Here is a 57,671-nt window from a genome sequence, read left to right as displayed (position 1 = left end):
TCTATAAACCTTTATGAATGAAGTTGGAATCTTCAAAAGTAAATTAAAATTTAATTAAATTCTTAATGATAAATAAATCCGGGATGGATAAATTTAGGCATCCATCCCGGCAATAGTTTGTTCATCGCTTAGTGTCTCAATTCACTGGTAAACACTAGCTCCTCATCCTGAACATCCACTTTGATAACATGGCCCGCCACAAATCGGCCGGATAACAAGGCCTGTGCCAGCAGATTTTCTAACTGATGCTGAATAACGCGTTTCAAAGGACGTGCACCATAAACCGGATCAAATCCCGCTTCAGATAGCATGTCCAGCGCTGCATCGGATAATTCAAGTCCCATGTCTTTTTCAGCCAAACGTTGGCGCAAATGTGACAACTGAATATCGGCAATAGCACGAATTTGTGATTTCTGTAGCGGATGGAACACCACCACATCATCCACACGGTTAATAAATTCCGGGCGGAAATGCTGGCCGACAATTTCCATCACCGCATTTTTCATAGCGTCATAATTGTCTTCACCGGCCATCTCTTGAATCACATTGGAGCCCAGATTTGAGGTCATCACGATAACGGTATTTCTGAAATCCACGGTCCGACCTTGACCATCAGTCAAACGTCCATCATCCAGCACTTGCAACAAGATATTGAAAACATCTGGATGGGCTTTTTCAACCTCATCCAACAAGATCACTGAATAAGGTTTACGGCGCACTGCTTCGGTCAGATAACCACCTTCTTCATAGCCCACATAACCAGGAGGCGCGCCGACAAGACGCGCAACTGAGTGTTTTTCCATAAACTCGGACATATCAATCCTTACCATGGCATCTTCAGTATCAAATAAGAATGTTGCTAATGATTTGCACAGTTCGGTTTTACCCACACCAGTTGGGCCTAAAAACAAAAATGAACCGTTAGGACGATTAGGATCAGACAAGCCAGCACGACTGCGACGAATCGCATTGGCAACTGAATCAACGGCTTCGTCTTGACCAATCACGCGCTCATGTAAAGCTTCATCCATTTTTAGCAATTTATCGCGTTCACCTTCCAGCATTTTGGACACCGGAATACCAGTCCATTTAGAAACCACTTCGGCAATTTCCTCTTCGCCAACTCGATTCCGCAGCAATGTGAAGTCCTGCATTTCAGCCTGTGTGGCAATATCAAGCTGCTTTTCCAACGCAGGAATACGACCATATTGCAGCTCAGACATTTTTTCTAAATTGCCACTACGGTTAGCTGATTCCAGCTCCAACCGGGCTTTTTCCAGCTCTTCCTTAATGTGCTGACTACCATGCAAAGCCGCTTTTTCCGATTTCCATACTTCCTCTAAATCAGTGTATTCACGCGCCAGTTTTTTCATCTCTGTTTCAAGCGTATCGAGACGTTTTTTCGAGGCTTCATCCGATTCTTTCTGCAACGCCACACGTTCAATTTTCAACTGAATTAAACGCCTTTCCAGCCGATCCAATACTTCCGGTTTGGAATCAATTTCCATTCGAATCCGGCTGGCGGCTTCATCGATCAAATCAATCGCTTTATCCGGCAAATTTCGGTCAGTGATATACCTATGTGATAAGGTCGCTGCGGCAACGATGGCCGGGTCAGTAATATCCACACCATGATGCACTTCATAGCGCTCACTCAGACCACGCAAGATAGCGATGGTCGATTCCACACTAGGTTCGCCCACCAGCACTTTCTGAAAACGACGTTCCAGAGCAGCGTCTTTTTCCACATATTGGCGATATTCATCCAGAGTGGTGGCACCGATACAATGCAATTCACCGCGCGCCAAAGCCGGTTTAAGCATGTTGCCGGCATCCATTGAACCTTCGGCTTTACCAGCACCAACCATGGTGTGGATTTCATCAATAAACAGAATGATCTGTCCTTCCTGTTTCGATAGATCACTTAGCACTGCTTTTAGACGTTCTTCAAATTCACCACGGAATTTGGCGCCCGCAATCAACGAACCCATATCCAACGATAATACCCGTTTGTTTTTCATGCCTTCTGGCACTTCACCATTGACTATTCGTTGGGCGAGTCCTTCAACAATGGCGGTTTTACCGACCCCCGGTTCACCGATCAACACCGGGTTATTTTTGGTACGACGTTGCAAAACCTGGATAGTGCGGCGAATTTCGTCATCCCGCCCAATCACTGGATCCAACTTACCGCTTTCGGCACGGGCTGTGAGATCAATTGTGTATTTTTCCAACGCCTGACGTTGTTCTTCTGCATTTTGATCGGTCACGCGTTCGCCCCCACGAATTTTATCAATCACATTGTTTATGTTGGTTTTATTGCCGCCATGCTTACGAAGCAATTCACCTGTTTGATTTTTATCCTCAACTGCTGCCAGCACAAATAACTCACTGGAAATAAATTGATCCTGGCGTTGCTGGGCCAATTTATCAGTTTGATTTAACAAACGGCTTAACTCAGAAGAAATCCGAATATCGCCATTGCCGCCTTCAACCTGAGGAAAACGCTTTAACTGTGCTTCAAGATCAGCTTGATAAGCTGGCACATTGACACCACTTTGCGCCAGCAAAGGTTTCACGGTGCCACCTTGCTGATTGAGTAATGCCAACAATAAATGTGCTGGCTCTATGACCTGATGATCACGGCCGACCGCAAGACTTTGTGCTGCTCCCAGTGCTTCCTGAAATTTGCTGGTGAGTTTATCGATTTGCATCGTAATATCCCTGTAAAAAATAAGTTAATTACAAAATGGGGGGTGACGATTGGAAATCAAGTGAGCGACCACAGAAAAATAATTATTTTGATTAAAACACTAAGTTATTGAAAATAATTTAATTATTAAACAATGATAAAACCGTGTTTAAGTTTTTTTAATGCTTGCCGGTGTCTCAATAGCTGTGCTGATGTCTTGCAAACATTGTGGCATGTTTTCAGTAGAACAATGCAATGCCGGGCTCATCGTCAGCTGTACTCTACTGGGGACAAATGGCGCAGTAAAAACTTTGCCTTGGGCGCTGACACCATCAATTCGAACGGGAAAAACAGGTGCAGATGACCAGCTTGCTAATCGGCCGACGCCACCTTTGATTTTTCTCGGCGGATCACTATCCAGATGGATTTTTCCGTGGGGAAACAAGGCAATAACCTCGCCCTGTTGCAAGGCTCGTAAAGCCTGTCTTAATGCCTGCTCCGGGCGACCGGTACGATCCACCGGGATGCAGCCGGCTTTTTTAAACACCCAATGAACGATAGGCCGTTCATACTCTTCGCGGGCAATCAAAAAGCGTAACGGACGTTTGCTGGCGGATATCAGTAATAAAGGATCAACACCTGACACATGGTTGGCGACCACAATGGCTGGCCCTATCTCGGGTAAAGCTATTTTCTTATCCGGTATACGTTGGATATAACGACAAATCAGTCGCGTCCAGCCATCCAGCCAATTAACGGACGGTCCGCCCCAATCAGCTTCGGCATTTAAAATACCGATGAGCCAGATACTGAAAGCGATTAAAAAGAACAAGCCGATATAGACGATCATTCCACCTCAAATGGTGCAGGATCACCCATGCCAACGCGAACCACTTCCGGTAAATCATTTACAAACTCGATAACCGTTGTCGGTTCATGACCACAAGCACCACCATCAATAATTAAATCGACATGCTTACTTAAATGATCGGCGATTTCATCAGCTTCGGTCATCGGCATGGTTTCACCGGGCAGAATTAAGGTTGAGCTCATTAACGGTTCATTCAATTCTTCTAATAAAGCCAAAGCAATATTATTGACCGGAATACGCAAACCAATGGTTTTACGTTTTGGATGCTGTAATCTGCGAGGTACTTCTTTGGTGGCTGGTAATACAAACGTATAAGGACCCGGTGTGTGGGCTTTAATCAACCGAAATACTGCATTATTAAATTTGGCGTAAACCGCCAGTTCGGATAAATCACGACACACCAAAGTGAAATTATGATCATCATCCAGTTGCCGCAATCGGCGAATGCGATCCATCGCCGCTTTATCACCCAAATGGCACCCCAAGGCATAACCAGAGTCAGTCGGATAAACCACTAAACCACCTTTCATGATGATCTGACAGGCTTGTTTAATTAGACGCTGCTGCGGGTTATCGGGATGAATTTGAAAATACTGGCTCATATAAAACCTTCGTTAGTTCTCGAAATATTGAACAGATATAGCATAGTCGAGTCTTTATGCCTGCTTCACTGCCACAACGACCATACGGGTGTGCATGACGCAGGCAAAGGTAAAAACCGTCCGAGTTCACTCCAGCTTTGATCTGGGCTATGGAAATCCGATCCACAGGAAGCAAGCAGACCATACTGTTTAGCCAATGCTGCAACATTCCTTAATTGATCTGGATGTTGATGCCCGGAACTGACCTCAATTGCTTGTCCGCCTGCGGTTTTAAAATCTTCAATTAAACGACGCAGCTTGGTGCCGGTCATTTTATAACGTAATGGATGGGCAATAACCGCTTGCCCCCCAGCTTCCGTTATCCATTCAACTGCGGAGGGTAAATCTGTCCATTGCCCAGGAACGTATCCCGGTTTTCCACGCACCAAAAAACGTTTGAACACATCTTTAGTATCTGAGGCATGGCCTTTTTCGACCAAAAACTGCGCAAAATGCATTCGCCCCAACATCGTCTTTGAGGCATATTGAGCGGCACCTTCCAAAGCCCCCGAAATACCCGATTTTTCCAAACGCTGCGCAATTTGTTCAGCTCTTTGTTGGCGATAATCACGAATTTTGGCTAAACCGGTTTGCAGTTTAGGGTTTTCAATATCTATATTAAGCCCAACAATATGAACCGTGCTGCTGTACCAACTGACTGAAATTTCTACCCCTGGAATCAGGGTTAAAGGCAAGGCTTCAGCCGCGCGAAGCGCTGCAGCGATACCTTCTGTGCCGTCATGGTCGGTCAACGCCAACACATCGACACCTTGTTGAACGGCGCGCTCAACAAGATCTTCTGGAGATAGGCCGCCATCGGAGGCGGTGGAGTGGCAATGCAGGTCATAGTGCGTCATGGTGTTGATTTTACGTTAGAATGTGCCATCTCTCTAATAACTGAAATTAAAGATGAAACTATTTACTGATTTCTTGCCCATTATTCTATTTTTTATCGCCTATAAATTTGGTGGTGGAATCTACCATTGGAATGGACAGGAATATGACATTGCTGGTATCTATGTCGCCACCGCAGTGATGATGCTGGCGACCTTTGCACAAGTGATTTATGGGTTGCTGCGTCACGGCAAAGTGGAAAGACAACATTTAATTACGTTTATTTTAGTTATGGTGCTGGGCGGTGCCACGCTCTGGTTGCAGAACCCGGAATTTGTGATGTGGAAACCCACTGCGGTGAACTGGCTGTTTGCATTAGCCTTTATCGGTGCCCGAGTATTTACTGACAAAACGCTGCTTGAACGCCTTATGGCTGCGCATCTGCAACTGCCCACTGCCGTCTGGTCAAGATTAAATACTGCATGGATTCTGTTTTTTATCTTTTCCGGATTCTTGAATATTTATATCGCCTATTACTACTCAGAAGAAACCTGGGTGAACTTTAAACTATTCGGCTCTTTGGCCATTACCATCGTCTTTATTGCTGGCCAGGCGATTTATCTTTCGCGTCACATTAATGAAAACGGTAACTCAAAGGATGTCTCCTGATGTTATATGCCATTATCAGCGAGGATAAGCCTGATAGTCTGCAACGCCGTTTGACTGTGCGTCCCGCTCACCTTGCTCGTTTGCAGGAATTGCAAAATCAAGGCCGTTTAGTGTTGGCCGGGCCTCACCCGGCAATTGATAACGAAGATCCGGGCGAAGCAGGATTTACTGGTAGCCTTGTGGTAGCCGAATTTGATGATTTGCACAGTGCGCAAGAGTGGGCAGCAGCCGATCCTTATATTGAGGCAGAGGTGTACGCTAACGTAATTGTTAAACCTTTTCGCAAGGTCTTACCATGAGCAGCACGACACAACAAAAACTGGAAGAGGCCCTTCAAAAGCTGAATCCAGTACAGCTTCAGATTACCGATGATAGTCATCTACATGCCGGACATGCGGGCAATACCGGAGGTGGTCACTTTACTGTTTTTATTGTCAGTGAAGCTTTTGCAGGTCTATCGCCTCTCAAACGCCACCGGCTAGTCTATGAGGCTGCAGCTGAATTGTTGCCATCAGCCATTCACGCGCTGAGTATTCAAGCCAAAACACCCGCTGAACTTAACTAACATAATCCAGCACAATGGCCACAGAAAGTAGCAAAGTTCAAAACCAAACCTTTCTGGCTCAACTGGAACGCCAACGTCTACAAAAACCCTGCCTACGCATTATTGATTTACGTGGCAAAGTCAGCGGTGAATGTCAGCCTTATCAATTTGGCGGTATTACCCATTACCTTGATGACCGCAGTTATTTAATTCTCAAACAGCTGGTTGAACGTGTTGGTGGAAATTATACCGTCGGCGTCTATGAGGCACTGTTACAAGCTGTCCGTCACTATCAACAGCAAACCCAGCAACAACAAGCTACTCCCACTGAAGACAGTGGTGTATTACTTATTCGGTTAGATCAACCGATAAGACGCCACGCACAGCGTGTGTTACTGACCTTACCGGTCACCATACAAAATGCTGAGTTGAGCTATCATGCGATGACGCTGGACGTGAGTATAGATGCGATTCGTGTCAGCATGAAACAGGTGTCGACGCTGGAGAAAAACGATACCGTCAGTGTGAGTTTTGAGCATTTTCCAGATGGCAAAAATGCTGAGCCGACTCAAATCGAATTTGATATTACCCGACTGGATCATGATGAACAGCGAACCACTGCCGTGCTGCGGTTTAATGACTCGGTCGGTGATGATGTGCGTCAGGCCTGGCAAAACTGGTTAAGTAATCATAATCAACACAGTCAGGCAGAATTGAATAATGAAATTCTCAACTTAACCCAAAATTGTTTATTGCGTTTATACAGTCAGCAACTACCCAGCATGCTCTGCTGGATGGGTGAGCTATTAACCCCCACCGTTACGGCACTTCATAGCAGCACGGTCTGTGACCGGATATTTTTCGACGCTCCCAATCTACTGTCATTAGTAAAAAGATTGCTTAGCCATATTGAACAGAGCAAATTAACCCGTGGATTTGTAGCGCTGTATCCAACTGGCATGATGGTTATTGATGACAACGAGATAGAGCGTCTAAAAAAGTTTTGGCCATGGCAAAGCAATACGGCCTTATGGTTTTTCAATGTGACCGAACTGCGGGTTGATGAGACACTTTATCATGCAAATCTAGACATTATTGCTCAGGTCGATCCACGTATTGCTGGTGACTTTTCACGCAAAATATCCAATTTAAAAAAACTGGTCGAAATCACTAATGTGACTGCCTGTTTGCAACAGTTAAGTAGTAATCAGCCTCAACCTGATGCCGATGTGATTATCGACAAAACGGCAGCGGCTTTCGACTTGCCTCCTGTCAGTTCGCTAAAAGCATTTATTCGCCGACAACAAAGCCGTTATACCGTGCTTACTCCAGTGAATTTGTTTTTAAATAGTCAAGAATATGCATCGCAGACCAACGAAGTTTCAATAAATGGACTGTCGCTATCGGTCAATGCTGATTTGCCCGTGCGGGTTGGCAGTCGGGTGGCACTGCATTTCACCCGTTGGCAGGCACAACGGCCACTGTTGAATTTACGCAGTGTGCCCTATGAAGTGAAACGGGTGCAGAAATTTGCTGAGCAAACTGAACTGGGCTTGCAACGTTTGGTGACCCAATGCCCGCTGGCCCTTAATCAATTTTTTGAAAAAGCCATTTCCAGCAATCAACAATCGTTGGCCCGTCGAGAGGATGATTTATTGCAGATGCAATACAGTCGGGTTTATCTGGATCTACTGAGCCATGCGCCGCTCAATACGGCTTTATTCTTTGGATTAGATAATCAACAAAAACGTATTCTGCAGTCGGTGGTTGGTCATTCTCAGACTCTGGATCAAACTGATAATAAATTGTGGCAAGCGATTTCGAACGCTATCCCGCGTATTACACTACAGTTAAAAACAGCCACTACCGATAATCTGGTAACACACAGCATGGGATTGTATTGCTATCGCTCGCAACAACAACCCTGGCAGATTATTTGTGAACATGAACTGCAATCAACCGAAGCCAAAAATCTGTTGTTACACCGAATGTTTATCTCAGAAAATCACTTTGTCTTTCACTGCCAGCTGGTCAACAGCAAAACAGATTGGCTGAATGACGAGCAAGACTTGATTCGTCAAATTAATGCATTGCGCAGCCACAGTGCTCACCGGATAAAAAACCTCCGGCAAATGTTGTTTTCAATCTTTGCGGTTGCCTATTTAACCGATATTACCGATTTAGTTCGAGATAGCTTTGAGTCGTAAATTACGCCGCCACCATCATTTTATCGATCCACACCGAGCCGCTACGAATATTGCTGCGTAAATCCACATCATTAGCAACCGCTTGGATACCTTTGAACATATCCTGCAACTGCCCAGCAATCGTGAATTCGTCAATGGCATATTGAATTTCACCATTTTCTACCCAGAAACCCGCGGCACCTTGAGAGTAATCACCATTCACAATATTGACACCCATGCCCATGGTTTCAGTGACAATCACGCCACGATCCATGGCTTTAAGCATGTCTTTAAATGATAAATCATTACTATCAACAGTCAGGTTGTGTACTCCACCAGCATTCGCCGTGGTGGTCATATTAAGGCGTCTGGCAGAATAACTATCTAATACATAACCTTGTAATACGCCATCGCGGATAATGTCACGATTTTGCGTTGCAACACCTTCCGAATCAAACGAGGAACTGCCTAATGCTTTGAGTAAATGTGGCTGCTCATGAATATGCATAAACGATGGAAAAATCTGTTCGCCCAGCTTATCCAGCAAAAAACTAGATTTTCGGTATAAAGCACTACCGCGAATTCCACCCACCAGCTGACCAAATAATGAAGAGGCAATTTCAGCAGCGAAAATGACCGGATAATGACCGGTTTCAATTTCGCGGGCGTTCAGTCGTTTTAATGTTTGCTCAGCCGCTTTACGACCCACAGAAATGGCAGACGCCAAATCCTGACTATCACGAGCAACGTCATACCAGTAATCACGTTGCATACCGGTTTCATCACGAGCAATTAACGTACATGACAAACTATGCCGAGTGGATTGCGTCTGACCAATAAAACCATGACTGTTGGCATAAATCCGTTGCCCTTCGTGTGAAGAAACACTGGCACCTTCTGAATTACTGATAAGTGAATCAAAATCACGCCCTGCCTGTTCACATTCCATCGCCAGGGCAATCGCCTGTTCCGGAGATAACTCCCATGGATAATACAACTGCAGATCTGGAAAAGAGGTAGCCATCAATTCTGCATCGGCTAAACCCGCGAATTTATCTTCCTGAGTATGTTTGGCAATGCTGCAAGCCATGGCCACCGTTTCCTGGATGGCTTCAGGTCGTAAATCAGATGTGCTGGCAGAGGCTTTGCTTTGTCCCAAATACACTGTTACACCCAATCCGGTATCTTTGTTATGTTCCAGCGTTTCAATTTCAGCTTGGCGGACGTTTACTGATAAACCTAGACTTTGACTGATACCAACTTCGGCAGCAGTCGCACCCAGTTTTTTTGCTGCATCCAGCGCCTGTTGCGCTGCATTTTGTAGTAGTGATGCGTCCAATTTACTCATATGATCAAATTTACCTCTTCGATGTTTTTTCCATGCATTTGGAAACCACGCATTTCCAATACGCCGCGGGTATTTAATGAAATAATCAGATACAAAGCCTGCGGATAATCTGCAACATCCTCATCAATGACCGATGGCAACGCTGGCGCATCGGGATGGGAATGATAAATAGCAAACAGTTCTTGATTACGTTCTTTCATTTCTTTCAACGCGGCCAATTGTTCACTAGCGCTTAATGCAAATAACACACTGGCATCAGTTTTGACGCTATCAACCGGGTAACACATACACCGTTGCCCATGACGACCGATTAATCCAGAAACTTGCTGATTAGGTGAAAGTTGTGCCTGATGTAATAGCTCATTCACCAAAGTGCGTGGTAAACGTATCGTTGTTTTAACTGTCATTTAGCTATTCTCATTATCGTGACATACCGGACAGGCCGGATCCTGTTTTAATGTTATTTCCCGTATCTGCATTGATAGGGCATCGACTATTAACAATCGACCACTGAGAGAAGCTCCAGTTTTGGCAAGTAACTTAAGTGCTTCAATCGCTTGGATGGAGCCCATCATGCCCAGCAAGGGTGAGAGCACCCCACTCTCGGCACAACTTTGCTGAATATCACCAGCATTGTCGTCATATAAACAACGATAGCATGGCGCGTCTGCTTGTCTAGCATCATATACCGAAACATGTCCTTCCCAGCGTATTGCCGCCGCTGAGACCATGGGTGTTTTAGTTTGTTTACTGATTCGGTTCATTAAAAACCGGCTACTGAAATTATCAGTACAATCCACTATAACGTCAGCCAGAGTGGCTTGATCTCTTAGTTCAGGCTCACTCAAACGATGATCAATCGTCTCAACCTTAATGGTGTCATTCAAGCTTTGTAAAGTAGCAGCAGCTGAACTAGTTTTACTTTTACCCACTGTCGCTTGGCGATGTACGATCTGTCGCTGCAAATTCGTCAGCTCAACCTTATCATCATCCACCAGCACCAGATGCCCCACTCCCGCTGCTGCCAGATATAGAGCTACTGGTGATCCTAAACCACCCAACCCAATCACCAATACACGACTCTCCAGCACTCGCTGTTGACCGGTGATATCAAAATGGGGCAATAAAATATGGCGGCTATAACGCAGCAATTGTTCATCGTTCATTTGCAGTATGTTACCTGAAATAGTGGCTTGGCGAGCGTTACGCTTGTTTGCCGATCACCACGCGATCTTGCTGTCCATAATCCTGATAAGCCTGAATTTCAATAAAACCATTCTGTTGGAATAGTTCTTGAACTAATGATGACTGATCATAACCATGTTCTACCATTAACCAACCTTGAGGTTTTAGTATCACGGCAGATTGGCGAACCAATTGCCGAAGATCCTCTAAGCCATCCTCTCCTGAGGCCAGCGCCGACAGTGGTTCAAAGCGGAGATCACCATTGGTTAAATGCGGATCATCAGATCGTATGTAAGGAGGATTAGATATGATGATATCAAGACTTGCCGGCTGCATGGCACTCAACCATTGGCCTCGAACAAAATGTATCGGCAATTGATTTATTTCGGCATTGTGTTTGGCCATCATCAAAGCCTGTTCGGAATAATCCGTTGCAAGCATCCAGATATCATTGCAATCGGCTTTAATTGCCAGAGCAATCGCACCACTACCCGTCCCCAGATCGGCAACCCGCATTCCTGGCTGAATTTTCTCCAACGCCAGCGATACCAAAAGTTCCGTATCGGGCCGTGGAATCAACGTATGTTGATTGACCTCGATATTCAAAGACCAAAACCCCCGAACGCCGGTTAAATGGGCCACGGGTAAGCCCTGCTGACGCTGTTCAATCAGTAACACAAATTGCTGTTGTTGCTGAGGAGTGAGCGTTTGTTCTGGATGAGTGATGAATCGGAGTGGCTGGCATTGCAGAACATGACATAACAGTTCTTCGATATCCAAGCGTAGGGTTGGGCTTGCAGCCAGCTGATTTTTGGCCCACTGCAAAGCCTCTTGAATGGTCATACTTTTTTAAACCATCACATCAAAACAAATTGATTTGTAACAATGCAAATACGCCAGCAGCTAAAGCAACCATCAGCAAGGCACTCGTGGTGCGCTGCCGTTTAACCAATTGTTCATACATCAATTGAAGTTGGGCTAGCTCTTGCTGAAGTGTTTCTATCCTTGGATCTACTGAATCAGGAATAGCAGCAAGCTGTTCATAAATAACCGTTTCGATTTTGGGTTGTAATGCCGTCAGCAACTGCTGCTGAATAATTTGCTGCTGACTGGCTAACCATTGTTCTGTCTGCGATGTGACTTGTTGTTGCCAATGGTTTGATTGATTCAGGTTTTGCATTGCCGTTTCGGCTGCATCGGCCGCTTTTTCGGAGAGTACAGTCTGCATTTGCATTGCTTGGGTTGCTAACTGTTGCTCGACCTTGTCTTGCACCCCAGCACTTATCTGTTGCTTTAATTCGACTGACAGTCGTTCCGCGAGTCCATCGAGTTTTTCATCAATCAATTGCCGGGCGATATTCTCGGCAATTTGTTGACTGATCTGCTCTGTGGCATGCTGCGTATGTTGCAGCCAGCTGGGTAGTAATTGTTGCTCAACCTGAGCAATGACTTCTTCAATAGATGGCGCTACGGGACTTTCCGTAAACGATGAAGATTCCGCGACATCTGTACTAATCTCTGCAGTAACATCCGCAGAAGATAAATCGTCGAGAATTGTTTGTAATTGATGTGATTCTGGTGGTTTAGACAACAACGCCAATACACCACTTTCATGAGCAGATAATTTATCGGCTTCGCTGTCGTTACTGGTACAGAGAACAACCGGAATGGATTGCCAGCGCACATTGTTTTTGATCTGCCGGGTGGCAGTCAGCCCATCCATTCCGGGCATCATCAAATCCATAAAAATAACTATTGGCGGTTGAGCTGTTGTTTCCAACCAAGCCAATGCATCGTCAGCGCTGCCTTGTTCAACTACTGCAAATCCAGAAGCTTGTAGCAGTTTGCATAACATCATGCGGGCAACGCGTGAATCATCTACAACCAGTGCAAGTTTATCTGTCATAGCTCTTCCTCTGATGACTTAACTAAAACGATGCGGATCCAATTGGATCGACTTCACTCGTTTCCCCAACACAACGATTTCGCCACGATAACGCTGTTGCATGTCACTGGCAAACTCAAAAAAATAGGTGCGTTCCAGTTGCATTCTGCCGTTGCCGCCGCGTTTCAGCCGAATTTTTTTCCAGGCTACAGTATCGTTCAGAAAGCTAACATTCATCGACTGGCAATATTGACTCGCCACGCGACTGGCATGTTCCGCGGCTCCACGACTGTCCCACCATATCCAGCCGATTACAGCCAGAATTAACAACACAATGGTACTATCATTCATCCAATATCTCCCCAGCCTGCTTGTACCATGGCTAATGCGGCTGCAGAAGCCGTTTCAGTTCTCAAGATTCTCGGCCCCAAACTGATACCGGTAAAACCCGCATCATTTGCCCGCTGTACTTCTATTTCACTTAAGCCACCTTCAGGCCCAATCAGTAAAGCAATCTGATCTACTTTATTTACACTGGAAAAGCTTTTTGTCGCCTCTGGGTCCAGTACCAGTTTGCATGCATCGTTTACGTTTTCCAAAGCCATATCTAACGAGGTGATGGGCATTAACTGTGGTAAAAAACTTCGTCCACTTTGCTCACAGGCACTGATCATCACTCCTTGCCAATGGTTCAATCTTTTCTCGGCACGATCTCCGGACAACTGTACATTACAGCGCTCAGTAATCACCGGCATAATACGTTTCACGCCCAATTCGACGGCTTTCTGGATGGCATAATCCATCCGTTCACCACGTGAAATCCCCTGCATCAATAGAATATCTAGCGGCGATTCGTTATCAGTCATTATCTGTAGTTGCAGACTCACACTGGCTTGCCGTTTGTCAACTTGCTCCAACTGAACTTGATATTCCAACCCCTGGCCGTCAAATAAGCTTAATAAAGCACCAGGCTTCATACGCAATACTTGAATGGCATGGCGAAACACATCATCCGGCAAGATCATCGGCGTTGTATTGGGCGCGAGGTTCGCGCAATAAAAACGAGGAATACGCATAAACTAAGTTTCAACTAGCAAAATGAATCAGCAGTTTACAGAGTGCATGGCAGAGTTTGAATAATTATCCTTAAATGGCTGATATACTTTTTGTCCATGGATACTGACCTCGCCAAACTACAACAATGCCTGACTGACACGGTTCAGCAACATTTGATGCCGTTATTCAATACTGTCAGCCGACAATATAAGCATGATGGCAGTGTTGTCACTATTGCTGATAAGTTGATGCAACAAACTATCACAGACGTTTTACAGCGCGATTTTCCTGAGATTAAATTGCTGGGCGAAGAAATGAGCGCTAGTCAGCAAGCAGAATTATTAACCACTGGCGAGCCGTTATGGTGTCTTGATCCCATTGACGGTACCAGTAATTTTGCCTCAGGCATGCCCTTCTTTTCCATATCATTAGCATTAATTGAACACGGTGAAGTGACCTTGGGGCTTGTATATGACCCAGTGATGAACGAATGTTTTGCCGCCAAAAAAGGCGCCGGGGCATGGTTAAATGGTCAATCAATAAAAGCTGAGATTTCTGGTTTGGCACTGAGTCAGACTTTGGCGATTATTGATTTCAAACGCTTACCTAAATCCCTTTCTCAAAGACTGATTGACGAAAAACCTTATGGGTCCCAACGCAGTTTGGGGTCAATTGCTTTGGAGCTTTGCTGGTTAGCGGCAGGTCGTGCTCAACTCTATCTGCATGGCCGACAGCAAATATGGGATTACGCTGCAGCCCAGCTTATTGTTGATGAAGCAGGTGCTTTTGCCTGTACTTTGGATAACGAAGCGGTTTTCACTCGCAGTTTAACGCCTCGCTCAACATGTGCGGCAATTGACGAAAACCTTTTTGCCGCGTGGCGTGATTATTTGCATGTACCCCGTTGCGATGGCTGAATCGTTTCTGACGGCTAATTGGCCGGCTCCAAATCACATCAAAGCAATAACGACTACCCGTAACGGGGGACAAAGCATAGCGCCCTATGATTCGCTTAATTTAGGCGATCATGTAGGTGACGATCCGGTTTTGGTCACATCGAATCGACAGATATTAATTAAGAACGCTTATTTGCCAAGCGAGCCGTTATGGCTAAAACAAACTCACAGTATCAATGCCATTGATGCTAATCAATGGCAGCCCGAGGTAGAGGCTGATGCGATTATGAGTAATTCCCCCAACATAGTTTGTGCAGTGATGACAGCTGATTGCTTACCGGTATTGATAACGGATAGAACAGGCTCACAGGTTGCTGCTGTGCATGCGGGCTGGCGAGGTTTACAAGCGGGGATTATTGAAAACACATTGGCTAAATTCAAAGCGCCACCATCAGAGATAATGGTCTGGCTGGGGCCAGCGATTGGTCCTCGAGCTTTCGAAGTCGGGCCTGAGGTAAGAGCAGCGTTTTTAGCTGTTGATCCTTTAGCCGAATCTGTTTTTGTATCAACACATGCTGATCGTTATTTAGCGGATATATATCAACTCGCAAGGCGACGCTTAACTGCGCGGGGTATTACTGCAATTTATGGTGGAGATTATTGTACGTTCGGCGAAAAACAGCGTTTTTTCTCGTTTCGACGCGATGGCGTTACCGGCCGAATGGCAACTCTGATATGGATTGAAGCTGAATAAGGTATGATTTGCGCATTCTTTTTGTCGGTTAGGTACGTATGGACTTACTAATCTGGATTATTATTTTCAGTATTCTTGGTGGAGTACTGAGTGTTGGTATTGCGTCTAGTTTTTTATTATTGCCTGCCAATACCCGTCAACATGCTGTTCCCCATCTGGTGAGCTTTGCGATTGGTGCATTGCTTGGCGCTTCTTTTTTAGGCTTGTTGCCACATGCTATTGAACATGAATATGCGGTGGATCCACATAACATAGGCCTAACCTTACTGATTGGTTTATTGAGTTTTTTCCTGTTGGAAAAAATGGTGTTATGGCGACATTGCCACAGTCATCACGGGCATGAACATATTCCAGAACTGGGTGAAGATCATCACCACCATCACCACGAAGATCCTAAAAAAGCAGCAGGCGCATTGATCCTGATAGGCGATGGCATACATAACTTTGTTGATGGTGTATTGATTGCCGCTGCCTTTTTAACGGATGTGCATTTAGGTATTGTCACTGCACTCGCCATTGCAGCCCATGAAATCCCACAAGAATTGGGCGATTTTGTGATCTTGTTACACAGTGGTTATTCACGTCGTAAAGCACTTTATTTCAATATGCTTTCCAGTATGGCAACCGTGGTTGGCGCCGTAGCAGCCTACTTCTTGCTAGCCGATATGCAACATATTCTGCCGTATATTCTGGTGGTTGCTGCTTCCAGCTTTATCTATATTGCCGTCGCTGATTTGATTCCAGGCCTGCACAACAAAGTGAAACCCTCTGAAACGTTGCAGCAAATCTCGCTAATTGCTGCAGGCGTGGTATTCATTTATCTGGCTCATAGCACGCTGCATTAATGCCAGCTAAACACGATATATTGGTCATAGGCCCATCTTGGGTCGGTGATATGGTGATGGCGCAGTCTTTATTTGCTGCGCTTAAACAGCGCTATCCGACTGGGAATATTGATGTGCTGGCACCGGAATGGACCCGTGCATTATTAGCTCGTATGCCGGAAGTCCGTGAAGCGATTAGCATGCCGGTAACACATGGAGTGTTTGGCTGGAAACAACGCAGGCAAATCGGCCTGAGTTTGAGACATAAACATTATGACCAAGCGATTGTTCTACCCAATTCCTGGAAATCGGCGCTTATTCCTTGGTTTGCCAAAATTCCCATTCGTACCGGCTGGCTAGGCGAAATGCGTTATGGTCTGCTCAATGATCCGCGTAAGCTCAATAAACAGGCTTTACCGTTAATGGTGCAGCGATTTGTCTCTCTTGCTCATCCCGCCAGCCAATCACATATTGCCCCGCAATATCTGCCACCAAAAATGATTGCCGAACCGGTTTCAGATATTTTGAATCCCGCTAAAGCGGCAGAACAAAAGCGTTTGGTTCTATGTCCGGGTGCAGAGTTCGGCCCGGCCAAACAATGGCCTGCCACACATTATGCTGCTCTCGGAGAGCAGCTTACACAGCAAGGTTGGCAGGTGTTGATTATGGGGTCTAAGGCCGATGCGGCCGTCGGAGAACAAATTGTCTCCGGTATTACCGACAAAAAAAACGTTATAAATCTATGTGGTAAAACCCAACTGGGTGAAGCCATTGACCTGATTGCTACTGCCGATCAGGTTGTCAGTAATGATTCCGGATTAATGCACATTGCCGCTGCGCTCAATAAACCATTAGTGGCGATTTACGGCCCAACCTCACCTGCCTTTACACCACCGCTTTCAGATAACTCCCAACTGGTGCAAATTCCTATTGAGTGCAGCCCCTGTTTTAAGCGGACTTGCCCGTTAGGTCATCACAAATGTATGCAGGAGATTTCTTCTGCCACCATAACCAAAATGATTTTAACAAATTGATTTTTATCATCACCTTAAAATAGAAAGAGTAAGGGATTAAAATGTGGCAAGGTTACTAAATGGCGAATAAGTAATGACGGATATTGAAGGAAACCTTTCTGTTAATAGTGATGATACGCCTTATATTCTTCAAATTTGTCATTGTTATTATGATCCATTTCTTGATTGTGCCCGTCAATTTTCCGCGATCTTTAAAGGGACAAAATATCGGATAGTAACTGTATTTATGACAGGTGAACCAGACGATGCTGTTGCAAAAGCAGCGGATTCGGATGAAGTCATTTTTCTGGGACACTCCAGCAAAAAACTACGGGGCTTAAAACTTCAAGTTATTCGTGAAATTCACCAAATTGCAAAACAATATCCTTTTGAGTTTTGTATCGCGCACCGGGCTAAATCTGCTTACGTAGGTTTATTAGCTACAAAATTACCGATTTATAGTATCCGCCATAGCTTTGGGGACTTTGATCGCACTAGCCGGCGCTGGATGATTAATCGCTTCCGTCATAGGGTAAAAATACTGGCTGTATCAAATGCTGTTCGAGATGAAATTCGACTCCATTTAGCTGGATGGCCAGCAGAACAAATAGTCACTTTCTATAACCATATTGATGTTGAAAAGGTGCGCAGTGAACTTCTGTCTCGTACTCAAGCCAGAGAAGCACTGAAGTTACCTGAATCAGCCTGGATTATTGGCAGCGTTGGACGTCTCCATCCTGATAAAGATCCAAAAACGTTAATCCACGGATTTGCCTTAGCGCTTGAAAAATTACCTGAAAAGTCGCTATTGGCCATGATTGGCACAGGCAGACTTGAAAACGAGCTAAAAAAACTTGTCCATTCATTGGGTATTGAAAAGAATGTTTTGTTTCTAGGTAGAGTATCTGTGGCAAGACAATACTTCAAGGCTTTCGATTGTTTTGTCCTTGCCTCGGATCATGAACCTTTTGGAATGGTTTTATTAGAAGCTATGGCAGCAAACTTGCCGATTATTTGTTCAGATTGTGGTGGAGCACCAGAGGTCGTCGGCGATACCGGTTTGTTATTTGAGCTCGGAAATGCGGTTGCACTTGCGGATGCAATAGCTAATTTGGCAACTAGTGAGAAGCAAATCGAGTATTTAATAGAGGAACGACTTGAAAATTATTTTTCTGATACGTCAGCAAAAAATTCATTTTTTAAACAGATACTTAAACTCGATCAGCCATAGGTCTTGAAATGAATTAGTTGGCATCAACTATAGGTTTACCAGCCCAGTTAATACTCTTTTTAATAGTTTCTTTTTTGTTTTGCCACTCTTCAGCCAGAATTAAAGCAAAAGGGAACCACATCATTAACCAAACTTCATCAGGGTTATTGATGATACGGTTACTATCTAGCATCAAAGCCAATACCCCAGCAAGAAGATATCCTCCCCACCAATTTCTTTGCTGCCATGCCACATGTAATACACTCAAAATCATGATTGAAAAGATGATGAATGGCACAACACCAAAATGATAAAGCAAATTGACAAGTATATTGTGCGTTACAAAAACTTCGCTTCCATCAGGTTGCCAAACTAAGTGGGATGAAGGTGTTTCCGGAAAACCGCAACCTAACAATACACCACAATCTTGCCAAGCTAACAAATAGCCACTCCATATCGCTAATCGATATGAATCAGCACGCTCAATGAGTTGTGTAGTTTGACCAGCCAATTCAAACACCGGAATTGAAATAATCATTACGATTAGTAGTCCTGCGAGTAGAAACAGCCCCCCCTTCAAACCAAACCCTCGAAGCATGATAACCAACATAAAGAGTCCCCAGACTCCCATTCCAATAAAACCCGTACGGCTTTGCAAAATTAAAGCGATAGCCAAAAAGGCTAGGCTAAAGCCAATAAGACCTTCCCCAATATTTCTATCTTTAATCCAATGCGGACCTATTACAAACAAACTACAACTGATAAACATGCTGATTTGAATAGGGCTATAAAGTCTTGATACACCAGGGTTTAGTCGCGTTCCAAAAGGGTCATTACCAAAAATATAAAAAGATATGGCACATACTGATAGATATACCAACCCTCCCCAGAACAATATTCGTGCAAACGTTTTAGTATTAAAAAAACTCGTGTCTACAAATCGAGATATCGAATAAATAAACACTAGGATGTAGAGCGAATGAACAATAACTCGGGGATAAGTGAAAAAAGAATAGAAGCTAATCACAACACATAAAAGTACAAAAACCCATTCTGTAAAATTACTCGGTTTAAGTAATTGGTAATTTCTGAGTAATAAATAGAGCCCAGGAATGGCAATGAATACGTAATAAAAATTGTTCACCATCTTACTGGTTGGTAATACTAAAAAAGCTGCAACAAAGAATGCGAGCATCCAACTGAAATAGGTTCTAACGGTCATTCAAAAGTCTCTCGATTAGAGATAGGTATTCATTTCGATAACGTTGTAAAGAGAAGTGGGTTTGTAAGTATTTAAAAGACTGATCGCCCAATTCTGCTCTTTGTTCTGGAGTCAACTTCAAACAATCACTCAGAACTTTTGCTAAATCATCAGGGTTTTGAACGTCAAAACACATTCCGCCAGCCGGTCGAACAATGTAATCCATAGAGGGAATTGATGTAGTCAGTATGGGAAGTTTTGCCGTCATCGCTTCCATTAATGCCAGCGGCAGACCTTCACTATGAGAAGGCATAATCCAAATATCGAAAGCTTTTATATAGCGAGCAGCTCCATCTACGTTACCTAAAAGAAATACTTTCTCTGATAAGCCTAGACTTGCGATTTCAGCTTCTAGTGTTTTACGTTCTTTACCTTCACCAATAATTGCTATTAAGACACCAGGGAACTGTTGATGGATCTTGGCAAAACCTCTTACAAGGTCGATATGGCCTTTACGCTTATCAAGCCTGCCAATCGTGCCCACAATGGTCTTTTCCGTTGGCAAGTCGAGTGTTTTTCTGGAAACGTCTGCTGGATAGAGCAGCGATAGCATCTGTTGGGAATCGATCGCATTTTCTATAACTGTGACATTACGTTCATTAAAACCACAATTAAGCGCAAAAAGTCCTTGTCGTACTGATTCTGAAACCGCAACAAAATGCCATTTATGTGCAATTAGCTTAATCATTAGTCTTCGCATAAATGGTCGATAATCACTAAGGATATGCACCACCGAAAGACATTTTGGTCGGCCAATAAACAAATGTAACCAGACCATTAATGAAGTGGGTTTGAATCGATTACAAATTACAACGTCAAAGTGTTCTCTTCTAAAAGTATTGAATAATTCGTAGAGAGCTCGCAGCCTCAAACCCCTTAGATTTTTTTTTGGCAAATCGAGATAGATGGTTCGTTCCGCGCAGCTCTCTTTTTCACCGGGTTGAGGTTTCCCTGTAACAAATAAAGTCGTGGAAGCGAATTTTTCAGGTGGAAGTGCTTTGATTACCTGTTCAGCGAGGTCAGCTACATCAATCGGCTTTATGTTGTAACCTTGATGTAGTTGAAGGACAGAAATATCTCGTTTTGCCATCTAATTTGCTTTGTTGGAAATCCCAAAATTATACAGCATAATCCCCCATTGGACTTTCATAAGCCATACATAAAACTTTAGTTCATAGAACAACAATATGTTTGAACTAATGTCGAATACTGGAAGTACAAAGCATTATTTTTTAGTTTGGACTTAATTGAACAATGCAACACCATAAGATCATCAAAATTATTCCATATTTTGGTCAGTGGCCAGAATGGTTCGAGTTATATATAGAAAGTTGCAAAAACAATCCTCAAATCAACTGGCTGTTCTACACGGATTGCGGTGAACCCAAAATTAAATCTCCAAACGTCAGGTTTGTACATATTTCTTTTGATGAATACAAACGCTTTGTAAGCGAACGTTTAGTCATTCGATTTAATCCTTCGAGCCCTTACAAACTTTGTGATCTGAAGCCAGCTTTAGGGTTTATACATGAGCTAGATATTCAAGATTATGATTTTTTTGCGGTGGGCGATATAGATATAATTTATGGTCAGATAAGAGACTTTATAACTGACGATTTTCTGCGAAGGTATGATGTTATTGGTACGCATAAACGTCGCCTATCAGGGCATTTTGCAATTTTTCGCAACATTGATAAATATCGACAAGCTTTTCGCAAAATTCCAGATTGGCAAAATCTAATGGAAATGGATAAACACTTGGGATTGGATGAGTCCAAATTCTCCAAGTTATTTGTCCGTCATAAAAACCACCCATTGTGGCTGCAAAAATTATGGTCATACAGTTCAAGCTATCAAAGACGGGTTTTGTACAAGGAACAATACAGCACTATTCTTTCACCAATAAAATGGCTGGATGGTAGTTCAGATCATCCTCAGCAGTGGTTTTGGAAAGATGGTCGCCTGACTAATGACAGAGATAATCGGGAATTTATGTATCTTCATTTCATGAATTGGAAATCCAATCGCTGGTTGCCAAAAAAACTACGTGAAGCACCAGCTGCATGGTCTTCATTAGATCGGCTAGTAAAAATCGATATCGATCAGGCACGTCAAAATGGTTTTCAGATCTCCTCGAAGGGCTTTACTTCGATTAATCCAGACAATATGCAAGGTTAAATGTTCTCTCGCCTTCACGCTTGATATACTGAACAACATTTTTACGCAACTCGAAGATAATTTATGATCGTTTTAGGCCTTTCCGGCGCAGTAAATCACGACGCCTCAGCTGCTTTGTATATTGATGGAAAACTGGTGGCAGCTGCCGAAGAAGAACGCTTTCTTCGTGACAAACACGCCAAGGGCAAGATGGCTTATGAAGCCACCAGATATTGTCTTGAACAGGCCGGAATCCGTCCTGATGAAATCGATATTGTCGCTTTTCCTTACGCCCAAATCGGTTTGCAATCACCTGCACGCTGGCACTATGCCAAACGTCACTGGTATGCACCCGATCGAGCTTTAACTGCCTTATTTTCAGGTAATCGTCGTTACTGGCGAAATCACAAAAACGTCATGAAATTGCTGGATGATTTAGGCATTGATTCCAAACGAGTCAAGTTTGTCCCGGTTGAACATCATTTAGCCCATGCCAGCAGTGCTTATCACCTTAGTGGTTTTCAGGAAAAAACCGCGATTATCGGTATAGATGGTAAAGGTGAATACGCCACAACATTTTTTGGTTATGGCGAAAACGGCAAAATTCATAAAATCAAAGAATTCTATGACCCCGATTCACTCGGCGGCGTTTATGGAGCGATGACCGAGTACCTGGGCTTTGAAATGCTTGATGGCGAATTCAAGGTTATGGGAATGGCGCCTTATGGCGATCCGAACCGTTTTGATTTTTCACGTTTGATTCATTGTGAAAATGGTGAATTCAAAGTGAATACCAAGCTGGTCAACACCGTTGGCTTTCGGCGTTACAAAAAGAATGGCAAAGGTTATTTTTTCAGTCCCGAACTCATTGAATGGCTTGGTCCAATGCGTGAAGGCGACGAAAAAGACGAGCCCTACATTGATTACGCGGCCAGTATTCAGGCATTGCTGGAAAAATGTGCGCTACACCTTATTGACTATTATCTTGGCGATATCATTCGTGAAACCGGCAAAGTGGCTTATGCCGGTGGCGTAGCGCTTAACGTCAAACTTAACCAACGCATCATTGCCATGCCCGGTGTAAAAGAATTGTTCGTACAACCGGCTTCCAGTGATGCAGGTACGGCCATTGGCGCGGCCAGCTATGCTTCGCAATTGGCTGGTGTACCTGTCGAGAAAATGGAGCATGTTTATCTCGGCCCTTCCTATACCACCCAGCAATGCGTTGATGCTTGTGAGCGTTATACACAGCCAGTTAGCTGGCAATATTTGAATGATGTGTGTGTGGATACGGCAAAAATTCTCGCTGATGGCAATCCAGTTGCCTGGTTTCAGGGCCGTATGGAGTTCGGCCCCCGGGCCTTGGGTAATCGCAGTATATTGGGGTCACCAAATCATTCAGGCGTTGCTGATCGGATTAATGCCCAGATCAAATATCGTGAACGCTGGCGTCCATTCTGCCCAAGTATGCTGGATAAAGTGGCGCCGGAGATTCTGCAAACAGAGCATCCAAGTCCTTATATGACCTTTACTTTTGACGTGGCAGAAAGCTGGAAATCACGAATTCCAGAAGTTGTCCATGAAGATGGTACCGCCCGGGCACAAATCGTGACCCGTGCGACCAATGCACGTTATTACGAGTTGATCGAAGAAATGGAAAAACTGACCGGCAATGCCGTGGTGTTGAATACCTCATTGAATCGCCGTGGTGAACCGATGGTCTGCAGCCCAACTGATGCGTTGAATATGTTCTTCGGTTCCGATCTGCAATATCTGGTGATGGAAGATATTCTGATAACCAAAGTTTAACTATTACGCATAATTTTTTTGGTGATGCTTTCAATTTTTTTAATTGAAATAAATGGTCGCCAGATATGTTCGCCACCAAATTTCAGAGTAACAATTGGTGAAACGACATTTCCCAGGTTATAACCTGGACGCCATACGAAGTTTTTATTTTTACGGGTAATGGTTATTGTGGGGATACCTAACATTGCTGCAAGGTGTCCTCCACCTGAATCATTGCTAATCACCACTTTAGCTGATCGCAGATATTCTATTAAATGTGCGACTTCCTGAAATGTTTTAACGTTTATTATCCCAAACTTATCTTTTAACAGTTCTTTTTCATCGGGCATAACAATAACTTCTACTTGAAACCCCATGTTCACTAGCTGTTTTGCAAGTTTCTTAAAGCCTTTGATTGAAAAGTTCTTTTTTGGATTTGGCGTAGTTGGAAAAATCACCACTAAATTTTCAAATTGCTTAGGCTGATGGAAAGTAACTGCAGGTAACAATGAGTCGGCTTTAACACCTAATACCTCCATCCCATACTCATCAACCCAGTCAACCATACTTCTGGTACTGTTTTTATCCAAACAAAGTGGACGGTTGGTAAAAGTACCGGATGATTGAGAAATTAAGTTTTTATTTGAAAAAGTTTTAGTTGGAAGGCTTTTAGAATAATTCTTTGAAGTGAACAGTAGTATATTTTTCGAAACTTCTAAATCGTCCAAATGATCTTTTACCCACGGCGACAATATATCCAGAAGGATCAGATCGTATGATGACATCATGACATCAGGATTCGTAGGTAATGCGCTCAGCTTAAGCCATGGGAAATTTAAAGCAGCTGAAGTAATTAAATTTGCAAACAACGTTACTTCGTAATCACTATTTGTCAGATTTTGTGCTAATCGCAAACAAATGGTCACATCACCAAGAGCAGGGAATGGAACAATTGCTATTCTTTTAACTAATTGCATTTATTGAAATTTTCTTGAATTATTTTGTAAATATATTGGCTTACTGCTTTATAGCTAACATTTCTATCAACTCGGCAGCATGCTGCGGCATGCTATACAAATCATGCGTGCCCGCATAATCCAAAGCATTTTGTGAAATTTTTTGTAGGCGTTTTTTATCAAGCATTTTAGCCAACTGCTGTGTAAAAGCTGTTGTATCTTCCGGCTGGTCGATACACTCTCCCCCGTTCGAGTCTTCAACATAATTGGCATAACCGCAGGCACTGCTGACCAAACTTGGCAATCCGGCAACCATGGCTTCAAGAATCACAGTCCCAGTATTTTCAGAACGCGCCGGATGTAAAAACACATCCGCCGCCAGCAGCCATTTCGCTACATCATCGCGTCCACCCATAAAATGGGTTCGTTCAGCGACATCAAGCTTTTGCGCCAGTTGTTCTAAGGGTTTGGCATTATCATCACCCACCACATACAAATGTGTTTTTTCACGTAAAGCCTGTGGTAAAGCGGCCATGGCCTCGATAGCAAAATCAGCGCCTTTACGTTTAAAACCTGAGCCAATCATCAGTAGTAAAAAGTCGTCATCATTCAACGATAACTGTTGGCGAAATTGCTGACGTTGTATTTGCCAGTCATCCGGACGCACTCTATCTGGATCGATACCGGGCGGCAGGTCGACCAGTCTTTCCGGTGGTGTCTGATAATACTGCTCAAACAATTTGCGCTGTACCGATGAGATCATCATCGACACGGTATGGCTATGCGGCCCAAAAACGGCCCGTTCCCAGGCTTCATAAAATCTTACTCGGCCAAAAAACTGTTTGATGATATAGCTTGGCTCTTGCCTGACCCGCGCCAGATAACAAGGGTCAGCAGCGTAATACAAATCCAGTCCAGGCATTTTGTTAAAGCCGATCACCAGATCGTAATTTCCAGCGGCGATTAATGGCTGCGATTTATTATAAAAATCCCGTACTTTGGCATGATTGGTCAGCCCTGAAACATTAATCGGAATTTGGTTAAAACCGGGAATGGGCTCGCCTTGCCATTCAATGTAATACACATCGATTTCATCTCCGGCATCGCGGCGAATTTCCAGAATTCGCCGAAAATCCCGTGCCAGGCCGCCATAGGCAAAATATTTATACAGGCATACCGCCAGCTTCATAAGTGCGTTCCGTTTAACACTGCATTACTACCTTTATGCTTTGATCGCTTTGGTTAACAGATGACGAGTTTCGCCTACTGGCCAATTGCGTAAAAATCGCTGCTGATCCTCTTTATGCAAACGCTTGAAACCGGTTTTTTTTATTTGCCGCATCGCGTCCAAATCAATCAACCAGATTTTTTGCTGATTATCGACCAGCCAATTGGTGGCTTTTAAATCCCCATGATAAATATGATGCAGATGTAATTGCTCAAACAAATCGCTGATTTGCTGCAGCATTTCAGGTTGCTGAATTTCCGAGTCAGAAAGGTCAGCCAACGAACGACCGGCAATATGCTCACAGATAAAATAGGCTTTATACCTCAGCCCGAAAAACCGCTGTTCGATAAAGCCGAGTGGCTGCGGTGTGGCAATGCCCAGAAACTCCAGCAAATTGGCATTGTACCAGGACACATTGGCGCGACTTTTTCGCAGACAACGTCGTAAGAAATGCCATGCCGTTTTCATGTTATAGCGTTTAATCACCACCTGCTGTCCAGCCAGCTCACTTTTGACAACGGTAGCAGAGTTACCTTTTTTCAAAGAGATTCCATCTTGCATGGCTTGATTTAATAACGTTAACGGCTGCTCTGCTAAAGCGGTAGATAAATTGCCACGCCATGCAGCTTCAAGCATCAGTGATTTTTGATAACGGGTCATGGTGCAGGATCGAAACTGTTTTTTCAGATAATGCGTTTGCCGGTAGTCGCGGGCTTTTTTGATCTTGCCGAGTAATTGCTGCTCAACGATAGGATCGAGCGGCATATTTCTCGTCGAAAAATAAGCAGGTAAGCCATCCAACATCCATTCCTGTTGCTCCAATGGAAACTGTGCCATCAGCCGTGCCAGATTATTTAGACAAGTCGCCATTTTTAGCGGTTTTTTCGGACAAATCACTGAAGCCAAATCCAAGAGATACAAGATGTTATTGGAAAACACAAAATTATCCAGATGCGGATCCTGTTGATAGCACTGGTTTTGATGGCAACGGCCAAACAAATCAAATAATGCTGTCAGCGGAAATGCATTCTCCGACAACTCATTTAAAGTCACAGCTTTAGGCAAAAAAGCATAGACGATAAAACTGATGCCCAGCTGATCAGCGGCATGCTGCAAAATCGGTGCGACGGCAATATCGGCTTGGCTGCAATGTTGATGCGCAGTCAGTTCGCGTTGATATTCCTGCTGACCTTTACCTTGGGCAGCAAACAACTTGAGCACAAATTCGCCACTATCGTTGCTGGCATGTAAAACAATTCGCCGCCCGGCCAGAAAACGTAATACCGACAGAATTTGATATTTTGTGCCGCCCAGTTCTAACTCAATTGGAAAAGCGGCAGGTAATTCTTTTAATAAACTTTGAGCAGTCAACATGACCATTATTCCGCCAGCAACTTCTGCGCGCGACGTTCAACTTCACGCCATAAATCAGCCTGCTCCTTTAGCAATGTACGTAGTGGCAAGCCTGAATAAATCTGCATAAAGCGTAATTTATCCCTTTTAGTCAAAGATACTCTAGAAGCCGAAAAAAACAGACTTCCAAGATCTTTTATCTGCCAGCGTTTAGGTGTTTTATGTCTAATAGTCGCACGGTGCAAATCAATCAGATAAACCGGCGTGTTGTCATCGAAGGTATTGTTTTCGGCAAAGCGTTCATCCAGCAGAAAGTGACACAGATAAAAATCGCGATGATTCATGCCGTTTTTATGCATAGTGCCCGCCATATTGGCCAGCTTGCGGATCAGCCCCTGTTTGGTGGCAAAACTCGGTGGCCGTTGTTGCCATTGTTCGCCAACGTATTCCAGGCTCATGGTATTCACCAGATCATCGGTAATCACAAATGACCGTAATGTCGCCGGATTCACGCCCTTTTCACCATAACCGGCCAGCGTCATGGTCTCAATGCCATGTTTTTCGAGAAAGTGAATCGCCTGCCATTCATTACGCGCACTGATGATCGGCAAACGCAGCTGCAACAGATTTTTGATGATTTCCGCCCAACCGACACCTTGATGATATTTCAGAAAATACGAACGATCATTCAGCTCAAAACGTAAGGTACGGCGCCCTTCTTTATCCCGAAAGATTTCACCATTGATGTTGGCCAAAATATCGAACACGGACTTATCGGCCCATACCTGAGCCAAATCTTGTCGCAAATAACAGGAATTCTTTTTCATTAAGGCCATCTAAAGGCTATGCCGTGCAGTGAGTTGTGCGAACGCGCACAGCGTTTTGTTACACTGTTTGCAGGAAACCATAAATACTACCACCAGAGCTAAAATGAGGTAAGCCGTGTCATTTAAATCAACCTTGCAACGCCACCAGAAAATGATTGAAAGCTTGTTTAATATGGAGCCTCAATTAAATGATTTGCTGGCCCTTATCAGCGACTGCGTGCTGAATGACAATAAAGTGTTGTTCTTCGGCAATGGTGGCAGCGCTTCTGATGCCCAGCATCTGGCCGCGGAATTTGTGATTCGTTATAAAGAAGATCGCAGACCGCTTGCCGCAATTGCGCTGACCACTGACACATCGATTCTCACCGCACACAGCAATGATTACAGCTTTGAAACCGTATTTGATCGACAAATTCAGGCGCTGGCCCGACCCGGCGATGTGGCGATTGGTTTATCGACTTCCGGTAACAGTGCCAATGTGATTAACGGTATTAATACCGCGAAAAAAGCCGGTTGTGCGACGATTGCTTTTACCGGCCAAAGTGGCGGTCAACTGAAAGCCATTGCTGATCATTGTGTCTGTGTCGCTGATACCGAAACCGCCCGGGTTCAGGAAGGGCATATCCTGATTGGTCATTGGTTGTGTGAAGCTCTGGACGAGAAACTCAGCAAAGCATGAGTCAAAATATCATCACCGCAGATGTCGTCATTGTTGGCGCCGGCATTGCCGGTCTTTGGTTACACAATCGGCTAAACCAGCTGGGTTATCACTGCCTGTTGCTGGAAAACCAGAAAATCGGCCATGCCCAGACCCTGAGCGCCCAAGGCATTATTCATGGCGGCAGCAAATATGCGTTAAACGGTATTTTATCGAACGCCGCGCAAACCATCAGTAACATGCCTGCTCGTTGGAAAGCCTGTCTACAAGGCAATGGCGATATCGATTTAGCCAGCGTCAATGTGTTTACTGAACATCAGCTGCTCTGGTCCACCCAAAGCCTGTCTTCCAAAATGGTATCGTTTTTTGCCAGCAAGGCGCTGCAAAGCCGCATGCAGAATATTCCCAAATCAGAGCGCAGCGGTTTGTTTGCCGATGACGGTTTTAAAGGCGCGTTATACCAGTTGGATGAACCGGTGCTGGATGTCGGCAGTTTGCTCAAAGCCTTAATCAAACCCTATGCCGCGACGATTTTAAAGACACCGAATGCATCACCCGAATGGATCAAACAGGATGGCAACATCACCGCCATGCGTTTCGGTGATGAACTGGAAATTCAGGCACAGCAGTTTGTGCTGACTTCCGGCGAAGGCACCGGTGAATTGTTAGAAAGCCTGCAACTGAGCAAACCCAAGATGCAGACACGGCCGTTACAAATGCTGCTCTGTAAAGCCAAAGATCCAGCCAATCCTTTACCACAGATTTATGCGCATAGCCTCGGCAGTGGCAGCAAACCGATTGCCACCATCAGTAGCCATCCCGATAAAACCGGCAATATCGTCTGGTATCTGGGCGGCAATATTGCTGAAGACGGTGTCGGCAAAGATCCAGATAGTTTGATTGAGGAAGCGAGAGCTTTACTCAAACAAATCCTGCCATGGTTTACCCTGCCGGAACTGGAATGGACCACCCACAATATTAATCGTGCCGAACCCAAACAGAGTGGTTTTGCACGTCCCGATAGCGCCTATGTTAGCAGCCATAACAATCTGCATATTGCCTGGCCGACCAAATTGGCGCTCTCCCCCGATCTGGCCGATAAAGTCATTGAAGCACTGGCAAAGCAAAAAGTGCAAAAAACAACGCAACCAGAACAACATATTTTGCCTTTGGCTCAACTGGCTGAACCGCTTTGGGATCGGGCCTTTAATAAATGAACAAGCTACCTAAAAAAAATATTCCCGGCACCAAACTGGATGTTTCAATATTGGGACTCGGCACAGTCAAACTAGGGCGGGATAAAGGGGTTAAATACCCCGAAGCGTTTACTATCCCGGATGATCAAGCTGCCCTCGCCTTGCTGCAACAAGCCTGGGATCTGGGCATTAATCTGATCGATACCGCCCCCGCCTATGGCAACAGTGAACAACGACTTGGCGAGTTATTGCCACAACTGCCACATGACTGGATTATCTGCTCCAAAGCCGGTGAACAATTTGATGCTGACACCGGTGAATCACATTTTGATTTTTCCCGTGATGCGATTATTAGAAGTGTTGAACAAAGCCTGCAACGTCTCAATCGAGAAATGATTGATATTGTGCTGATTCACTCCGACGGCAATGATGTGCCGATCATCGAACAGCATCGGGCATTGGAAACACTCAATGAGTTAAAACAACAAGGTCTGATTGGCGCTACCGGCATATCCAGCAAAACCGTCGATGGCGGCCTGCTCGCCCTGCAACAGTCCGATATCGTCATGGTCACCCATAACCTCGCCTATCAGGACGAACAAATCGTGATTGATACGGCCGAACAGCTCAATAAAGCCATCTTTATCAAAAAAGCCTTTGCCAGTGGGCATTTGCCTGTTAACTCGACCAAAGACAGCGTCAGTGCCAGCTTTGAAATGATCTTTGCTAACCCGGCGGTGGCCAGTGTGGTTGTTGGGACGATTAATCCATTACATTTGGCAGACAATGTGGCTAAGGCTATTGCGGCTTTTGATAAATAATTAACCACAGAGACACAGAGGGCACAGAGGTTTTTGGGGTTTAAAGATTTATCCGCAGATTACGCAGATGTACGAAGATTTATCATTAGATAATTTTTGTGAGAACATCAGCTTAACTAATGGGCAGTTATAAATAGGTGAATTTGTGATCGAAATGATTGAAGAATGGATTCGCCAAGTAAACATCTTTCACGAGCCGGAGCGTCGTTCTTGCAGTTTTTTTCGTGAGCACTTCAAGGGATTTTATTCGCCCGAATTTCTTGAGACAGCCTATTTTGTTGTTACCGACAATATTCCAAAGCCTGACTTTCCCGAATTGCGTGAAGCAGGTTTGGGAGACTTCATAGACATGGAGTTTGGGGGTATCACTTACAACGATACATATTATGTTAAGAAAGGTTCAGCTAATGAGTTTAGCCTTCATTTCCATGAACTAGTGCATGTGGTTCAATGGAAGGAACTCTCTCCTGAGGGGTTTATCCGACGCTACATCCAAGAGATTGAGGAGTTTGGGTACGATGGAGCTCCATTAGAAAAAATGGCCTACAGCTTACAAAGTCATTACCAATTAAAAGAGCATCCCCTTGGCGTGGAGCAGTACGTACGGGAAAATTTATAACACAGCAAGGTAGGTTGGCTTGAACTTATGAGCCCCAAACCACACCCTAATTAGGAATAAGCTTAATATGAATATACTTCGATTTATATTTATATCATTAATCGGTCTACCTTCAGCAAATGCTCTGGATTTATCTAATTCTCAAACCCTTCTTGCAACATGCACTGTTGAAGATAATGGATATATTGGTTTTAAAGCTGCTGAAACCGAGATCGAGAAAGTATTTGCAAGAGGTCGGTATGAAAGGGCTTTAATGAGTTGTGTGTCATATATTCAAGGCGTTTCAAATGCAACATCATATTTAGGTAACGCATCTTTCTGTCTTCCTTCTGTTTCACTTGAAGATTTGAGATCCGTAGTTGTTATAACTCTTAAACAAAAATACCAAACCGAAGAAAACTCTATTCCTTTGATTTTAGATTCACTTACCAGAAATTGGCCATGTGAATGAACAATGTTCAGCTATAACAATCGCTCAAGGTGGATGGTGCAAAGTAAGGTAGGTTGTGTTGAGCTTGCGAAACCCAACAATCAATATGGCGTTTATTTATTTGTTGGGTTTCATTGCATTCAATCCAACCTACCAAAAACACCCTAATAATCTGCGTCTATCTGCGTAATCTGCGGATAAATTTCTTTGAAACCTCTGTGCCCTCTATGTCTCTATGGTTTATTTATCAGTGAGGAAGCCCAATGAACAATCAACGTCGAGCTTTATATTTATCTCATGGTGGTGGACCAATGCCATTACTGGGTGATGAAAGTCATGATGAGATGGTTAGCTGTTTGAAGAATATCGCCGCATCCATAGATCGACCATCTGCAATTATCGTTGTCAGCGCTCATTGGGAACAATCATCTCCAACCATTACTTCTGGTGAAAATCCTTCGCTTATCTATGATTACAACGGCTTTCCCAAAGAATCCTATGAAATTTAATATCCCTGTCCGGGCGCTCCGACATTATCGCAGTCAATGGCTGAAGCGTTGAAGGATGCTGGTATTGAAGCAAAGCTTGATGATAGCCGAGGTTTTGATCACGGTCTGTTTGTACCGTTGAAAATCATGTATCCAGAAGCAGATATCCCCTGCGTTCAATTGTCTCTGGTCAACAGTCTTGATCCTGAATTGCATATCAAGATGGGGCAAGCTCTACAAACGTTGGACGATCAATCCTTGCTGCTGATAGGTTCCGGGTTTTCCTTTCACAATATGCGGGCTTTTTTCACGCCGGAGACGGATGAATCGAAAGATATGAATGAGTCATTTGAAGCTTGGTTACTTGAAACGTGTTGTGATGAAAAGCTGACTGAAACGGAAAGAGAGCAAAGGCTTATCAATTGGCAGTCAGCACCTTTTGCACGCTATTGCCACCCAAGAGAAGAGCACTTGCTTCCCCTTCACGTCTGTTATGGATTTGCTGCAACGGCCTGTTCAAAATCATATGAATTACGGGTGCTCAATAAAAAAGCGAGCATGTATCTTTGGGAAAACCGGTAACATAACAATCCAATCTTGCCTTGTGCTCTCTAAGGTTATTAATCTCAGTGAATAATCTGCGTAATCTGCGGATAAATTCTTTACACCTACCAGCCTTTAAAGTCATGCGTTAATGCATGCGATACACGATTCTTTAACCAGGTCGATACTTTGCGATTGGCTTGACGTGTCAGGCATTGAAAGTAAGTCGCCGATAACGCCGTTTCGGTGGCTAAGCTGACTAGCTGTTGCTGTTTGATATGCGGCAGGATCAAAGTGGTCGGTAAAATGGCCCAGCCATCACCTCTTAATACGGCATCCCGGATGAGTTCATACATGGTGAGGCCTGAATATTGCCGGCCAATCTGGTTCTGAATCACTAACTGTCCGTTTTGCAGGAAGGTTAGGCAAATCTGTGTGTATTGGCTTAAATCACTCTCTGTCACCTGAGCCAGATTGGCTAGCGGATGTGTTGGACTGACGACGGTGCGTTGTTCGATCATGCCCAACCGAAAGGCGGGATCTACCGCGTTATTAACGCCAAAGCTGATATCAACAATTCCATTATCAATAAACTCGTGATGCTCTTGAGTGGGTAACAAATAAACTGAGGTGGAGGTTTGCGGAAATTCCACATGTAAATCATGCATACACTGATGCCAGAATATTTCAGGCAAAGCATCATCCCGTGCGATACGAAGTTCTGATTCGATACCTTCCAGATGCTGATTACTAAGTTGTCTGATACGGTTGGCGGATTGCAATAAACGCTGACTGTCCGCCAATAAAGATTGTGCAATGGGGGTTATCTGCAAACTGTTGCCTGAGCGTTGAAAAAGGTGGATTGCCAGCTCATCTTCCAATGCAGAAACCGCAGCACTTACGGTGCTTCGTCTCATTCCTAATGCGATAGCGGCATTTGCGAAGGACCCGCTTTCTGCTGTTTTCACAAACGCTTCAATTTGTTCAATTCGCATATTCAGTCCTATTCAATATTTTCTTTAGCGCTAACTATATTGGCGCTGAGCGATTTTGTCGAATGCCTGGCCCCCTCTAAAGTACATGCCATTAGTTGAGGAGCGGTTATGCGGATAAATATAGAACGGAGAGTATTGATGGTGTCGGCGATATCGGCCGCCATCTTCTCTATTTCAGGACTGATCCTGGGGTTACTCAGTGGTTCGGTGATGATTTTATTTGATAGTGCTTATTCGTTACTTTCGTTAGCACTGGCTTCATTATCATTGCTGGCATTAAAACTGGCGAATAAGCCTGCGAACAATGACTATCCCTTTGGCCGTCTTACCATTGAGCCTATTGCGGTTCTGGTGAAGGGTATTGTCATTGCCTTGGTGTGTCTTGTTTCAATGATCTTCGCTTTGGTCAGCCTGTTGCAAGGTGGTAGAGAGGTTAATCTGGATCTCGCGTTAGTGTTTGGCGTCGTCAATGTCATCGGTTGTGCGATTACCTGGGCCTACATTTATCACCGTAAAAAGGACCTGAATACGACGCTGGTCGCTGCAGAACAGCGCCAATGGCAAATGGATACCTGGTTGAGTGCGGCGGTATTGTTGGGTTTTGTGATGACATTTGCCATCAGTCATTCACCGTTTGCCGATTACGCCCGTTATGCGGATCCGCTGATGGTACTGATAATCGCCGGGTATTTCTCGTACATTCCGATTCGGATGATTTCTCAGGCATTGCGGCAGATTCTGTTTGCAGCACCTGCTGAAGAAATTCGCGAGCAGATTAATACCCAGCTAACTGCGAGCGGCATGAAATCCCATAAACCCTTGCGAATTGCTCAGGTGGGTAGTTTCCTGATTGCACAGCTGCCAGCAAAACTTGATGCTGCCGGGCATCAACTGTTTCATGGCATCATTTATGAGATAGCTGAACAACAGCAGCTTAAGTTGTTGTTGGTTCAAGGGGTGAATGTTCAATCGAATTAAATGAACTGCGTTTTATCCTGATGAATCTTATTCACTATTGCCGTTAGCAAACTGCAGGGAAGGTTGGGTTGAGCTTGCGAAATCCAACATTTTCAGCCTGTATTTCCGATATTTATTGGGTTTAATTGCATTCAATCCAACCTACCAAAAATATCCTGATAATCCGCAGATAAATTGCTTTTATCTATCCTGATGGATCTTATTCACGATAGCGGTAGTCGAGCAGTTTTCAGTTAGGCCCATGACTCTGACTTCGCCGCCGTAACCTTCCACGATTTCCCAGCCAACCACGCCTTTTTTATCGTAATCGCCACCTTTAACAAGAATATCCGGCTGGATTTCTCTGAGCAGAGCTTCAGGGGTATCGCCTTCAAAGACGGTAACCCAATCCACATCTGCCAGACCTGCCAATACGATCTGACGTCGATCTGAAGTGTTGATCGGACGGCCTTTGCCTTTGAGTTTGGTGACCGATTCATCGGAGTTAATAGCCACAATCAATCGGTCACCCTGCGCCCGCGCCTGATGCAGATAACTGACATGACCGGCATGCAGAATATCGAAACAGCCATTGGTAAAGACGATTTTCTCGCCACGCTTTTTGGCTTGGTCGACAGCAATTTTTAATTGCTCGACCGTCACCGCACCTGCAAAGGAATGATCACTTTGATGGGTTCCCTGATGCCGTTGGTATTCAGCAAACAATTCGGGTTCACTGACGGTTGATGTGCCCAGTTTGCTGACCACAATACTGGCCGCCACATTGGCTAAGGTCACGGCCTGTTGCAAAGATTGTCCGGCCGCCAATGCTGCCGCTAAGGTAGCAATGACGGTGTCCCCTGCTCCGGTGACATCGGCAACTTCTTTGGCAATTGCCGGTAGATGGAATTCGGTATTGTCATTGGTGATCAACGACATGCCCTGCTCACTGCGGGTGATCAATACGGCTTTAATAACAAAGTCCGCAATCAGTTTTTTTGCTTTCTCAATCAGATCCGCTTCCGACTTAATTTCACCCGCTACCGCTTCAAACTCGGTGAGATTGGGGGTGATTAAATCCGCGCCACGGTATTTACTGAAATCATTACCTTTCGGATCGACCAGCACGGTCATGGCATTGGCTTTAGCAAGTGCAATCCACTGCTGTGGGTCGTGCAACGTGCCTTTATCGTAATCTGACAGAATCATCACACCACCATTGCTTAGCAATGGTGCAACCTTATCAGCCATACCTTCACTACTTTCGACGGTGAAACGGCTTTCAAAATCCATCCGCAAGAGTTGCTGACTGGCACTGATAATGCGGGATTTAATAATCGTCGGATGTTGTGTGGTTTGATGAAATGCACATTGGATACTGACTGAACTGAGTCGCTGTTGTAATACCTGAGCCGCTTCATCCTGACCGGTAATGCCTGACAAACTGCATTTGGCGCCGAGTGAAGCAATATTCATTGCTACATTGGCGGCACCGCCCGGAATATCTTCCAATCGCTCAACATTCACTACTGGCACCGGCGCTTCAGGGGAGATACGTTTGGTTTTGCCGAAATAGAAGCGGTCCAGCATCAAATCACCAACGACAACAACATTGGCCTGCCGAAAATCCGGGAATGCATTTTTCATAACGTTTGATTTATTGATTAGAGAAAGCGGTTATTGTGCGGCTAAAAGCGGTTGCAGTCCATGCCAAACCATTTCCGGTGTCATTTCGGTCATACACACTGGCTCGCCATTGCGTGAGGCAGGTAACGGACATTTGCGTTTATAGCATGGTGCGCAGTTAAATTCGCTGACCAAATGCTGCTGATGTTTGCCATAAGTGCCAATCAACGCTGTGTCTGTAGCACCGTAGAGGGTTAATGCTGGCGTTCCGGCCACGGCTGCAAGATGAGCTAATCCAGTATCACTACACACGGCACCTGCCGAGTGATGCATGATCGCCGCAATATCATTGAGACCTAAACGCGGTAGCGCAAACGCCATTGGATCGACCGAGGCGATTTGCTGAGCACGCAGATATTCTTCATTATTGCCGCAAGGCAACAGCACCGCGTAGCCTTCAGATCGCGCCTGAAAAACCAGCTGTTGCCAGAAATTAATCGGCCAGAGTTTGGTCAGCCAGCTAGCATTATGCACAAACATCAGATAACGCTCGGGTAAGGCAAACTCAAGCTCCGGTAACGGATATTTACTGAAATTCGCCGCATATTTGGCGGGTGTTTTGGGGAGTGGATAATCCAGTGCCTGTGACAGGATCTGCCGCATCCGATCCACGGCATGTTGCTGTGGATTAACTGTTATCGGGTATTGATAAGCCAGATGGGCCGGTCGTTCACGACAGGATTGTTTATCCAGACCATAGACCGGGCCGCGGCGTAACTTACTGACCAACGCGCTTTTCAGATTATTCTGCATATCAACAACCGCATAATAATCGTCCAGATTCAGTTCCCGATAGAACTGGCGTAATTCACCACCGGTCAGTGTTTGCCAGGCAGATTTCTTCCAGCGTCGATGCGAGGTGGTGATCACTTTACGGACGTTAGGATGCCATTTGGGGACTTCGGCAAACGCTTCATCAACCACCCAGTCAAATTCAATTCCGGGAAAGGCTTTTGCCGCATCGGTTAACGCCGGTAACGCATGCATTAAATCGCCCATGGATGTGAGCTTAATGATGAGGACTTTCATAAACCAAAAAACGCCTGATTCAAAGTCATCAGGTCGTTTGCAAATTATTTAAAGATAATGGGTTATGTCGATGCTGTTGCAGGATTTTCAGAAATGCACCCGGATTTTTAATCTGTGTAATTTCGCCTTCGCGTGGGAAAAGCTGATCCTGCAACCGTGATAACCAAAAGCGTAAAGCCGCAGCGCGGCAAACCAGATTCCAGTTAGACTGTTCGGCTTCATTGAGTTGTCGGCGTTGCAGATAGGCGTTCATCAATCGCTGGTAACGTTCTTGATCAATCAAGCCTTGTTCGTTGACACACCAGTCATTAACCGCCACTGCTAGGTCATAAATCAGAAATTCATCACAGGCAAAATAAAAATCAATAATACCCTGCAAGTCATTGTCGACAAATAAAGCGTTATCGCGGAATAAATCGGAATGCGTGACGCCCCACGGTAATTCCAGATCATTGTAAGGACGTTGAAAATCTAATTCGGCTTGAAGCATATCGGCTTGTTCTGCAGACATGTGTGGCAGTAATGTTTCAGCCATTGATTCGCGCCAATCGGCACCGCGCTCTGTGGCACGCCGATGTTTAAACTTATCGCCCACCATATGCATTTGCGCCAACATATCGCCGATAGCTTCACATTGGCCTAGCGTGGCAATCTCATCAACAGTATGGCCTTGCAGACGCATGACCAATGCTGCTGGGCGTCCACACAACGACTTTAGGTAATTTCCTTGCTTATCTTCTGCGGGATGCGCCGAAGGGATGCCATGCTTAAAGAAAAACGTCATGACTTCGAGAAAGTAATCTAATTCGGCAAATTCATGCTGTTCGAACAGAGTAAGCACAAACTCGCCCTGATCGGTGGTCACAAAATAATTGGTGTTTTCAATTCCAGCAGAAATGCCTTGGTAATCAATCAAATTACCAACCGCATACTCGCCGAGGAACGCTATTAATTCATCGCGCCCGACTTCGGTATAAACAGACATGAAAATCTCAGTTAACGGGAGTTTTTGTTACCATTCCAACAGAATCCAGTTCGGCACTTCCGGGTTGGCAAGGTTATGGTTTTCAGTTTCCAAGGAACCATCGCCATCAGTATCCATCAGGTAATATGCTGGACCGATAGCCGGAGTGATTTTGATCATATAAAGCTGACCATTGGCACGGTATTCTTCGATAGTGCGATCTTCTTCCTGAATAATAGTAATTTCAGGTTCGATGCTTTCGCCATCTTGCAACGGTGGAGGTAAGACTGGAGGTTCAGTCAAATCAGGACCAGCAGCCCCTGCCCAGGCACTTCCTGTGATCATCGCGCTGATTGCGCATACAATGGCGAACGGTTTTAACATGACTTAGCTCCACTAAATTTCCGATAAAGATAGCATTTCCGCTACGATGATTAAAGCAATCTGTTTGCCACTATTTTCAGGCCTTGTGAACTATGACTCAAACTGCACCACTTATACTCGTTGATGGCTCTTCTTACCTGTATCGCGCTTATCATGCGATGCCGCCACTGACCAACAGCGACGGCGAATCAACCGGCACCATCTATGGTGTCATCAACATGCTGCGTAAATTGATCCGTGACTATAAACCTGAACATATGGCCGTGGTATTTGATGCCAAGGGCAAAACCTTCCGTAATGATCTTTATGCCGAGTATAAAGCCACCCGCCCGCCAATGCCGGACGATTTACGCGAGCAGATTGCGCCGATCCATGAAATTGTTAGAGCCATGGGACTGCCGTTGCTTTGTGTCGATAATGTGGAAGCTGACGATGTGATTGGCACGCTGGCAAAACAAGCCACTGCAGCCGGAATTGAAACGGTTATTTCGACCGGTGACAAGGATATGGCCCAGCTGGTCAGCGAGCATGTCACGCTGGTCAATACCATGAATAACAGTAAAACCGATATTCCCGCCGTAAAGGAAAAATTTGGCCTGACACCTCAACAAATTGTCGATTATTTGGCGCTGATGGGTGACAAGGTAGATAACATCCCTGGTGTTGATAGTGTTGGCCCGAAAACCGCGACTAAACTTCTACAACAATATGGCAGTTTGCAGGGCGTTATCGAACATGCTGATGAAGTTAAAGGCAAACTGGGTGAAAAATTACGAGCAGCCGTTGATGCTTTGCCACTTTCTTATCAGCTGGCCACCATCAAGATGGATGTCGAGCTGGATTTCACGCCGGAAACGCTGGATATGCAAGTAGCGGATAACCAGAAACTGGCTGAACTCTATCGTCGTTATGAATTCAAAAGCTGGTTACAGGAATTAGACTCTGCGCCTGCTGCGGCGACCTCGACAAAAGCTGATGAACCTGCCACCAGCATTGAAACCCATTACGAAACCATTTTGACTCAGCAGCAACTGGATAACTGGCTAGCTAGACTCAAAAAAGCAGAACTGTTTGCCTTTGATACCGAAACTACCAGCCTCAATTATCTGCAGGCACGTATCGTCGGTATGTCATTTGCCATTAAAGCGGGTGAAGCCGCTTATCTGCCGCTGGCCCATGATTATCCGGGCGCACCGGATCAGCTGGATTTTGATGCCACTCTGGCTCTGATGAAACCATTACTGGAGGATCCAAAAGCGCTGAAAGTCGGTCAGAACCTGAAATACGATCGGCATATTCTGCTCAATCACGGCATTGATTTGCAGGGTATTGCCCATGACACCATGTTGCAATCCTATGTGCTAGACAGCACGGCCACCCGCCATGATATGGATTCGCTGGCCGAAAAATATCTGAATCGCAGCACCATTCATTTTGAAGACATTGCCGGTAAAGGCAAAAAACAACTGACCTTCAATGAAATTGGTCTGGAAGAAGCTTCACCTTATGCCTGCGAAGACGCCGATATCACCTTGCAGCTGCACCATATTTTGTGGCCAAAAGTGCAGGCGATTCCATCATTGGAAATAGTTTATCGTGAACTGGAAATGCCGTTGCTGCCGGTGCTCAACACGCTGGAACGTAATGGCGTGCATATTGATATCTTTATGTTGCAGCAGCAGAGCGATCAACTGGCGTTGGATATTGATCGGCTGGAAAAAGAAGCCCATGCCTCTGCCGGTACCAAATTCAATTTGGGTTCACCAAAGCAGCTACAGGAAATTCTTTACGACCAGCAACAGTTGCCGGTACGTAAAAAAACACCCAAAGGCCAACCCTCGACCGCTGAAAATGTGTTGCAGGAACTGGCGGATGATGGCTATGAGCTGCCACAAATCATTATGCAATATCGCAGCTTAAGTAAGCTCAAATCCACCTACACCGACAAATTGCCACAGCAGGTCAATCAACAGACTGGCCGTGTGCACACCTCCTATCATCAGGCGGTCACTGCCACCGGCCGGTTATCGTCTTCCGATCCGAACCTGCAGAATATTCCGATCCGTACTGAAACCGGACGCAAAATTCGTGAAGCATTTGTTGCCGGTAAAGGTGCCAAAATCCTGGCAGCCGATTACTCACAAATTGAATTACGCATCATGGCGCATTTATCCGGCGATAAAAGCCTGCTGACCGCATTCGCCGAAGGTGAAGATATTCATCGCCATACCGCTTCTGAAATCTTTGGTGTGGAACCGGAAAACGTCACCGGCGATCAACGCCGCAGTGCCAAAGCCATCAACTTCGGTTTGATTTATGGCATGTCAGCCCACGGACTTTCTAAACAACTCGGTATCGAACGTCATCAGGCCGCCAAATACATGGACACCTATTTCGAGCGCTATCCTGGCGTCAGAAACTACATGGACAATACCCGTGAACAGGCCAAAAAAGATGGTTACGTCGAAACTATTTTCGGCCGTCGTTTATATCTGCCGGAAATCAACTCCAGTAACGGCCTGCGTCGCCAGTATGCCGAACGCACCGCCATTAACGCCCCGATGCAAGGCAGCGCCGCTGACATTATCAAACGCGCGATGATTTCGATTCATGACTGGCTACTCGAAGCGGATACCGGTATCCGCATGATCATGCAGGTACACGATGAATTGGTATTTGAAGTGCCCGAAGATCAGCTTGATTTGGCGAAAACTGAAATTGAGCAATTTATGATTAAAGCTGCTGAATTGGCTGTGCCGTTAGAAGTTGGGATTGGTGTTGGGGATAATTGGGAACAGGCGCACTAACGGGGTAATCAACCACAGAGTTCAAATGTTACCCCCTAAATCCCCTTTTGTGCTGACGAGTAGCGCAGGTTTATCTGGATAAGGATTGGTCAGTGTCTGAGCGCAGCGAGTTTTGACCAATCCCCAGATAAACCGAGCAACGCAGTGAAGCCGCAGGCCAGCACATGGGGTGCCCTTGGGTTGTTAGGGGCTTGGGCACGCAAGCCCCTGACTCGCGTGAGCGAAAGATCAGCTTAAATAGGGAAAATGAACCTAAAGCATAATTTCGCCTGAGGGCGAGTTCATTTTCTTTGTTTGCCCAAAGAAAACGAACCAAAAGAAAAGGCACCCCTTGTGTTGGCCTGCGGCTCCCCGAAAAAAATGGCCATCGCAGGGAAATCGAAAAAACTCGCTTCGCTCAAACATTCCGATTTCTAATCCTGCGATAACCATTTTTTCCGGCAACACAAAAGGGGATTTCGGAGAACCATTAAGATCTGTGCCTTTTTCTAAATCTCGTCTTAATTTCTATCTAAAAATCTGCGTAATCTGCGGATAAATTTTTAAGAACCTCCGTGCCCTCTGTGGTTAATATCTTAAGAACGCTTCTTAGCCCGAGGATGCGCAGCATCATAAACTTTCGCTAAATGCTGAAAATCGAGATGGGTGTAAACCTGCGTGGTGCTGATATCCGAATGCCCAAGCAACTCCTGCACGGCTCTCAAGTCACTGCTGGATTCCAGCATATGCGAGGCAAATGCATGACGTAACCGATGCGGATGAACGTGTTCGGAAATACCGTGTTTTTTGCCCCAGAAAGCCAGACGCTGTTGAATGGATCTCACGCCTAGTCGTTTACCTTGTTGGGTGGTGAATAAAGCTTGTTGTTGATAGAGGCCATTCTGATCACGTTTATCGAGCCAGACTTTCAATGCCTCAATCGCAGTGCGGCCAATGGGCAAAATCCGGCCTTTGTTACCTTTACCTGCGATGACATGCACCAGTTGCTGGCCGAAATCAACATCACGTAAATCCAATGCCGCCAATTCTGCCAGCCGCAGGCCGGACGAATAGAATAATTCCATAATTGCTCGATCCCGACAGGCGACAAAAGTGTCAGCCGGTGTGCTATCTAGCAATGAATTCATTTGATCGACATCGAGGGTTTTCGGTAAGCGCTTTTCAGCTTTGGGTGCCTGTACAGATTGCGCCGGATTATGATCAACCAGGCCTTCTTTGAGCAGATAGCGATAAAAACTGCGCACGGCTGACAGTAAACGTTGAATACTGCGGGCACCTAAACCTTTTCGATGCAGGCGGGCAATAAATAAACGAATATCGGCCGGTTTAAGTTGCTGCCAACCGGTAAATGATTGCTGCTGACAATATTCAATTAATTGCTGACAATCACGTTGATAATTGAGTACGGTATGCGGCGAAACCCGGCGCTGTTGCTCCAGATATTGCAGAAAATCCTGCAGTGGTGTTTGCAGCTCAGCTGTCATTCTGTCCGTGACAGAAACGGCGCATCAACCGCATAAACACTTCGCCGAGGAAGCTTAAATATTCCGTGCCCATATCGGCATGAAAGCGGTTGGCATCACTGCTGGCGATCGCCAGTAAACCAGCACAGGGTTCATGGCCTAAAGGCAAACAGGCCACCGAATGGACTTCATCGGCTTTTTCACCGAACAGTAATTGCTTCTGTGCTTTGGTCAGTCGACCACACACCGGTTGCTGTTTGGCCAGAATATGATCAAACGCTTTCAGTTGGCTGTCATCCGCATGTAATTCGGCAATATTGCCTTCGACTGATGGTAATTTTGGTTTTTGATCGCCGCTGTAAAATAATCTTAACGACACTTCGTCAGCCGAGAACTCTTCTTTTAGTTGTTGCATCAAGGTTGCCAATAGACCTTGTAGATCCTGACAATCCATCAACCGCAAACAGAGTTGATGAACTCGCTGTTGCAATGCGGCGTTGCTATGTGCGTTATCGATTAGTGCGTGCAATTGATCGTGCAGTTGCTGATTTTTTTGACGTAATTGCTCACGCTGTCGTTGCGCTAGTGAAATAGTGCCTTCAGGTGACTTTTCAAATTCCAGCTCAGATAATAAATCCGGCTGTCCGATTAAAAAATCTGTGTGCTGCCGTAAAAAATCACTGACTTGTTCAGCGCTTACAGATTGTTGAGTGTTGCCCACGCAATTTCTCCATCAAATACATGTTGTGCTGGTCCGGTCATCCACACCGAGGCGTCTTCATCTGGCCAGCTAATTTCTAATGTGCCGCCTGGTAATAAAACATTGACCTGACGTCCCAGTAATCCTCGACGAATACCACTGACTACTGCCGCACAGGCACCCGTTCCACAAGCGGTGGTTTCAGCAGATCCTCGTTCATATACACGTAATTTTATATGTTCATGATCCACCAATTGCATAAAGCCGACATTGACCCGCTCTGGAAACTGCTCATGGTTTTCTATTTTTGGTCCCAACTCACCGACTGGCGCGTTGGTCACATCATCAACCAATAAAACTGCGTGGGGATTTCCCATCGATAATGCTGCTATCTCTACCCGCCTTCCAGGTTCAACTACCAGCATATAGGTGTTGCTGGCTTCAGGCGTTTTAAAGGGGATTTGTTCAGGTGAAAAACGTGGCTTGCCCATATCAACGCAGACCTGACCATCCACCTGCAAAGTCGGATAAATTACGCCGGAAGCTGTTTCTACAGCAATCGAATCTTTGTCGGTCAGCCCATTATCACGAACATATCTTGCAAAACAGCGTGCACCATTGCCGCATTGTGACACTTCTCCGCCATCGGCATTAAAAATCCGATAGCGGAAATCGACATTGGGCAAATCAGTTTTTTCTACCAGTAGCAGCTGATCACAGCCAATACCAAAGTTCCGATCCGCCATAAAACGAATTTGCTCAGCCGTCAGTTGCACAGACTGATTAATGGCATCAATGACCACAAAATCATTACCCAGACCATGCATTTTGCTGAATTTCAACATAGGGTTAATCCTGCAATATCTGCTCACCAGCATAGAGACTTTCAACGGACTCACGCTGACGAGCGACATGCATGGTTGCGCCATCAACCATAATCTCTGCTGCACGCGGTCGTGAGTTGTAATTGGAACTCATGGTAAAACCATACGCTCCAGCAGAGCGAATCGCCAATAAATCTCCGCTTTGGATTGCCAGACTGCGATCTTTGCCTAAGAAGTCACCGGTTTCGCAAACCGGCCCGACAATATCGAAGTCTTGCTCGACTTCACCAGCACGCGGTTTGACGGCTTCAATCGCCATCCAGGATTGATACAAGGCGGGTCTTAATAAATCATTCATTGCCGCATCGACAATAGCGAAATTTTTAGCTTCAGTCCCTTTGATATATTCCACTTTGGTCAGCAAAATACCAGCATTGCCAGCAATCGCTCGACCAGGTTCCAGCATGATTTCCAGATCACGACCTTTTAACTGTGCTTGCATAGCTTTAGCATATTCAGCCGGGGTAGGCGGCGTTTCGTCGCGATAACAAATACCCAGTCCGCCACCAATATCCAGATGTTTAATGCTAATACCCTGCTCGGCTAAGGCATCAATCAAAGCCAATACCCGTTCCAGAGCATCAACAAAAGGTGACACTGAGGTTAGCTGTGAGCCAATATGACAATCAACGCCAATCACTTGCAGATTCGGCAATGCATTAGCTTGTTGATACACCGATAAAGCATCATCAATAGCAATACCAAATTTGTTTTCTTTTAAGCCAGTTGAAATATACGGATGGGTTTGTGCATCAACATCTGGGTTTACCCGAATAGAAATTGGTGCCGTTTTACCAAGACTGACGGCAACATCACTGATACGCTGCAATTCTGGTACTGATTCCACATTAAAACAGCGGATGCCGGTTTTCAGGGCATAGCCAATTTCTTCAATCGTTTTACCGACACCTGAAAACACGGTTTTCTCAGCTTGGCCACCAGCCGCAATGACACGAGCGAGTTCACCAGCCGACACAATATCAAAGCCCGAACCCAATCTCGCAAGCACATTTAATACCGCCAGATTTGAATTGGCTTTGACGGCATAACAAACCAAATGGGGATAAGCACTGAAGGCATCATCAAAGGCTTTCCAATGCTGTTCAAGTGCCGCCCGGGAATAGACATAGGTTGGCGTGCCGAACTGCGCCGCTAATTCTGTCAACGATTGCTGCTCAGCGTACAATTCACCGTCTTTTTGTGTGAAAAAATCTTGCATGTTTTTAGGAAACCTTCACAGTGTTAGCCTGACCTTCTGGCAGGTATAAATCGCCCTTAAGACCGCATGAAGCCAGTATCGACATGGTACACAGAACGAGCGCCAGAACTTTCCAGCTAGGTATTTTTCGCATGATGTCTTCCCCGATGCATTAATGGCAGGCAGTATACACAGGAATATCCGCGACAGGCCCACATTGGAAACTAGAATTTATTATTTAACTTACATACTATTAGGGCCTGTTTATTTTTCATAGCCGCTACTGTTTGAAGCTACGAAAAATAAATAGACCCTAGTGCATTGAACGTAAGCATTATATTAAGGAATCCCGTCCAGAAATGGCAAATATGACAGCACCAATCAGACTAAGCGGTCTTGCTAGGCGACTAGTAAGTGAAGGTTTGCTGAGTGAAGATCAGGCACAGACTGCCCAGATTACCGCCAAACAGGCTTCACAATCGTTTGTTACCTATCTTGTAAATAACAAGTTGCTTAAGAGTGATGTAATCGGCGCTATTGCTTCACAAGAATTCGGCGTGCCGCTATTTGACCTCGACAGTATGAATATGGAGCTGGCGCCAACCAGCCTATTTCAAGAGAAGCTGATTCGCCAGCATAATGCTTTGCCTTTATTTCAACGTGGCAAGCGTCTTTATGTAGCGGTTTCGGATCCGACCAACCTCCAAGCTCTTGATGAGTTCCAGTTTAATACCGCCTTAAACACCTTTCCTGTTTTAGTGGATGAACAAAAGTTATCTGTCACTATCGAAAAAGCCTTGGATAACAAAAACCAGGTGCTGGATGATTTTGATGATGCCGAACTGGATGATATAGATTTAGGCCCGGATGATGACGGCGATCGCGGCGCAGAACTTAGCGAAAAAAATATTGATGACACACCGGTCGTCAGATTTATCAACGGTATTCTGACCCAAGCAATTAAGGCTGGTGCTTCGGATATTCACTTTGAACCTTATGAAAAAAAATACCGAGTTCGGGTTCGTATTGACGGTATTTTGCATGAAACGAAAACTGCGCCAGTAGCTTTAGGCGGACGGATTGCTGCGCGCCTGAAAGTATTGTCGCGAATGAATATTGCTGAGCGTCGTGTACCCCAAGACGGCCGGATGCGATTGAAAGTATCCAAGACCAAAGCCATTGATTTTCGTGTCAGTACCTGCCCGACCTTGTTTGGTGAAAAAATCGTTTTGCGTATTCTTGATCCGACCAGTGCCCAATTGGGTATTGATGCATTAGGGTATGAAGAAGACCAGAAAAAAATCTTTATGGAAACCATGCATAAACCTTACGGCATGGTGCTGGTTACCGGTCCGACTGGTAGTGGTAAAACCGTTTCGTTATATACCGCACTGAATATTCTGAATACTGATGACCGGAATATTTCTACGGCAGAAGATCCAGCAGAGATTAATCTTCCCGGTATTAATCAGGTCAATGTGCATCCGCAGATCGGTCTGGGTTTTACCGAATGTTTAAGAGCCTTTTTACGGCAGGATCCTGACGTTATCATGGTCGGTGAGATTCGTGATTTGGAAACCGCTGAAATCGCGATTAAAGCGGCGCAAACTGGACACATGGTGTTTTCCACACTGCATACCAATGATGCACCGCAAACCCTTACCCGTTTGGCCAACATGGGTGTACCTGCCTTTAATATAGCTTCTGCTGTCACGCTGATTATTGCTCAGCGTCTGGCTCGTCGACTATGCCAACATTGCAAAGCTGCAGAAACACTGCCCAAGGAAACCTTACTCGAAGAGGGTTACAGTCCAGAGCAAATTGCGACCGATTTCAAAGTTTACCGTGCTGTGGGTTGCGATCAATGTACCGAGGGGTATAAAGGTCGTGTTGGTATCTATCAGGTCATGCCGGTTTCAGATGCAATGGGTCGAATGATTATGGAAGGTGGTAACTCGATGCAATTGGCCGATCAGGCAAAAGCTGAAGGTATTGCCGATTTACGGGCTTCTGGTCTGAAGAAGGTCATGGCCGGGTTAACCAGTCTGGAAGAAATTAACCGCGTTATTAAGGAATAAACCGTGGCCACAGCAAGTAAAGCGAAACTTAAACCCAAAAAAGCCGATTTACCCACACTCTATATATGGCAAGGCACAAATAAGGCTGGCCGCAATGTAAAAGGTGAGCAGGCGGGTGAGAGTGTTCAAGCTGTTCGTGCAGATTTACGTCGTCAAGGTATTACTCCTGGCAAAGTTCGCCGCAAGCCCAAAGATTTATTTGCTCCACGTAAACCCAAAATCAAGCCGGTTCATATTGCTATTTTCAGTCGTATGCTGGCAACGATGATGTCTTCAGGCGTACCTATGATGCAATCACTGCAAATCATAGGCGAAGGCCATGAAAATGCCAGCATGCAGGAGATGATTCTGGCCATTAAAGCCGATGTGGAATCCGGAACCAGTTTGGCTGAGTCATTAGCCAAATTCCCGTTACATTTTGATGATCTTTATATTAGTCTTATCAACGCAGGTGAACAGTCAGGTACGTTGGAAGCCCTTCTACATGAAATTGCGACCTATCAAGAAAAAACTGAAGCACTGAAATCCAAAATTAAAAAAGCGTTGGTCTACCCAACTGCCATTATGGTGGTGGCATTTATTGTTACCGCCATTTTGATGATCTTTGTTATTCCACAATTCCAGGCATTGTTTACTGGCTTTGGTGCAGACCTTCCTGGGCTGACCAAAATGGTTATTAGTATTTCGCAGTTTTTCCAGGATTTCTGGTGGTTAATTTTCGGCAGCATCATTGGTTCGATAATGGGCTTTATGGCTGCCCGCAAACGCTCTCGTAAAATCCAGCACTTTATGGACCGAATGTTATTAAAATTACCGGTTATCGGCGATGTATTAACTAAGGGTGCGATTGCACGTTTTGCCAGAACATTTTCGGTCATGTTCAAGGCCGGTGTACCAATGGTAGAAGCCATGACATCGGTCGCAGGGGCTACAGGTAATATTGTTTACAATGAAGCCACGTTGGAAATGCGTGATGATGTTTCGACCGGTACACAATTAAACAAAGCAATGACTGATACCGAGCTGTTCCCCAATATGGTGGTTCAAATGGTTTCCATAGGTGAAGAATCCGGTTCTCTCGATGCGATGCTGGCCAAAGTCGCCGACTTCTTTGAACGTGAAGTCGATGACGCAGTGGATAACATGACGGCATTGATGGAACCATTCATTATGGCTTTCTTGGGTGTTTTAATCGGTACACTTGTTATTGCGATGTACTTGCCGATTTTCAAACTCGGCGCAGTCGTTTAACCCTATGTCGCTCATTTATCTGCTGGAAAGCTCCAGTATTTTTTTTATTAGCAGTGTTTTTATTCTGGGTTTATTGGTCGGCAGTTTTCTGAATGTAGTGATTCACCGACTGCCGTTAATCATGCAGCGCGAATGGGAACAACAATGCCATGACTTAATTGGTTCGGCGGTTCCTGAGACAGATGAGCTGACATTAAGTAAACCCCGCTCTCGCTGTCCGCATTGCGGTCATGCCATTACCGCATTAGAAAATATTCCGGTTATTAGCTACCTGGTACTCAAAGGTCGCTGCAAAGACTGCAAAGCCCCCATTTCGAAACGCTATCCACTGATTGAGTTGCTGACCGCTATTATTTCAGCATTGGTTGCCTGGCATTTTGGGTTTGGACCTGCGGTTTGTGGAGCATTACTTCTAAGCTGGGCTTTGGTGGCACTGACCTTTATCGATGTGGATCATCAGTTATTACCAGACAGTATCACGCTACCATTATTGTGGCTGGGGCTCATTTTTAATCTGTTTGATACTTTTACCGATATCAACTCAGCAGTGATTGGCGCTATCGCAGGCTATCTCGCCCTCTGGATGGTCTATCACGCCTTTCGTTTGGTTACGGGCAAGGAAGGCATGGGGTACGGTGATTTCAAACTACTGGCAGCCTTGGGAGCCTGGATGGGTTGGCAGGCTCTGCCAATGATTATTTTATTGTCATCTCTAGTGGGTGCATTGGTCGGTATCAGCCTAATTTTGTTAAAACAGCAACATCGAGATAATCCAATCCCGTTTGGGCCCTACCTCGCCGCAGCTGGTTGGTTAGCCTTAGTTTGGGGAGATAGTATGACTAGTGGCTATTTGAACTGGAGCGGGTTAGGCTGAAATGGTATTTCGGGTTGGCCTTACCGGAGGTATTGCAGCAGGTAAATCCACTGTGTCCTCATTATTTGAAAATATGGGTATTCAGGTTATTGATGCCGATATTATTGCCCGCCAACTAAGTCAGCCTGGAACACCGCAATATCAGTCAATTGTCGATACGTTTGGCAAAGATTATCTGCTTGCCGATGGTCAGTTACATCGGCTAGCATTACGTAAACGACTGTTCTCGGACGCCGAAGCCAAACAAACCCTAGAACATATTCTGCATCCAGCAATACGCCAACAGCTTTTACAACAGGCAAGTGAAGCCCAAAGCCGCTATTGCATTTTAAGTATTCCGTTATTAATTGAAGCCAATATGCAGTCTCTTGTGGACCGTATCGTAGTTATTGATCTGGATGAACAAATGCAGAGAGAGCGTCTACAAAAACGGGATAACCTCTCGCTTAAAGAAGTCTCTGCACATCTCGCCGCTCAAACAAACCGCACCAAGCGATTGCAATATGCGGACGATATCATCGACAATAGTGATGGAATTGAAAAATTGAAATTTCAGGTCACACAACTACATGCGTTATATTGTCAGTTGGCTGAGGCAGCAGAACATGAATCCAGGTCAACAAGCTGACCTTTATGACTAAATGATAAATACACTATGTCTGACATTATCACCTACGAACAACCACTGAATGAACGCATAAGAACATTCCTGCGGCTGGAGTTTCTGCTGGCCCGAGTGGATTATGCCATGCAGCACGATGATGAAATGAGTCATCGTGAAGCCATTGATGCCATGTTGAGTATGTTGCTGGTATTTGAACGTGGTGATATGAAGTCGGAAGTGACCAAAGAAGTTGAACGGTTGATTACCAATTTGTCCGCGCTAGAAAACTCGCCAGGTGTCGACAAAGAGACTTTGGATGCATTACTTGCTGAACTGGATCAGACACTTGATGCACTGCAAATTCGTAAATCGGCAATTGGCCAAGTGCTCAAAGAAAATGAGTTTCTTTACAGCATTCGCCAACGTTCCAGCATTGCCGGTGGTACCTGCGATTTTGATTTACCGGCCTATCATTATTGGTTACAGCATTCCTCGCTCGAACAACGCCAGCAACAATTAAATTATTGGCTGGAACAATTTGTGGCAGTACGGGGCGCAATCAATATATCGCTACAACTAATTCGCGGCAGTGCTGGTTTTAGTACTGCGCAAGCCGAGAAAGGCTTTTTTCAACGTAGTCTTGATAGTAATTTGCCAACCCAATTAATCCGGGTTCGTATTCCGTCAACTACGCCTTATTACCCAGAAATAAGTGGCGGCAAACACCGTTTTACGGTGCGTTTTATGACGTTTGATATTAATCAACGTCCTCAACAAATTAATGATGATGCGGATTTTCAGCTTAGCTGTTGCACGATGTAATTATGGTATTGAAAGTAAATTGTCCCCAATGCGGACGTAAAGTTGAATGGATTGATGACAACAAATGGAAGCCGTTCTGCTGCGAACGCTGCAAATTAATCGATCTGGGAGAATGGGCTGCGGGCAATCATCGCATAGCCGGTGAACCGGTGATTGATCCGGAAGACGATCCCAACTCGTTTCATTAAAATCTATTGATATTTCAAAAACACAACTAGCAGGCTATGGAATCTAATCAGCGTAAAGGCTTTGCAGTCGCTCGATAATTTCCACGTTTGCAGCAGGAAAATCTTTTTCTTTCAAAGCTGTTAATGCGCACCATTGCAACGGCTGCCCTTCCTTACCGGTTGCGTCACCAACAAAGTTGGTCACTAACCAGACATCAAGCTCGACCTGCAACTCAGGATAATCATGAACGATTTGCATGAATGGTTCAGCTTGCTCTACCTCTAGCCCAACTTCTTCTTGTAATTCACGCTGTAACGCTTCTAATCGGGTTTCATTGACTTCTCGCTTGCCACCCGGGAATTCCCACAAATCACCTTGATGCTGATGCGTATGACGACGTGCAATTAATACCTGTTCATGTTTATTGAGAATAATACCGACAGCAACTTGTAGACGTTTTTTCATCAATTATTTTTCAGTACAAATAAGGTACCGCAGTATGGACAAAGCACTTCGCCATGACTTTTGATTTCAAGATACACCCTGGGGTGTGCATTCCATGCCGGCATATCCGGCATAGGACAACTGATAGGCAGATCTTTTTTGGTCACTTCATAGCGTCGCTGTGCACAGGCTTGTTTGGTCTCTGACATAACGCGCTATCTCCTGTTTTAAATCGGTAAAGCGAGCATCCGATCCAACGCCAATTTGGCTTCTTTGGCAGTCACCGAATCGACTGACACCTGATTGACCACATGACCCTCTACTAGGTTTTCCAGTACCCATAACAAATGCTGAGGATCGACGCGGAACATGGTTGAACACATACAAACGGTCGGAGACATAAAGTGAACCGACTTGCCCTGATCCTGGAAGCGTTCGTGCAACCGATTCACCAGATTCAATTCGGTACCTACCAACCAGCGGGTGTTCGGTTCACTATTGGCAATAGTATTCACAATATATTCAGTTGAGCCGACATAATCTGATTTTTGGCAGACTTCAAAACTGCATTCCGGATGCGAAATGACTTTAGTTTCCGGATATTTTTCCAGGAAGTTATCAATCTGTTGCGGCTGGAACATTTGATGCACCGAGCAGAAACCTTTCCACAGAATAATTTTGGCTTTTTTCAATGCTTCCGGCGTCAATCCACCCAATGGTTTATCAAAATCCCACACTACCATTTCTTCCAGGGGAATCCCCATTTTGTAACCGGTATTGCGGCCTAGATGCTGATCCGGAAAAAACAGTACTTTTTCGCGCTGGGCAAATGCCCAATCCAGCACATGGGGGGCATTGGTAGAAGTACAGACAATTCCGCCATGTTTACCACAGAAGGATTTCAGGTCTGCAGCTGAGTTGATATAGGTGATCGGGGTGACCATTTCATCCGGGTCCAACACTTCACTCATTTCTTGCCAGGCACGATCGACATTCACCCGATTTGCCATATCGGCCATTGAACAGCCGGCCGCCATATCAGGCAAGATTGCAATTTGGTCAGGACGAGAAAGAATATCCGCAACTTCGGCCATGAAATGCACGCCACAGAATACGATGTACTGAGCATCTGATTCGGCAGCATTGCGAGATAACTTCAGTGAATCACCAGAGTAATCAGCATGTTTAAAAACTTCGTTACGCTGGTAGTGATGTCCCAAAATAACTAAATCGTCGCCCAATTTCTGTTTTGCAGCAGTAATGCGCTGATCGCAGACTTCATCATCAATTGAGAAATATTGTTCAAACGGGATTGCCGTTGTTGCTAGTTTTGTAGCCACTTCGCTTTCCTCTTAAATCCAATTTTGCCTTTTTACTCAGGTTTCTGCTGTTGGCGCTTTACGCAGGCGAATGTTCAATTCTTTCAGCTGCTCATCACTAACAGGACTTGGTGCATTGGTTAACAAACAGGCCGCTGACTGAGTTTTCGGGAATGCCATCACATCACGAATCGAAGACGATCCAGTCATCAACATTGCCAGACGATCCAGACCAAATGCCAAACCACCATGCGGTGGGCAACCATACTTCAATGCTTGCAGCAGGAAGCCAAATTTCTCTTCCGCTTCTTCAGCGGGAATACCCAGCATTTCAAATACTTTCTGTTGCAAATCCGTTTTATGAATACGAATCGAACCACCGCCTAACTCAGTACCATTTAACACCATGTCATAAGCACGAGACAGACATTTGCCTGGATCGTTACTTAATAAATCAATATCTGACTCTCGTGGTGCAGTAAACGGGTGATGCAAGGCATACCAGCGTTGTGTTTTGTCATCCCATTCAAACATGGGGAATTCAACCACCCATAATGGTTTCCAGCCATGTTCAACCATATTTAAATCATGACCAACTTTGACACGCAATGCGCCCAAAGATTCATTCACGATAGTGGCTTTGTCGGCACCAAAGAATACCAAGTCGCCGGTTTCTGCTGCCGTTCTTTGCAAGATGGCATCTACCACCTCATCAGGGAGGAATTTGAGAATGGGTGATTGCAAACCTTCACGGCCAACAGCAAGATCATTCACTTTAATATAGGCCAGCCCTTTAGCACCGTAGATGCTGACGAACTTGGTGTAATCATCAATTTCTTTACGGCTTAAAGAGTTGCCACCCGGTACGCGTAAAGCGGCCACACGTCCATTTTCATCATTGGCTGGTGCAGAGAAGACCTTGAAATCAACACCTTGCATCAAGTCACTTACATCAACTAACTCCAGTGCAATTCGCAGATCGGGTTTATCACTGCCATAACGATCCATTGCATCGGCATAGGTCATTCTTGGAAAAGGATTCGGTAACGGTTGTTCTAATACATTGGCAAACAGATCGCGGATCATTTCTTCCATCAATTGCATTAAATCCTCTTCTTCAACAAAAGAGGTTTCAATGTCCAACTGGGTAAATTCTGGCTGACGATCAGCACGTAAGTCTTCATCACGGAAGCAACGAACAACTTGATAATAGCGGTCCATACCCGCCACCATCAGCAATTGTTTAAATAATTGTGGAGACTGTGGCAAAGCAAAAAAATCACCTGGATGAGTTCGGCTTGGAACCAAATAATCACGCGCGCCTTCTGGCGTAGCTTTAGTCAGGATAGGCGTTTCAATATCCATAAAGCCATGATTATCGAGGTATTGACGTAACTGACGGATTATCTGTGAACGGAAACGCAGCTTTTGCAGCATTTCGGGACGGCGTAAATCAATATAACGATGACGTAAGCGAATATCTTCATTGACTTCAGCTTGTTCAGTCAGCGGGAAAGGCGGCGTTTCAGAACTGTTCAGAATAGTAACGCGCTTGGCGATAATTTCGATTTTGCCGCTTTTTAAATCGGTATTTTCGCTGCCCGCGGGACGCGGATTTACAACACCTTCAATTTGTAACACATATTCACTGCGTACTTTTTCAGCGACGGCAAAGCTTTCTGCATCTTCTGGGTTACAAACAATTTGCACCAGACCTTCACGATCTCGCAAATCAATAAAGATGACACCACCATGATCTCGGCGACGATGCATCCAACCTGCAACTGTTACCGTTTGTTCAACCAAAGATTCGTTTACATCGCCGCAATAATGGCTACGCATAATTATTCCAACATTCCAAAAATACTGTTCAACACTACACCGTTCATCTTAAAGAGAAGGTGTCCGAAATTTTTTATTCAACGAATTGCTGAGCCTGAATTTTCTTTTGGTAGGCTTGTGAATTTGGCACTACAACCCCCATCGAAATAATCATTTTCAGCCCTTCTTCTACCGCCATGTCTAATTCAATCACATCAGACTCCGGCACCATCAACACAAAGCCCGATGTTGGGTTTGGTGTTGTCGGGATAAACACGCTGATGACATTGGCTATCGTTTTATCCTGCACTTCACCCAGATCATCAGAAGTCATAAACGCCAGGCTCCAAACGCCTTTGCGTGGATATTCCACCAATAATACTTTGCGAAACGACTTGGCATCCGTCGCCAGAACCGCTTCCATAATCTGCTTGACCGCTGAATAAAGCGTTCTGACCAGCGGAATTCTTGCCAATAACGATTCCCAGAACGCCACTAATCGACGTCCTAACAAATTCGCCATTATCATGCCGGTTACCAGAACCAGGGTGATGGCTAATAAAACACCCAAGCCCGGAATATGAAACCCCAGCAGCTTGTCCGGCTGAAAGGAATCCGGTAATAACAACAGACTTTTATCTAAAAAACCAACAATTGCCCGTACCACCAGGAAGGTCACTCCAAGTGGCATCCAGACCAACAGGCCCGCAATTAAATATTTACGCATTTAAATGTTTAATGGCTGCACCCTGTTCCACAAGTGTGTCCAGCAGAAGCTGAACTGTCTGAAGCGCCACTATCAGCAAGATTTCGTTTTGAGCCCGATTTGAAATCTGTCTCATACCAACCCTGGCCTTTCAGACGAAAACCCGCCGCTGAAATTAATTTTTTCAAGCTGGGCTTATGGCAGGCTGGACAGTCTAACAATGCGTCATCACTAATCTTTTGCAAAGCTTCAAAATTATGATTGCAGGCATCACAGCGATATTCATAAAACGGCATGAGGTTACTCCCTAAAAACGAATCAAAAAACAACGCTGCTTATAAATGCGGCAATAAAAATTTGTTTCAAGCTTAAAACCCATTGATTATACCGAAAATATACAATTTCAGTCTTTGCCATTTTCACTCCTGATGGTTAATCCATATAAAGTGCTCGATATTATCTATATTAAACGCGCGTGCCATTACCGCTCTTACTCAATTTTATGGAGCAGCCAGAGTCTCGAACAAACTTGCTCTATTTAGTATTAATTCCAGAATTATCTTTGCCCGGGTTAAATATTAAGAAACATATTTCCACTTGCTATATATAAAAGGTCACACCTGGCACTTTAACAAGTAAAAAGCTCTATATTGTCTAGGTACTCTATGGCTTCAACACAGTGAAAAAGACACTGCGTCATATGACACAAATTTTCAAATTATCATGGACATATCTTGGAAACCACCAGTATAGTTACTCCTTTTTGTGCTGCTATTGCCAAGAGAATTACGTGGGGAAACACGTGACTAACTGCGTTCAGTGTGTGTTCAGCTTCGTTATGGGAGACTGGCACCGCACTGAGGCAAATAACTCAATAAAGAGAGGAAATATTCATGAAATATGGTAAATCACTGATCGCGGCTGCATTAGGTGCTGCATCTTTGTTTTCTGCAGCTGCAATGGCTGAAAATCATGTTGTAACTGCACAACTGACGTCTTTTGACCCCATGGTTATCAAAATTCAACCAGGCGATACTGTATCTTGGGACAAAATGAATGGTCACCTGGTTAACACAACCTTCACAGGGTCTGATGGTGAGCACGAATATCTTCCAGAAGGTGCTGAAGGTTTTATGTCTCAAATGGGCGAAAACTTTCAAACGAAGCCTTTAACAGTTGAAGGTGTTTACATGTACAAATGTGACCCACATTGGGGCGCTGGCATGGGTGGAGCAATTATTGTTGGTGAGCCAACTAACTTACAAGCAATTGTAGACTCTAAACCAAAAGGCGCTTTGAAACGTCTTGTGAAAAAAACTGAACAAGCTGCTGCAGAATAACTTTCACTTTCTGCTAAGTAACCCTAAAAGCCCGCATAATAATGCGGGCTTTTTTGATCCAAAACATTCCTTGCTATGCTAAAATTTACTGGTTTTATCTCAGCAATCCCGAGACATTGATGCTCTGCTGGATTCACATTAAATAACATATCAGGGGATATTCATCTGATGAGCGACTCTATAGATACTGGCAAAAGACGGTTTTTAACTGCCGCCGCTAGTGTGGTAGGCGGTGCTGGTGTAG

At 44.9% G+C, this 57,671-nt stretch carries 59 protein-coding genes and 1 pseudogene; 27 read left to right on the top strand and 33 right to left on the bottom strand.

The genetic code is table 11. The features are described 5' to 3' along the window. Positions 1–128: 128 nt before the first annotated feature. The 4 genes from clpB to ACN0V2_RS06080 all read right to left on the bottom strand — a co-directional run bounded on the left by clpB (position 129) and on the right by ACN0V2_RS06080 (position 5,061). Positions 129–2,714, bottom strand: coding sequence for an ATP-dependent chaperone ClpB (gene clpB / locus ACN0V2_RS06095; protein WP_417549904.1), 2,586 nt, complete (start codon positions 2,712–2,714; stop codon positions 129–131). Positions 2,715–2,861: 147 nt separating this feature from the next. Further along, a complete protein-coding gene (locus ACN0V2_RS06090) occupies positions 2,862–3,542 on the bottom strand; it encodes a lysophospholipid acyltransferase family protein (RefSeq protein ID WP_417549903.1) in 681 nt (226 codons plus the stop codon). Further along, positions 3,539–4,165, bottom strand: a complete 627-nt coding sequence (locus tag ACN0V2_RS06085) for an L-threonylcarbamoyladenylate synthase (protein ID WP_417549902.1) — start codon at positions 4,163–4,165, stop codon at positions 3,539–3,541. Before ACN0V2_RS06085 ends, ACN0V2_RS06090 begins: the two co-directional genes overlap by 4 nt. 65 nt (positions 4,166–4,230) lie before the next feature. Continuing rightward, the gene (locus tag ACN0V2_RS06080) at positions 4,231–5,061 is read right to left on the bottom strand and encodes a PHP domain-containing protein (RefSeq protein ID WP_417549901.1); all 831 of its coding nucleotides are present in this window, start codon (positions 5,059–5,061) and stop codon (positions 4,231–4,233) included. A gap of 52 nt (positions 5,062–5,113) precedes the next feature. Here ACN0V2_RS06080 and ACN0V2_RS06075 point away from each other — a divergent pair, with 52 nt between their 5' ends. From ACN0V2_RS06075 to ACN0V2_RS06060, 4 genes are read left to right on the top strand one after another with little or no spacing between them, the layout of a single operon-like run. Continuing rightward, positions 5,114–5,707 carry a septation protein A gene (locus ACN0V2_RS06075; protein ID WP_417549900.1) on the top strand — a complete coding sequence of 198 codons (594 nt, stop codon included), beginning with the start codon at positions 5,114–5,116 and terminating at the stop codon, positions 5,705–5,707. After that, positions 5,707–6,006 (top strand): YciI family protein, encoded by a 300-nt coding sequence (locus tag ACN0V2_RS06070; RefSeq protein ID WP_417549899.1) that lies wholly within the window; start codon positions 5,707–5,709, stop codon positions 6,004–6,006. The genes ACN0V2_RS06075 and ACN0V2_RS06070 overlap by 1 nt, the downstream gene beginning before the upstream one ends. Continuing rightward, the gene (locus tag ACN0V2_RS06065) at positions 6,003–6,272 is read left to right on the top strand and encodes a BolA family protein (RefSeq protein WP_417549898.1); all 270 of its coding nucleotides are present in this window, start codon (positions 6,003–6,005) and stop codon (positions 6,270–6,272) included. The genes ACN0V2_RS06070 and ACN0V2_RS06065 overlap by 4 nt, the downstream gene beginning before the upstream one ends. A gap of 14 nt (positions 6,273–6,286) precedes the next feature. Then, on the top strand, positions 6,287–8,458 hold the full coding sequence (locus ACN0V2_RS06060) for a PilZ domain-containing protein (protein WP_417549897.1): 2,172 nt from the start codon (positions 6,287–6,289) through the stop codon (positions 8,456–8,458). Position 8,459: 1 nt separating this feature from the next. Here ACN0V2_RS06060 and pmbA read toward each other — a convergent pair whose 3' ends face one another. From pmbA to ACN0V2_RS06025, 7 genes are read right to left on the bottom strand one after another with little or no spacing between them, the layout of a single operon-like run. Then, positions 8,460–9,785: a metalloprotease PmbA gene (pmbA, locus tag ACN0V2_RS06055; protein ID WP_417549896.1), complete on the bottom strand. Its 1,326-nt coding sequence runs from the start codon at positions 9,783–9,785 to the stop codon at positions 8,460–8,462. Then, on the bottom strand, positions 9,782–10,192 hold the full coding sequence (locus ACN0V2_RS06050) for a Mov34/MPN/PAD-1 family protein (RefSeq protein ID WP_417549895.1): 411 nt from the start codon (positions 10,190–10,192) through the stop codon (positions 9,782–9,784). The genes pmbA and ACN0V2_RS06050 overlap by 4 nt, the downstream gene beginning before the upstream one ends. After that, positions 10,193–10,951, bottom strand: coding sequence for a HesA/MoeB/ThiF family protein (locus ACN0V2_RS06045; RefSeq protein ID WP_417549894.1), 759 nt, complete (start codon positions 10,949–10,951; stop codon positions 10,193–10,195). Positions 10,952–10,988: 37 nt separating this feature from the next. Continuing rightward, positions 10,989–11,813, bottom strand: a complete 825-nt coding sequence (gene prmC / locus ACN0V2_RS06040; protein ID WP_417549893.1) for a peptide chain release factor N(5)-glutamine methyltransferase — start codon at positions 11,811–11,813, stop codon at positions 10,989–10,991. A gap of 19 nt (positions 11,814–11,832) precedes the next feature. Further along, entirely contained in the window at positions 11,833–12,876 is a 1,044-nt protein-coding gene (locus ACN0V2_RS06035) for a response regulator (RefSeq protein WP_417549892.1), read from the bottom strand. Positions 12,877–12,894: 18 nt separating this feature from the next. Continuing rightward, positions 12,895–13,206 carry a DUF3301 domain-containing protein gene (locus ACN0V2_RS06030; protein WP_417549891.1) on the bottom strand — a complete coding sequence of 104 codons (312 nt, stop codon included), beginning with the start codon at positions 13,204–13,206 and terminating at the stop codon, positions 12,895–12,897. Beyond that, on the bottom strand, positions 13,203–13,931 hold the full coding sequence (locus ACN0V2_RS06025; protein WP_417549890.1) for a 16S rRNA (uracil(1498)-N(3))-methyltransferase: 729 nt from the start codon (positions 13,929–13,931) through the stop codon (positions 13,203–13,205). The genes ACN0V2_RS06030 and ACN0V2_RS06025 overlap by 4 nt, the downstream gene beginning before the upstream one ends. A 96-nt stretch (positions 13,932–14,027) precedes the next feature. Here ACN0V2_RS06025 and ACN0V2_RS06020 point away from each other — a divergent pair, with 96 nt between their 5' ends. From ACN0V2_RS06020 to ACN0V2_RS06000, 5 genes are all read left to right on the top strand, one after another. Next, positions 14,028–14,828, top strand: a complete 801-nt coding sequence (locus ACN0V2_RS06020) for an inositol monophosphatase family protein (protein WP_417549889.1) — start codon at positions 14,028–14,030, stop codon at positions 14,826–14,828. Further along, positions 14,821–15,561: a peptidoglycan editing factor PgeF gene (pgeF, locus tag ACN0V2_RS06015; protein ID WP_417549888.1), complete on the top strand. Its 741-nt coding sequence runs from the start codon at positions 14,821–14,823 to the stop codon at positions 15,559–15,561. The genes ACN0V2_RS06020 and pgeF overlap by 8 nt, the downstream gene beginning before the upstream one ends. A 38-nt stretch (positions 15,562–15,599) precedes the next feature. Beyond that, complete coding sequence (locus ACN0V2_RS06010; RefSeq protein WP_417549887.1) at positions 15,600–16,406, top strand: ZIP family metal transporter; 807 nt, start codon at positions 15,600–15,602, stop codon at positions 16,404–16,406. After that, the gene (gene waaF / locus ACN0V2_RS06005; protein ID WP_417549886.1) at positions 16,406–17,419 is read left to right on the top strand and encodes a lipopolysaccharide heptosyltransferase II; all 1,014 of its coding nucleotides are present in this window, start codon (positions 16,406–16,408) and stop codon (positions 17,417–17,419) included. Before ACN0V2_RS06010 ends, waaF begins: the two co-directional genes overlap by 1 nt. Before the next feature lie 73 nt (positions 17,420–17,492). Further along, on the top strand, positions 17,493–18,629 hold the full coding sequence (locus tag ACN0V2_RS06000; RefSeq protein ID WP_417549885.1) for a glycosyltransferase: 1,137 nt from the start codon (positions 17,493–17,495) through the stop codon (positions 18,627–18,629). Between the two features lie 13 nt (positions 18,630–18,642). Here ACN0V2_RS06000 and ACN0V2_RS05995 read toward each other — a convergent pair whose 3' ends face one another. Both ACN0V2_RS05995 and ACN0V2_RS05990 read right to left on the bottom strand, forming a co-directional pair. Continuing rightward, a complete protein-coding gene (locus tag ACN0V2_RS05995) occupies positions 18,643–19,830 on the bottom strand; it encodes a hypothetical protein (protein ID WP_417549884.1) in 1,188 nt (395 codons plus the stop codon). Next, positions 19,820–20,959: a glycosyltransferase gene (locus tag ACN0V2_RS05990; RefSeq protein ID WP_417549883.1), complete on the bottom strand. Its 1,140-nt coding sequence runs from the start codon at positions 20,957–20,959 to the stop codon at positions 19,820–19,822. Before ACN0V2_RS05990 ends, ACN0V2_RS05995 begins: the two co-directional genes overlap by 11 nt. A gap of 164 nt (positions 20,960–21,123) precedes the next feature. On the opposite strand from ACN0V2_RS05990, the gene ACN0V2_RS05985 reads away from it, so the two are divergent. Next, the gene (locus tag ACN0V2_RS05985) at positions 21,124–22,047 is read left to right on the top strand and encodes a DUF6625 family protein (protein WP_417549882.1); all 924 of its coding nucleotides are present in this window, start codon (positions 21,124–21,126) and stop codon (positions 22,045–22,047) included. A 63-nt stretch (positions 22,048–22,110) separates the two neighbouring features. Continuing rightward, on the top strand, positions 22,111–23,835 hold the full coding sequence (locus ACN0V2_RS05980; RefSeq protein ID WP_417549881.1) for a carbamoyltransferase: 1,725 nt from the start codon (positions 22,111–22,113) through the stop codon (positions 23,833–23,835). Here the strand turns inward: ACN0V2_RS05980 and ACN0V2_RS05975 are convergent. Genes ACN0V2_RS05975 through rfaP form a run of 4 tightly spaced genes read right to left on the bottom strand, consistent with a single transcriptional unit; the run spans position 23,832 to position 28,178 of the window. Then, a complete protein-coding gene (locus ACN0V2_RS05975; RefSeq protein ID WP_417549880.1) occupies positions 23,832–24,791 on the bottom strand; it encodes a glycosyltransferase family 9 protein in 960 nt (319 codons plus the stop codon). The two genes, ACN0V2_RS05980 and ACN0V2_RS05975, sit on opposite strands and share 4 nt — an antisense overlap. A 40-nt stretch (positions 24,792–24,831) precedes the next feature. After that, on the bottom strand, positions 24,832–25,959 hold the full coding sequence (locus ACN0V2_RS05970; protein ID WP_417549879.1) for a glycosyltransferase family 4 protein: 1,128 nt from the start codon (positions 25,957–25,959) through the stop codon (positions 24,832–24,834). A gap of 33 nt (positions 25,960–25,992) precedes the next feature. Further along, positions 25,993–27,372 (bottom strand): lipopolysaccharide kinase InaA family protein, encoded by a 1,380-nt coding sequence (locus tag ACN0V2_RS05965; protein WP_417549878.1) that lies wholly within the window; start codon positions 27,370–27,372, stop codon positions 25,993–25,995. Positions 27,373–27,377: 5 nt separating this feature from the next. Then, positions 27,378–28,178, bottom strand: coding sequence for a lipopolysaccharide core heptose(I) kinase RfaP (rfaP, locus tag ACN0V2_RS05960; RefSeq protein WP_417549877.1), 801 nt, complete (start codon positions 28,176–28,178; stop codon positions 27,378–27,380). A gap of 115 nt (positions 28,179–28,293) precedes the next feature. Here rfaP and ACN0V2_RS05955 point away from each other — a divergent pair, with 115 nt between their 5' ends. The 7 genes and pseudogenes from ACN0V2_RS05955 to ACN0V2_RS05925 all read left to right on the top strand — a co-directional run. After that, entirely contained in the window at positions 28,294–28,857 is a 564-nt protein-coding gene (locus tag ACN0V2_RS05955; protein WP_417549876.1) for a D-sedoheptulose 7-phosphate isomerase, read from the top strand. Beyond that, positions 28,854–30,053: an FAD-dependent oxidoreductase gene (locus ACN0V2_RS05950; protein WP_417549875.1), complete on the top strand. Its 1,200-nt coding sequence runs from the start codon at positions 28,854–28,856 to the stop codon at positions 30,051–30,053. Before ACN0V2_RS05955 ends, ACN0V2_RS05950 begins: the two co-directional genes overlap by 4 nt. Then, positions 30,050–30,853, top strand: a complete 804-nt coding sequence (locus tag ACN0V2_RS05945; RefSeq protein WP_417549874.1) for an aldo/keto reductase — start codon at positions 30,050–30,052, stop codon at positions 30,851–30,853. Before ACN0V2_RS05950 ends, ACN0V2_RS05945 begins: the two co-directional genes overlap by 4 nt. Before the next feature lie 154 nt (positions 30,854–31,007). After that, positions 31,008–31,472 carry a hypothetical protein gene (locus ACN0V2_RS05940; RefSeq protein ID WP_417549953.1) on the top strand — a complete coding sequence of 155 codons (465 nt, stop codon included), beginning with the start codon at positions 31,008–31,010 and terminating at the stop codon, positions 31,470–31,472. A 67-nt stretch (positions 31,473–31,539) separates the two neighbouring features. Then, positions 31,540–31,923 carry a Rap1a/Tai family immunity protein gene (locus ACN0V2_RS05935; protein ID WP_417549873.1) on the top strand — a complete coding sequence of 128 codons (384 nt, stop codon included), beginning with the start codon at positions 31,540–31,542 and terminating at the stop codon, positions 31,921–31,923. A gap of 242 nt (positions 31,924–32,165) precedes the next feature. After that, the gene (locus tag ACN0V2_RS05930; RefSeq protein ID WP_417549872.1) at positions 32,166–32,411 is read left to right on the top strand and encodes a hypothetical protein; all 246 of its coding nucleotides are present in this window, start codon (positions 32,166–32,168) and stop codon (positions 32,409–32,411) included. 12 nt (positions 32,412–32,423) lie between these two features. Beyond that, a pseudogene (locus tag ACN0V2_RS05925) lies at positions 32,424–32,972 on the top strand (DODA-type extradiol aromatic ring-opening family dioxygenase); the annotation flags it as partial. A gap of 86 nt (positions 32,973–33,058) precedes the next feature. On the opposite strand, the gene ACN0V2_RS05920 reads toward ACN0V2_RS05925, so the two are convergent. Further along, complete coding sequence (locus tag ACN0V2_RS05920) at positions 33,059–33,928, bottom strand: LysR family transcriptional regulator (protein WP_417549871.1); 870 nt, start codon at positions 33,926–33,928, stop codon at positions 33,059–33,061. 108 nt (positions 33,929–34,036) lie between these two features. Here ACN0V2_RS05920 and ACN0V2_RS05915 point away from each other — a divergent pair, with 108 nt between their 5' ends. Beyond that, a complete protein-coding gene (locus tag ACN0V2_RS05915; RefSeq protein WP_417549870.1) occupies positions 34,037–34,906 on the top strand; it encodes a cation diffusion facilitator family transporter in 870 nt (289 codons plus the stop codon). 180 nt (positions 34,907–35,086) lie between these two features. On the opposite strand, the gene hldE is transcribed toward ACN0V2_RS05915, so the two are convergent. Genes hldE through ACN0V2_RS05895 form a run of 4 tightly spaced genes read right to left on the bottom strand, consistent with a single transcriptional unit; the run spans position 35,087 to position 38,948 of the window. After that, positions 35,087–36,532, bottom strand: a complete 1,446-nt coding sequence (hldE, locus tag ACN0V2_RS05910; protein WP_417549869.1) for a bifunctional D-glycero-beta-D-manno-heptose-7-phosphate kinase/D-glycero-beta-D-manno-heptose 1-phosphate adenylyltransferase HldE — start codon at positions 36,530–36,532, stop codon at positions 35,087–35,089. Positions 36,533–36,562: 30 nt separating this feature from the next. After that, on the bottom strand, positions 36,563–37,600 hold the full coding sequence (waaC, locus tag ACN0V2_RS05905) for a lipopolysaccharide heptosyltransferase I (RefSeq protein ID WP_417549868.1): 1,038 nt from the start codon (positions 37,598–37,600) through the stop codon (positions 36,563–36,565). A gap of 28 nt (positions 37,601–37,628) precedes the next feature. After that, complete coding sequence (locus ACN0V2_RS05900) at positions 37,629–38,585, bottom strand: homoserine kinase (protein WP_417549867.1); 957 nt, start codon at positions 38,583–38,585, stop codon at positions 37,629–37,631. Positions 38,586–38,612: 27 nt separating this feature from the next. Continuing rightward, positions 38,613–38,948: a DUF2782 domain-containing protein gene (locus ACN0V2_RS05895; RefSeq protein ID WP_417549866.1), complete on the bottom strand. Its 336-nt coding sequence runs from the start codon at positions 38,946–38,948 to the stop codon at positions 38,613–38,615. A gap of 92 nt (positions 38,949–39,040) precedes the next feature. On the opposite strand from ACN0V2_RS05895, the gene polA reads away from it, so the two are divergent. Beyond that, positions 39,041–41,755, top strand: coding sequence for a DNA polymerase I (gene polA / locus ACN0V2_RS05890; protein ID WP_417549865.1), 2,715 nt, complete (start codon positions 39,041–39,043; stop codon positions 41,753–41,755). 575 nt (positions 41,756–42,330) lie between these two features. Here the strand turns inward: polA and xerC are convergent. From xerC to lptM, 5 genes are read right to left on the bottom strand one after another with little or no spacing between them, the layout of a single operon-like run. After that, complete coding sequence (gene xerC, locus ACN0V2_RS05885; RefSeq protein ID WP_417549952.1) at positions 42,331–43,227, bottom strand: tyrosine recombinase XerC; 897 nt, start codon at positions 43,225–43,227, stop codon at positions 42,331–42,333. 1 nt (position 43,228) lies between these two features. Continuing rightward, positions 43,229–43,939, bottom strand: a complete 711-nt coding sequence (locus ACN0V2_RS05880; RefSeq protein ID WP_417549864.1) for a DUF484 family protein — start codon at positions 43,937–43,939, stop codon at positions 43,229–43,231. Next, the gene (gene dapF, locus ACN0V2_RS05875) at positions 43,915–44,763 is read right to left on the bottom strand and encodes a diaminopimelate epimerase (protein WP_417549863.1); all 849 of its coding nucleotides are present in this window, start codon (positions 44,761–44,763) and stop codon (positions 43,915–43,917) included. The genes ACN0V2_RS05880 and dapF overlap by 25 nt, the downstream gene beginning before the upstream one ends. Positions 44,764–44,767: 4 nt before the next feature. Then, positions 44,768–46,021: a diaminopimelate decarboxylase gene (lysA, locus tag ACN0V2_RS05870; RefSeq protein WP_417549862.1), complete on the bottom strand. Its 1,254-nt coding sequence runs from the start codon at positions 46,019–46,021 to the stop codon at positions 44,768–44,770. Positions 46,022–46,025: 4 nt separating this feature from the next. Beyond that, positions 46,026–46,154 (bottom strand): LPS translocon maturation chaperone LptM, encoded by a 129-nt coding sequence (lptM, locus tag ACN0V2_RS05865; RefSeq protein WP_417549861.1) that lies wholly within the window; start codon positions 46,152–46,154, stop codon positions 46,026–46,028. A 205-nt stretch (positions 46,155–46,359) separates the two neighbouring features. Here lptM and pilB point away from each other — a divergent pair, with 205 nt between their 5' ends. Genes pilB through ACN0V2_RS05835 form a run of 6 tightly spaced genes read left to right on the top strand, consistent with a single transcriptional unit; the run spans position 46,360 to position 51,817 of the window. After that, positions 46,360–48,078: a type IV-A pilus assembly ATPase PilB gene (gene pilB / locus ACN0V2_RS05860; RefSeq protein ID WP_417549860.1), complete on the top strand. Its 1,719-nt coding sequence runs from the start codon at positions 46,360–46,362 to the stop codon at positions 48,076–48,078. A 3-nt stretch (positions 48,079–48,081) separates the two neighbouring features. Then, positions 48,082–49,329: a type II secretion system F family protein gene (locus ACN0V2_RS05855; protein WP_417549859.1), complete on the top strand. Its 1,248-nt coding sequence runs from the start codon at positions 48,082–48,084 to the stop codon at positions 49,327–49,329. Positions 49,330–49,333: 4 nt separating this feature from the next. After that, positions 49,334–50,203, top strand: coding sequence for a prepilin peptidase (locus ACN0V2_RS05850; protein ID WP_417549858.1), 870 nt, complete (start codon positions 49,334–49,336; stop codon positions 50,201–50,203). 1 nt (position 50,204) lies between these two features. Next, entirely contained in the window at positions 50,205–50,831 is a 627-nt protein-coding gene (gene coaE / locus ACN0V2_RS05845) for a dephospho-CoA kinase (protein ID WP_417549857.1), read from the top strand. A gap of 27 nt (positions 50,832–50,858) precedes the next feature. Further along, on the top strand, positions 50,859–51,629 hold the full coding sequence (zapD, locus tag ACN0V2_RS05840) for a cell division protein ZapD (RefSeq protein WP_417549856.1): 771 nt from the start codon (positions 50,859–50,861) through the stop codon (positions 51,627–51,629). 2 nt (positions 51,630–51,631) lie between these two features. Then, positions 51,632–51,817: a DNA gyrase inhibitor YacG gene (locus ACN0V2_RS05835; protein WP_417549855.1), complete on the top strand. Its 186-nt coding sequence runs from the start codon at positions 51,632–51,634 to the stop codon at positions 51,815–51,817. A 43-nt stretch (positions 51,818–51,860) separates the two neighbouring features. On the opposite strand, the gene mutT is transcribed toward ACN0V2_RS05835, so the two are convergent. The 6 genes from mutT to ACN0V2_RS05805 all read right to left on the bottom strand — a co-directional run bounded on the left by mutT (position 51,861) and on the right by ACN0V2_RS05805 (position 56,383). Then, on the bottom strand, positions 51,861–52,262 hold the full coding sequence (gene mutT / locus ACN0V2_RS05830) for an 8-oxo-dGTP diphosphatase MutT (RefSeq protein ID WP_417549854.1): 402 nt from the start codon (positions 52,260–52,262) through the stop codon (positions 51,861–51,863). After that, complete coding sequence (locus ACN0V2_RS05825) at positions 52,262–52,450, bottom strand: zinc-finger domain-containing protein (RefSeq protein WP_417549853.1); 189 nt, start codon at positions 52,448–52,450, stop codon at positions 52,262–52,264. Before ACN0V2_RS05825 ends, mutT begins: the two co-directional genes overlap by 1 nt. Positions 52,451–52,468: 18 nt before the next feature. After that, positions 52,469–53,581 (bottom strand): quinolinate synthase NadA, encoded by a 1,113-nt coding sequence (gene nadA / locus ACN0V2_RS05820; RefSeq protein WP_417549852.1) that lies wholly within the window; start codon positions 53,579–53,581, stop codon positions 52,469–52,471. A 36-nt stretch (positions 53,582–53,617) separates the two neighbouring features. Then, positions 53,618–55,402 carry an aspartate--tRNA ligase gene (gene aspS, locus ACN0V2_RS05815; RefSeq protein WP_417549851.1) on the bottom strand — a complete coding sequence of 595 codons (1,785 nt, stop codon included), beginning with the start codon at positions 55,400–55,402 and terminating at the stop codon, positions 53,618–53,620. 73 nt (positions 55,403–55,475) lie between these two features. Beyond that, complete coding sequence (locus tag ACN0V2_RS05810; protein ID WP_417549850.1) at positions 55,476–56,108, bottom strand: DUF502 domain-containing protein; 633 nt, start codon at positions 56,106–56,108, stop codon at positions 55,476–55,478. An 8-nt stretch (positions 56,109–56,116) separates the two neighbouring features. Next, a complete protein-coding gene (locus tag ACN0V2_RS05805; protein WP_417549849.1) occupies positions 56,117–56,383 on the bottom strand; it encodes an FmdB family zinc ribbon protein in 267 nt (88 codons plus the stop codon). Positions 56,384–56,980: 597 nt separating this feature from the next. On the opposite strand from ACN0V2_RS05805, the gene ACN0V2_RS05800 reads away from it, so the two are divergent. After that, positions 56,981–57,427 carry a plastocyanin/azurin family copper-binding protein gene (locus ACN0V2_RS05800; RefSeq protein ID WP_417549848.1) on the top strand — a complete coding sequence of 149 codons (447 nt, stop codon included), beginning with the start codon at positions 56,981–56,983 and terminating at the stop codon, positions 57,425–57,427. Positions 57,428–57,671: the final 244 nt, after the last annotated feature.

The sequence above is a fragment of the Methylophaga sp. genome (genome assembly GCF_048266885.1).
GTDB lineage: Bacteria > Pseudomonadota > Gammaproteobacteria > Nitrosococcales > Methylophagaceae > Methylophaga.
Note: the sequence above shows the minus strand (reverse complement) of the source record. Positions and strands in the feature narration are given on the sequence as shown.

Bases quoted from the DNA above. Each gene is read 5' to 3' on its own strand.
- clpB (WP_417549904.1), bottom strand. From the start codon at position 2,714: ATGCAAATCGATAAACTCACCAGCAAATTTCAGGAAGCACTGGGAGCA.
- ACN0V2_RS06090 (WP_417549903.1), bottom strand. From the start codon at position 3,542: ATGATCGTCTATATCGGCTTGTTCTTTTTAATCGCTTTCAGTATCTGG.
- ACN0V2_RS06085 (WP_417549902.1), bottom strand. From the start codon at position 4,165: ATGAGCCAGTATTTTCAAATTCATCCCGATAACCCGCAGCAGCGTCTA.
- ACN0V2_RS06080 (WP_417549901.1), bottom strand. From the start codon at position 5,061: ATGACGCACTATGACCTGCATTGCCACTCCACCGCCTCCGATGGCGGC.
- ACN0V2_RS06075 (WP_417549900.1), top strand. From the start codon at position 5,114: ATGAAACTATTTACTGATTTCTTGCCCATTATTCTATTTTTTATCGCC.
- ACN0V2_RS06070 (WP_417549899.1), top strand. From the start codon at position 5,707: ATGTTATATGCCATTATCAGCGAGGATAAGCCTGATAGTCTGCAACGC.
- ACN0V2_RS06065 (WP_417549898.1), top strand. From the start codon at position 6,003: ATGAGCAGCACGACACAACAAAAACTGGAAGAGGCCCTTCAAAAGCTG.
- ACN0V2_RS06060 (WP_417549897.1), top strand. From the start codon at position 6,287: ATGGCCACAGAAAGTAGCAAAGTTCAAAACCAAACCTTTCTGGCTCAA.
- pmbA (WP_417549896.1), bottom strand. From the start codon at position 9,785: ATGAGTAAATTGGACGCATCACTACTACAAAATGCAGCGCAACAGGCG.
- ACN0V2_RS06050 (WP_417549895.1), bottom strand. From the start codon at position 10,192: ATGACAGTTAAAACAACGATACGTTTACCACGCACTTTGGTGAATGAG.
- ACN0V2_RS06045 (WP_417549894.1), bottom strand. From the start codon at position 10,951: ATGAACGATGAACAATTGCTGCGTTATAGCCGCCATATTTTATTGCCC.
- prmC (WP_417549893.1), bottom strand. From the start codon at position 11,813: ATGACCATTCAAGAGGCTTTGCAGTGGGCCAAAAATCAGCTGGCTGCA.
- ACN0V2_RS06035 (WP_417549892.1), bottom strand. From the start codon at position 12,876: ATGACAGATAAACTTGCACTGGTTGTAGATGATTCACGCGTTGCCCGC.
- ACN0V2_RS06030 (WP_417549891.1), bottom strand. From the start codon at position 13,206: ATGAATGATAGTACCATTGTGTTGTTAATTCTGGCTGTAATCGGCTGG.
- ACN0V2_RS06025 (WP_417549890.1), bottom strand. From the start codon at position 13,931: ATGCGTATTCCTCGTTTTTATTGCGCGAACCTCGCGCCCAATACAACG.
- ACN0V2_RS06020 (WP_417549889.1), top strand. From the start codon at position 14,028: ATGGATACTGACCTCGCCAAACTACAACAATGCCTGACTGACACGGTT.
- pgeF (WP_417549888.1), top strand. From the start codon at position 14,821: ATGGCTGAATCGTTTCTGACGGCTAATTGGCCGGCTCCAAATCACATC.
- ACN0V2_RS06010 (WP_417549887.1), top strand. From the start codon at position 15,600: ATGGACTTACTAATCTGGATTATTATTTTCAGTATTCTTGGTGGAGTA.
- waaF (WP_417549886.1), top strand. From the start codon at position 16,406: ATGCCAGCTAAACACGATATATTGGTCATAGGCCCATCTTGGGTCGGT.
- ACN0V2_RS06000 (WP_417549885.1), top strand. From the start codon at position 17,493: ATGACGGATATTGAAGGAAACCTTTCTGTTAATAGTGATGATACGCCT.
- ACN0V2_RS05995 (WP_417549884.1), bottom strand. From the start codon at position 19,830: ATGACCGTTAGAACCTATTTCAGTTGGATGCTCGCATTCTTTGTTGCA.
- ACN0V2_RS05990 (WP_417549883.1), bottom strand. From the start codon at position 20,959: ATGGCAAAACGAGATATTTCTGTCCTTCAACTACATCAAGGTTACAAC.
- ACN0V2_RS05985 (WP_417549882.1), top strand. From the start codon at position 21,124: ATGCAACACCATAAGATCATCAAAATTATTCCATATTTTGGTCAGTGG.
- ACN0V2_RS05980 (WP_417549881.1), top strand. From the start codon at position 22,111: ATGATCGTTTTAGGCCTTTCCGGCGCAGTAAATCACGACGCCTCAGCT.
- ACN0V2_RS05975 (WP_417549880.1), bottom strand. From the start codon at position 24,791: ATGCAATTAGTTAAAAGAATAGCAATTGTTCCATTCCCTGCTCTTGGT.
- ACN0V2_RS05970 (WP_417549879.1), bottom strand. From the start codon at position 25,959: ATGAAGCTGGCGGTATGCCTGTATAAATATTTTGCCTATGGCGGCCTG.
- ACN0V2_RS05965 (WP_417549878.1), bottom strand. From the start codon at position 27,372: ATGTTGACTGCTCAAAGTTTATTAAAAGAATTACCTGCCGCTTTTCCA.
- rfaP (WP_417549877.1), bottom strand. From the start codon at position 28,178: ATGAAAAAGAATTCCTGTTATTTGCGACAAGATTTGGCTCAGGTATGG.
- ACN0V2_RS05950 (WP_417549875.1), top strand. From the start codon at position 28,854: ATGAGTCAAAATATCATCACCGCAGATGTCGTCATTGTTGGCGCCGGC.
- ACN0V2_RS05945 (WP_417549874.1), top strand. From the start codon at position 30,050: ATGAACAAGCTACCTAAAAAAAATATTCCCGGCACCAAACTGGATGTT.
- ACN0V2_RS05940 (WP_417549953.1), top strand. From the start codon at position 31,008: ATGATTGAAGAATGGATTCGCCAAGTAAACATCTTTCACGAGCCGGAG.
- ACN0V2_RS05935 (WP_417549873.1), top strand. From the start codon at position 31,540: ATGAATATACTTCGATTTATATTTATATCATTAATCGGTCTACCTTCA.
- ACN0V2_RS05930 (WP_417549872.1), top strand. From the start codon at position 32,166: ATGAACAATCAACGTCGAGCTTTATATTTATCTCATGGTGGTGGACCA.
- ACN0V2_RS05920 (WP_417549871.1), bottom strand. From the start codon at position 33,928: ATGCGAATTGAACAAATTGAAGCGTTTGTGAAAACAGCAGAAAGCGGG.
- ACN0V2_RS05915 (WP_417549870.1), top strand. From the start codon at position 34,037: ATGCGGATAAATATAGAACGGAGAGTATTGATGGTGTCGGCGATATCG.
- hldE (WP_417549869.1), bottom strand. From the start codon at position 36,532: ATGAAAAATGCATTCCCGGATTTTCGGCAGGCCAATGTTGTTGTCGTT.
- waaC (WP_417549868.1), bottom strand. From the start codon at position 37,600: ATGAAAGTCCTCATCATTAAGCTCACATCCATGGGCGATTTAATGCAT.
- ACN0V2_RS05900 (WP_417549867.1), bottom strand. From the start codon at position 38,585: ATGTCTGTTTATACCGAAGTCGGGCGCGATGAATTAATAGCGTTCCTC.
- ACN0V2_RS05895 (WP_417549866.1), bottom strand. From the start codon at position 38,948: ATGTTAAAACCGTTCGCCATTGTATGCGCAATCAGCGCGATGATCACA.
- polA (WP_417549865.1), top strand. From the start codon at position 39,041: ATGACTCAAACTGCACCACTTATACTCGTTGATGGCTCTTCTTACCTG.
- dapF (WP_417549863.1), bottom strand. From the start codon at position 44,763: ATGTTGAAATTCAGCAAAATGCATGGTCTGGGTAATGATTTTGTGGTC.
- lysA (WP_417549862.1), bottom strand. From the start codon at position 46,021: ATGCAAGATTTTTTCACACAAAAAGACGGTGAATTGTACGCTGAGCAG.
- lptM (WP_417549861.1), bottom strand. From the start codon at position 46,154: ATGCGAAAAATACCTAGCTGGAAAGTTCTGGCGCTCGTTCTGTGTACC.
- pilB (WP_417549860.1), top strand. From the start codon at position 46,360: ATGGCAAATATGACAGCACCAATCAGACTAAGCGGTCTTGCTAGGCGA.
- ACN0V2_RS05850 (WP_417549858.1), top strand. From the start codon at position 49,334: ATGTCGCTCATTTATCTGCTGGAAAGCTCCAGTATTTTTTTTATTAGC.
- coaE (WP_417549857.1), top strand. From the start codon at position 50,205: ATGGTATTTCGGGTTGGCCTTACCGGAGGTATTGCAGCAGGTAAATCC.
- zapD (WP_417549856.1), top strand. From the start codon at position 50,859: ATGTCTGACATTATCACCTACGAACAACCACTGAATGAACGCATAAGA.
- ACN0V2_RS05835 (WP_417549855.1), top strand. From the start codon at position 51,632: ATGGTATTGAAAGTAAATTGTCCCCAATGCGGACGTAAAGTTGAATGG.
- mutT (WP_417549854.1), bottom strand. From the start codon at position 52,262: ATGAAAAAACGTCTACAAGTTGCTGTCGGTATTATTCTCAATAAACAT.
- ACN0V2_RS05825 (WP_417549853.1), bottom strand. From the start codon at position 52,450: ATGTCAGAGACCAAACAAGCCTGTGCACAGCGACGCTATGAAGTGACC.
- aspS (WP_417549851.1), bottom strand. From the start codon at position 55,402: ATGCGTAGCCATTATTGCGGCGATGTAAACGAATCTTTGGTTGAACAA.
- ACN0V2_RS05810 (WP_417549850.1), bottom strand. From the start codon at position 56,108: ATGCGTAAATATTTAATTGCGGGCCTGTTGGTCTGGATGCCACTTGGA.
- ACN0V2_RS05805 (WP_417549849.1), bottom strand. From the start codon at position 56,383: ATGCCGTTTTATGAATATCGCTGTGATGCCTGCAATCATAATTTTGAA.
- ACN0V2_RS05800 (WP_417549848.1), top strand. From the start codon at position 56,981: ATGAAATATGGTAAATCACTGATCGCGGCTGCATTAGGTGCTGCATCT.